General features: G+C 60.4%; 53 protein-coding genes, 1 tRNA gene and 4 pseudogenes (1 of these 58 running past the window's edge). 29 read left to right on the top strand and 29 right to left on the bottom strand.

Translation table 11 applies throughout. The features are described from left to right. Positions 1-141, bottom strand: the start of a protein-coding gene (gene aceE / locus K359_RS0150100) for a pyruvate dehydrogenase (acetyl-transferring), homodimeric type (RefSeq protein WP_029085600.1). Its footprint begins 2541 nt before the window's first position; 141 of the gene's 2682 nt are visible here — the first part of the coding sequence; the start codon lies at positions 139-141; its stop codon lies off the left edge, out of view. Between the two features lie 642 nt (positions 142-783). On the opposite strand from aceE, the gene lipA reads away from it, so the two are divergent. The 3 genes and pseudogenes from lipA to K359_RS66715 all read left to right on the top strand — a co-directional run. Further along, entirely contained in the window at positions 784-1752 is a 969-nt protein-coding gene (gene lipA / locus K359_RS0150095; RefSeq protein ID WP_029085599.1) for a lipoyl synthase, read from the top strand. 453 nt (positions 1753-2205) lie between these two features. Continuing rightward, positions 2206-2799 (top strand): annotated as a pseudogene (locus K359_RS66720) (GAF domain-containing protein); the annotation flags it as partial. A gap of 507 nt (positions 2800-3306) precedes the next feature. Further along, positions 3307-4188, top strand: a pseudogene (locus K359_RS66715) (sigma 54-interacting transcriptional regulator); the annotation flags it as partial. A 96-nt stretch (positions 4189-4284) separates the two neighbouring features. Here the strand turns inward: K359_RS66715 and K359_RS0150085 are convergent. From K359_RS0150085 to K359_RS0150040, 10 genes are all read right to left on the bottom strand, one after another. After that, the gene (locus K359_RS0150085) at positions 4285-5913 is read right to left on the bottom strand and encodes a molecular chaperone GroEL (RefSeq protein WP_029085597.1); all 1629 of its coding nucleotides are present in this window, start codon (positions 5911-5913) and stop codon (positions 4285-4287) included. Positions 5914-5991: 78 nt separating this feature from the next. Next, on the bottom strand, positions 5992-6780 hold the full coding sequence (locus K359_RS56890) for an iron-sulfur cluster assembly protein (protein ID WP_051346891.1): 789 nt from the start codon (positions 6778-6780) through the stop codon (positions 5992-5994). A gap of 5 nt (positions 6781-6785) precedes the next feature. After that, the gene (locus K359_RS0150075; RefSeq protein WP_029085596.1) at positions 6786-7829 is read right to left on the bottom strand and encodes an amidohydrolase family protein; all 1044 of its coding nucleotides are present in this window, start codon (positions 7827-7829) and stop codon (positions 6786-6788) included. Between the two features lie 112 nt (positions 7830-7941). Continuing rightward, positions 7942-8298: an MmoB/DmpM family protein gene (locus tag K359_RS0150070; protein WP_029085595.1), complete on the bottom strand. Its 357-nt coding sequence runs from the start codon at positions 8296-8298 to the stop codon at positions 7942-7944. A 44-nt stretch (positions 8299-8342) separates the two neighbouring features. Further along, a complete protein-coding gene (locus K359_RS0150065; protein ID WP_029085594.1) occupies positions 8343-9446 on the bottom strand; it encodes an aromatic/alkene monooxygenase hydroxylase subunit beta in 1104 nt (367 codons plus the stop codon). 49 nt (positions 9447-9495) lie between these two features. After that, positions 9496-10539, bottom strand: a complete 1044-nt coding sequence (locus tag K359_RS0150060; protein ID WP_029085593.1) for a 2Fe-2S iron-sulfur cluster-binding protein — start codon at positions 10537-10539, stop codon at positions 9496-9498. Positions 10540-10634: 95 nt separating this feature from the next. Then, complete coding sequence (locus K359_RS0150055) at positions 10635-12305, bottom strand: aromatic/alkene/methane monooxygenase hydroxylase/oxygenase subunit alpha (RefSeq protein WP_029085592.1); 1671 nt, start codon at positions 12303-12305, stop codon at positions 10635-10637. A gap of 183 nt (positions 12306-12488) precedes the next feature. Further along, the gene (locus K359_RS0150050) at positions 12489-12704 is read right to left on the bottom strand and encodes a hypothetical protein (RefSeq protein WP_029085591.1); all 216 of its coding nucleotides are present in this window, start codon (positions 12702-12704) and stop codon (positions 12489-12491) included. 20 nt (positions 12705-12724) lie between these two features. Next, positions 12725-13096, bottom strand: coding sequence for a hypothetical protein (locus K359_RS0150045; protein WP_029085590.1), 372 nt, complete (start codon positions 13094-13096; stop codon positions 12725-12727). Between the two features lie 57 nt (positions 13097-13153). Next, entirely contained in the window at positions 13154-14197 is a 1044-nt protein-coding gene (locus K359_RS0150040) for an NAD(P)-dependent alcohol dehydrogenase (protein WP_029085589.1), read from the bottom strand. Positions 14198-14535: 338 nt separating this feature from the next. Between K359_RS0150040 and K359_RS0150035 the strand changes: the two genes are divergently transcribed. Both K359_RS0150035 and K359_RS0150030 read left to right on the top strand, forming a co-directional pair. Next, entirely contained in the window at positions 14536-16413 is a 1878-nt protein-coding gene (locus tag K359_RS0150035; RefSeq protein ID WP_029085588.1) for a sigma-54-dependent Fis family transcriptional regulator, read from the top strand. Positions 16414-16508: 95 nt separating this feature from the next. Further along, positions 16509-16931, top strand: a complete 423-nt coding sequence (locus tag K359_RS0150030) for an SseB family protein (RefSeq protein WP_029085587.1) — start codon at positions 16509-16511, stop codon at positions 16929-16931. A gap of 65 nt (positions 16932-16996) precedes the next feature. On the opposite strand, the gene K359_RS0150025 is transcribed toward K359_RS0150030, so the two are convergent. The 3 genes from K359_RS0150025 to madL are packed head-to-tail and all read right to left on the bottom strand — an operon-like array spanning position 16997 to position 18919. After that, a complete protein-coding gene (locus tag K359_RS0150025) occupies positions 16997-17713 on the bottom strand; it encodes a GntR family transcriptional regulator (RefSeq protein ID WP_029085586.1) in 717 nt (238 codons plus the stop codon). Positions 17714-17720: 7 nt separating this feature from the next. Beyond that, positions 17721-18482 carry a malonate transporter subunit MadM gene (gene madM, locus K359_RS0150020; RefSeq protein WP_029085585.1) on the bottom strand — a complete coding sequence of 254 codons (762 nt, stop codon included), beginning with the start codon at positions 18480-18482 and terminating at the stop codon, positions 17721-17723. Further along, positions 18479-18919 carry a malonate transporter subunit MadL gene (madL, locus tag K359_RS0150015; protein WP_029085584.1) on the bottom strand — a complete coding sequence of 147 codons (441 nt, stop codon included), beginning with the start codon at positions 18917-18919 and terminating at the stop codon, positions 18479-18481. The genes madM and madL overlap by 4 nt, the downstream gene beginning before the upstream one ends. Before the next feature lie 193 nt (positions 18920-19112). On the opposite strand from madL, the gene mdcA reads away from it, so the two are divergent. Genes mdcA through K359_RS0149980 form a run of 7 tightly spaced genes read left to right on the top strand, consistent with a single transcriptional unit; the run spans position 19113 to position 25127 of the window. Then, on the top strand, positions 19113-20759 hold the full coding sequence (gene mdcA, locus K359_RS0150010; protein ID WP_029085583.1) for a malonate decarboxylase subunit alpha: 1647 nt from the start codon (positions 19113-19115) through the stop codon (positions 20757-20759). A 10-nt stretch (positions 20760-20769) separates the two neighbouring features. Then, on the top strand, positions 20770-21087 hold the full coding sequence (mdcC, locus tag K359_RS0150005) for a malonate decarboxylase acyl carrier protein (RefSeq protein ID WP_029085582.1): 318 nt from the start codon (positions 20770-20772) through the stop codon (positions 21085-21087). Then, on the top strand, positions 21084-21998 hold the full coding sequence (locus tag K359_RS0150000) for a biotin-independent malonate decarboxylase subunit beta (RefSeq protein ID WP_029085581.1): 915 nt from the start codon (positions 21084-21086) through the stop codon (positions 21996-21998). Before mdcC ends, K359_RS0150000 begins: the two co-directional genes overlap by 4 nt. Then, positions 21985-22722 (top strand): biotin-independent malonate decarboxylase subunit gamma, encoded by a 738-nt coding sequence (gene mdcE / locus K359_RS0149995; protein ID WP_029085580.1) that lies wholly within the window; start codon positions 21985-21987, stop codon positions 22720-22722. The genes K359_RS0150000 and mdcE overlap by 14 nt, the downstream gene beginning before the upstream one ends. Continuing rightward, positions 22715-23362, top strand: coding sequence for a malonate decarboxylase holo-[acyl-carrier-protein] synthase (mdcG, locus tag K359_RS0149990; RefSeq protein ID WP_029085579.1), 648 nt, complete (start codon positions 22715-22717; stop codon positions 23360-23362). Before mdcE ends, mdcG begins: the two co-directional genes overlap by 8 nt. Next, positions 23359-24207: a triphosphoribosyl-dephospho-CoA synthase MdcB gene (mdcB, locus tag K359_RS0149985; RefSeq protein WP_029085578.1), complete on the top strand. Its 849-nt coding sequence runs from the start codon at positions 23359-23361 to the stop codon at positions 24205-24207. The genes mdcG and mdcB overlap by 4 nt, the downstream gene beginning before the upstream one ends. Further along, the gene (locus K359_RS0149980) at positions 24207-25127 is read left to right on the top strand and encodes an acyltransferase domain-containing protein (RefSeq protein WP_051346890.1); all 921 of its coding nucleotides are present in this window, start codon (positions 24207-24209) and stop codon (positions 25125-25127) included. The genes mdcB and K359_RS0149980 overlap by 1 nt, the downstream gene beginning before the upstream one ends. Before the next feature lie 182 nt (positions 25128-25309). Here the strand turns inward: K359_RS0149980 and K359_RS66710 are convergent, their stop codons facing one another. Further along, positions 25310-25675, bottom strand: a complete 366-nt coding sequence (locus K359_RS66710) for a penicillin acylase family protein (protein ID WP_084518898.1) — start codon at positions 25673-25675, stop codon at positions 25310-25312. 20 nt (positions 25676-25695) lie between these two features. Next, a pseudogene (locus K359_RS66705) lies at positions 25696-26001 on the bottom strand (penicillin acylase family protein); the annotation flags it as partial. Positions 26002-26618: 617 nt separating this feature from the next. Between K359_RS66705 and K359_RS0149970 the strand changes: the two are divergent. The 3 genes from K359_RS0149970 to K359_RS0149960 all read left to right on the top strand — a co-directional run bounded on the left by K359_RS0149970 (position 26619) and on the right by K359_RS0149960 (position 30069). Further along, a complete protein-coding gene (locus tag K359_RS0149970; RefSeq protein WP_156929184.1) occupies positions 26619-28334 on the top strand; it encodes a phospholipase C in 1716 nt (571 codons plus the stop codon). After that, positions 28331-29671: a cytochrome-c peroxidase gene (locus K359_RS0149965; protein WP_245284986.1), complete on the top strand. Its 1341-nt coding sequence runs from the start codon at positions 28331-28333 to the stop codon at positions 29669-29671. Before K359_RS0149970 ends, K359_RS0149965 begins: the two co-directional genes overlap by 4 nt. Positions 29672-29841: 170 nt before the next feature. Continuing rightward, positions 29842-30069 (top strand): hypothetical protein, encoded by a 228-nt coding sequence (locus K359_RS0149960; protein ID WP_029085573.1) that lies wholly within the window; start codon positions 29842-29844, stop codon positions 30067-30069. A gap of 103 nt (positions 30070-30172) precedes the next feature. On the opposite strand, the gene K359_RS63020 is transcribed toward K359_RS0149960, so the two are convergent. Next, positions 30173-30267, bottom strand: a tRNA-Lys gene (locus tag K359_RS63020). Positions 30268-30547: 280 nt separating this feature from the next. Further along, the gene (locus K359_RS56885) at positions 30548-31507 is read right to left on the bottom strand and encodes a transglutaminase family protein (protein ID WP_198031309.1); all 960 of its coding nucleotides are present in this window, start codon (positions 31505-31507) and stop codon (positions 30548-30550) included. A 131-nt stretch (positions 31508-31638) separates the two neighbouring features. Here K359_RS56885 and K359_RS0149950 point away from each other — a divergent pair, with 131 nt between their 5' ends. The 3 genes from K359_RS0149950 to K359_RS56880 all read left to right on the top strand — a co-directional run bounded on the left by K359_RS0149950 (position 31639) and on the right by K359_RS56880 (position 35960). Next, positions 31639-33471, top strand: a complete 1833-nt coding sequence (locus K359_RS0149950) for an SLC13 family permease (RefSeq protein WP_029085572.1) — start codon at positions 31639-31641, stop codon at positions 33469-33471. Between the two features lie 370 nt (positions 33472-33841). Beyond that, entirely contained in the window at positions 33842-34381 is a 540-nt protein-coding gene (locus tag K359_RS58220) for a tetratricopeptide repeat protein (protein ID WP_051346889.1), read from the top strand. Beyond that, a complete protein-coding gene (locus K359_RS56880) occupies positions 34332-35960 on the top strand; it encodes a tetratricopeptide repeat protein (protein WP_371261275.1) in 1629 nt (542 codons plus the stop codon). The genes K359_RS58220 and K359_RS56880 overlap by 50 nt, the downstream gene beginning before the upstream one ends. A gap of 658 nt (positions 35961-36618) precedes the next feature. On the opposite strand, the gene K359_RS0149940 is transcribed toward K359_RS56880, so the two are convergent. Beyond that, on the bottom strand, positions 36619-38679 hold the full coding sequence (locus K359_RS0149940) for an autotransporter outer membrane beta-barrel domain-containing protein (RefSeq protein WP_156929183.1): 2061 nt from the start codon (positions 38677-38679) through the stop codon (positions 36619-36621). A gap of 612 nt (positions 38680-39291) precedes the next feature. Next, the gene (locus K359_RS0149930; RefSeq protein ID WP_156929182.1) at positions 39292-39438 is read right to left on the bottom strand and encodes a hypothetical protein; all 147 of its coding nucleotides are present in this window, start codon (positions 39436-39438) and stop codon (positions 39292-39294) included. Positions 39439-40336: 898 nt separating this feature from the next. On the opposite strand from K359_RS0149930, the gene K359_RS64000 reads away from it, so the two are divergent. After that, entirely contained in the window at positions 40337-40513 is a 177-nt protein-coding gene (locus tag K359_RS64000; protein ID WP_165126172.1) for a hypothetical protein, read from the top strand. Between the two features lie 760 nt (positions 40514-41273). On the opposite strand, the gene K359_RS60925 is transcribed toward K359_RS64000, so the two are convergent. Together K359_RS60925 and K359_RS0149910 are read right to left on the bottom strand one after the other, a co-directional pair. Continuing rightward, a complete protein-coding gene (locus tag K359_RS60925) occupies positions 41274-42341 on the bottom strand; it encodes a CapA family protein (protein WP_084518894.1) in 1068 nt (355 codons plus the stop codon). A gap of 51 nt (positions 42342-42392) precedes the next feature. Continuing rightward, entirely contained in the window at positions 42393-43781 is a 1389-nt protein-coding gene (locus tag K359_RS0149910) for an MFS transporter (protein WP_029085568.1), read from the bottom strand. A gap of 171 nt (positions 43782-43952) precedes the next feature. On the opposite strand from K359_RS0149910, the gene K359_RS60920 reads away from it, so the two are divergent. Then, positions 43953-44120, top strand: coding sequence for a LysR family transcriptional regulator (locus K359_RS60920; RefSeq protein ID WP_084518893.1), 168 nt, complete (start codon positions 43953-43955; stop codon positions 44118-44120). Here K359_RS60920 and K359_RS63995 read toward each other — a convergent pair. Further along, a complete protein-coding gene (locus K359_RS63995; RefSeq protein ID WP_051346887.1) occupies positions 44062-44304 on the bottom strand; it encodes a hypothetical protein in 243 nt (80 codons plus the stop codon). The two genes, K359_RS60920 and K359_RS63995, sit on opposite strands and share 59 nt — an antisense overlap. Between K359_RS63995 and K359_RS60915 the strand changes: the two genes are divergently transcribed. Further along, entirely contained in the window at positions 44269-44847 is a 579-nt protein-coding gene (locus K359_RS60915) for a LysR substrate-binding domain-containing protein (RefSeq protein ID WP_084518892.1), read from the top strand. The genes K359_RS63995 and K359_RS60915 overlap by 36 nt on opposite strands. Positions 44848-45040: 193 nt before the next feature. Here K359_RS60915 and K359_RS56865 read toward each other — a convergent pair whose 3' ends face one another. Then, positions 45041-46348: an MFS transporter gene (locus K359_RS56865; RefSeq protein WP_051346885.1), complete on the bottom strand. Its 1308-nt coding sequence runs from the start codon at positions 46346-46348 to the stop codon at positions 45041-45043. 70 nt (positions 46349-46418) lie between these two features. On the opposite strand from K359_RS56865, the gene K359_RS56860 reads away from it, so the two are divergent. Together K359_RS56860 and K359_RS0149890 are read left to right on the top strand one after the other, a co-directional pair. Then, positions 46419-46880, top strand: a complete 462-nt coding sequence (locus tag K359_RS56860; protein WP_156929180.1) for a LysR family transcriptional regulator — start codon at positions 46419-46421, stop codon at positions 46878-46880. After that, entirely contained in the window at positions 46870-47202 is a 333-nt protein-coding gene (locus K359_RS0149890) for an MFS transporter (RefSeq protein ID WP_084518891.1), read from the top strand. The genes K359_RS56860 and K359_RS0149890 overlap by 11 nt, the downstream gene beginning before the upstream one ends. Positions 47203-47437: 235 nt before the next feature. Here the strand turns inward: K359_RS0149890 and K359_RS63015 are convergent, their stop codons facing one another. Further along, the gene (locus K359_RS63015) at positions 47438-47650 is read right to left on the bottom strand and encodes a hypothetical protein (protein WP_029085566.1); all 213 of its coding nucleotides are present in this window, start codon (positions 47648-47650) and stop codon (positions 47438-47440) included. A 23-nt stretch (positions 47651-47673) separates the two neighbouring features. On the opposite strand from K359_RS63015, the gene K359_RS60910 reads away from it, so the two are divergent. Beyond that, a complete protein-coding gene (locus K359_RS60910; RefSeq protein ID WP_245284985.1) occupies positions 47674-48027 on the top strand; it encodes a hypothetical protein in 354 nt (117 codons plus the stop codon). 665 nt (positions 48028-48692) lie between these two features. On the opposite strand, the gene K359_RS0149880 is transcribed toward K359_RS60910, so the two are convergent. Together K359_RS0149880 and K359_RS0149875 are read right to left on the bottom strand one after the other, a co-directional pair. Continuing rightward, positions 48693-49685 carry a nitrilase-related carbon-nitrogen hydrolase gene (locus tag K359_RS0149880; protein WP_029085565.1) on the bottom strand — a complete coding sequence of 331 codons (993 nt, stop codon included), beginning with the start codon at positions 49683-49685 and terminating at the stop codon, positions 48693-48695. A gap of 48 nt (positions 49686-49733) precedes the next feature. Then, positions 49734-50384: an FMN-dependent NADH-azoreductase gene (locus tag K359_RS0149875; protein WP_029085564.1), complete on the bottom strand. Its 651-nt coding sequence runs from the start codon at positions 50382-50384 to the stop codon at positions 49734-49736. Between the two features lie 205 nt (positions 50385-50589). On the opposite strand from K359_RS0149875, the gene K359_RS0149870 reads away from it, so the two are divergent. From K359_RS0149870 to K359_RS58205, 4 genes are all read left to right on the top strand, one after another. Beyond that, positions 50590-52014: a PLP-dependent aminotransferase family protein gene (locus K359_RS0149870; protein ID WP_029085563.1), complete on the top strand. Its 1425-nt coding sequence runs from the start codon at positions 50590-50592 to the stop codon at positions 52012-52014. Positions 52015-52143: 129 nt separating this feature from the next. Further along, positions 52144-52599 (top strand): carboxymuconolactone decarboxylase family protein, encoded by a 456-nt coding sequence (locus K359_RS0149865; protein ID WP_029085562.1) that lies wholly within the window; start codon positions 52144-52146, stop codon positions 52597-52599. A gap of 93 nt (positions 52600-52692) precedes the next feature. Next, positions 52693-53013 (top strand): multidrug efflux SMR transporter, encoded by a 321-nt coding sequence (locus tag K359_RS0149860; RefSeq protein WP_029085561.1) that lies wholly within the window; start codon positions 52693-52695, stop codon positions 53011-53013. A 607-nt stretch (positions 53014-53620) separates the two neighbouring features. After that, entirely contained in the window at positions 53621-54028 is a 408-nt protein-coding gene (locus K359_RS58205) for a nuclear transport factor 2 family protein (RefSeq protein ID WP_165126228.1), read from the top strand. 139 nt (positions 54029-54167) lie between these two features. On the opposite strand, the gene K359_RS0149850 is transcribed toward K359_RS58205, so the two are convergent. Then, on the bottom strand, positions 54168-55289 hold the full coding sequence (locus K359_RS0149850) for a tripartite tricarboxylate transporter substrate binding protein (protein WP_245284990.1): 1122 nt from the start codon (positions 55287-55289) through the stop codon (positions 54168-54170). Between the two features lie 166 nt (positions 55290-55455). Here K359_RS0149850 and K359_RS56850 point away from each other — a divergent pair. Then, positions 55456-57104 (top strand): annotated as a pseudogene (locus K359_RS56850) (winged helix-turn-helix domain-containing tetratricopeptide repeat protein). A gap of 87 nt (positions 57105-57191) precedes the next feature. On the opposite strand, the gene K359_RS64180 reads toward K359_RS56850, so the two are convergent. Further along, the coding region (locus K359_RS64180; protein WP_210164132.1) for a hypothetical protein at positions 57192-57377 on the bottom strand (186 nt) is incomplete at its 5' end.

Genomic DNA, 57377 nt, shown 5'->3' with positions numbered 1-57377 from the left:
AAGGCCGCCGCGGCGCGCCGCCTCGAGCATCGCATTGACGACGAACTCGGCGCGTTCATTGCCGCGATGCCCCTGGACTGCCGACAAGGCATCAAGCCAGTCCCGGGTTTCCTGCGGATCCTGATCGTGAGCGTCCGCCATCGTCATTGCCTTCTCCATTGCATGCCAAGCCGAAGTCGCACGCCCGCGTTCATTGCGACCCGCGTTCGTGCGGAAGCGCGCAATGCAAAACCGGCGATGTTCCGGTCGCGTTAGGTGGTGAGCTGAATGTTGGTTGGCATCTGAACGTCCCCTCGCACTGTATGTTCTGGAGCTGTTGCTCCTTTTGGCAGGTACCCAAGCAGCATTCGTGCCAGACCGCAAAATGCACGATCGATCGCGGGGATGTCGTTCAGTTTGCTTGGTTTTGCGCTGTAGGCCAACGGACCCGCCAGTGCATCGGGGTCGGATCCGTCTGAAGCTCCGGAAAACCGGGCGGAGCGGTCATCCGAAATCTCGGATTGTGCTGGTCGAGGCGTCCGAAGATCGGGGGCGATGCCGTCAAACCGCCCTTCGCACGCGGAGCGAGAGCGTCCCCGCACAGGCCGCACGCGGTCACCAACCGACAGCAGCGCGGAACGACAAATTCAAGTTGACGAGCTTCGCCTCGATGACTGAATGTCTGCGACGAAGCGCGCATCGGCGTTCTCACCGCACGATGGCATGCGCAATTCGGAACGTGTCGTACAGTTTGAGCGGAGTCGCTGGCATGGACGGCTCTCGCACATCACGAGGTTGGGGCGCATGACAGTGATACTCGATCTCCTCAACAACGATCCGCGCACGAAGCTGCGGGCCGACAGGCCGCGTCATCCCGAAAAGGCCAACCGCCCCGACACACCGCTGCAGAGCAAGCCCGCATGGATCCGCGTGAAGGCGCCCGGCTCGGCCCAATGGGCCGAGACGCGGCGCATCGTGCGCGAGAACAAACTCGTGACCGTCTGCGAGGAAGCCGGTTGTCCCAACATCGGCGAATGCTGGACGAAGAAGCACGCGACCTTCATGATCATGGGCGACACCTGCACGCGCGCCTGCGCCTTCTGCAATGTGCGCACCGGCCTGCCCGGTCCGCTCGACGCTGATGAGCCGGGCAAGGTCGCCGAAGCAGTGGCCAAGTTGGGACTGGAGCACGTGGTCGTCACCTCGGTCGATCGCGACGATCTGGCCGACGGCGGCGCCGCCCATTTCGCTGCGACGATTGCCGCCATTCGCGCAACCAGTCCCGGCACGTCGATCGAAATCCTCACGCCGGATTTTCTGCGCAAGAGCGGCGCGCTCGAAATCGTTGTTGCGGCGAGCCCTGACGTGTTCAACCACAATCTGGAGACGGTGCCGTCGAAGTATCTGACGGTGCGCCCGGGCGCGCGCTATTTCCATTCGGTCCGGCTGCTACAGCGCGTGAAGGAGCTCGACGCACGGATCTTCACCAAATCGGGGATCATGGTCGGCCTCGGCGAAGACCGCAGCGAGGTGCTGCAACTGATGGACGATCTGCGCTCCGCCGACGTCGATTTCCTGACCATCGGCCAGTATCTCCAACCGACGCGCAAGCACCACCCCGTCGTCAGCTTCGTGCCGCCTGACGAATTCGAAGCCTATGAGAAGACCGCGTATGCCAAGGGCTTCCTGATGGTCTCGGCCACGCCGCTGACGCGCTCCTCACACCACGCGGGCGACGACTTCCGCAAGTTACGTGAGCGCAGACATCGCTAGCCACTGGCTGCGATCGAGCGGCGCATCGGATTTGATGGAAGGATTCCCGCCAACTGGTCGGCGGCGAGGCCCCAGCGCGCCTTTGCGCACAATTCTGGTAGGGGGGAGCGCTACCGCCTTTTCCTGGATGCTGCGCCGCACTACAGCGGGCCCTGGCCCGGACTTTCGAACACGTCGAGCCGCGGCCCAGCGGAACCTCGATCGCCACCTTTGCTAGAACCATTCAAAACGTATAGGCTGATCTGGTCAACGGGCTTGGGAGAAAAGCCTGGGACGTTGGGGACGTGGGACGCTGAAGGGTTGTTTGATCGGAAGGCGCGATCGTCTTCACTGCGGGTGCGACGGGTAGGGAATTCGATTCAGGCGCCGTCACGGCGGCCTGGAAGGGTCTTACCGTCGGACTTTGCGTGAGCGAACCGGCAGTTGCGGCAGGCACCCCCCGCATTCAGGTGAATGATCGCAGGGCCCGTCATGAGCGGGTCCGGCATCTTTCACGTCGGAGGAGCCGGGATGGACCAACGAGAAGTGCTGGCGGCGTGGGAGAAGTTCGTCGAGCGCGGAGCGTTGTCATCCGACCTGAGATCATCGGTAGCAGCGTCGTGGCAGCGATCCAGGAACCATCACGTCACCGTCGACCGTGCGCGAGCGCCACTCGTCGCGGACGCCGAGCTGTTTCGCCATCGCTCCAAGTACGCGTCGCTCCGTCATGCCGCCCGCTGCGCGCTCGAGAATTCAAGAACATTCTTGCGCGATGCAAACTCGATCATGATCCTCACCGATCCGAGTGGGCTGATCATCGATACGCAGGGTGACGACAGGGTCATTGACGCCGGCCGCGCAGTCCATCTCGAACACGGAGGTCGCTGGAGCGAGGCCGACATCGGCACCAACGCGATTGGCGCCGCGATAGCGGAATCGAAACCCGTCCAAATTCACGGTACAGAGCATTTCTGCTCGGAGGTGCAGCGGTGGACCTGCGCTGCCGTCCCGGTTCATGACCCGACCGATGGCGAACTGCTTGGCGTGGTCGATATCTCGGGTCCTGCAAGCACCTTCAATCCGCAGAGCCTGGCTTTGGCCGTCGCGGTCGGCCATCACGTGGAAAGCGTCCTCGCCCAATCGGTCCGACAGGAACATGAGGAGTTGCTTTGCCGCTTTCTCGCCAAGAGATCGCAATGGGCGAACGATGAATGCATCGTGCTTGATCGTCGTGGCATGATCCTCCACGCCACCGAGCGTGCCCTGAACGGACTCCAGCATGATCGCCACGGCATTCACAACGACGCGCCGACCCGCTTTTTGAAGACGGTTCCCTTCGATGAGTGGCCGAGCAGGTTGAAGGAGCTGCTTCCCAACGCGAGCGTCAACTTCGTCGAGAACGAACGCTCCGGCATCGGCGCCATCGTGGTGCTGCATGCGCGACGACGTCAGTTGATCACGCACCGCGACCTCCAGAAATCGAGATCCGAATCTGAAGGCCGCGAGACCGCGAGCTCATCTTCTGCCCGAAAGGATTCAAGGCCGGAACCACGGTCTCTTCAGAGCCCGGCCGCCGGCTTCGTTGCGCGCGACCCCGCGGTCCGGGCCATCGTCCGTCAAGTCGAGACCGCGGCAGTACGCAAGATGCCCATCCTGATCCGCGGCGAGACCGGAACCGGCAAGGAGCAGCTTGCCCGCCACGCCCATATGGCGAGTGGGCGAACTGGCGCGTTCATCCCCGTGAATTGCGCCGCCCTGCCGGAAAGCCTGATCGAGAGCGAGCTGTTTGGCTATGCCGAGGGAGCATTCACCGGGGCGCGGCGCGGCGGCGCGATTGGACTGGTCAGGGAGGCCGACGGCGGCACGCTGTTCCTTGACGAGATCGGCGACATGCCCGTCGCGCTGCAGGCGGTGCTGCTGCGCCTGCTCGACGACTGGACCGTGCGCCCGGTCGGCGGCGTCAGATCGAAGGTCGATGTCTTTCTGATCTCCGCCACCAACGCCAGGTTGGACAAGGCCATCGCCGAAGGCCGGTTCCGATCCGACCTGCTCTATCGTCTCAATACGCTCGAGGTCACTCTGCCGCGACTCCGGGATCGTAACGACTTTGATGCCATCGTTCGCCATCTGCTCAATACGATCGACCCGAATTGCGAAATCACGCCGACGGACATTGCGCATCTCGCCGCACGTCCCTGGCCTGGCAACGTCCGCGAGCTCCGCAACGTTCTGGCGCAATTCAGCCTTGCCGCTGCGGACGGATCCATCAACGAGGCAAGCGCGGAGAACATCGTTCACCCACCTGAAACGGAGTCCGGATCACTCCACGACATCCATCGCGCGCGAATCCTTGTTGTCTATGCCGAGACCGCCGGAAACGTCAGCGAAACCGCGCGACGTCTCGGCGTCTCAAGAAACACCATCTATCGCGCTCTCGGGCAGAAGAAGCCCGAGTGATGCCATAGTGCCTCGAACCACCGGATGCTGCGAGTATCGCAGCATGCCCGGCTATGGACGGAGCGCCGGTCATTTCGAACCGATGATCCGTTCCGTTCAAAGCAGCTCAGCACCGCCACCTCGGGCCGGGCCAGAGGTCGGATCGTAATCATCCGGCTTCTTGGCGATCAAGGTCTGCGTCGTCAGGATCAGTCCGGCCACCGATGCCGCATTGCGAACCGCGCTGTAGCAAACCTTGACCGGGTCGATGATGCCAGCTTCGACAAGATCGACCGCCGAGCCATTGCGCACGTCGAGCCCGTGGCCATTCCTGGCCTTGGCAACTTTCGCAACCTCCGCCTCTCCGTTCAGGCCGGCATTGGCGGCAATGTAGAAAAGCGGTCGACTGAGCGCGCGTTGCAGCAGCTCAGCGCCCTGCCTGGCGCCTCCGTCCAGACGATTGATCAATTCGTCGAGCCTTGCAGCGATCCTGAGCAAAGCCACTCCGCCACCCGGCACAATGCCTTCTTCGAGCGCGGCGCGGGTCGCGTTGATGGCATCCTCGATCAACTGGGTCCGGCGTTTTTGCTCGACCGGCGTCGCGCCGCCGGCGAGAATCATCGCCGTGCCGCCGGACAGTTTTGCGATGCGCTCCTGGAACTTGTCCCGCTCGATATTTTCGGGAGCGGCATCGTACTGGCGCAACACCTGTTCGCGTCGCGCCGCGATGGTCTTCTGATCGCCGCCTCCCGCCGTGATCAGGGTCTTCGAGGCGGAAATGCGCACCTGGCGCGCGGACCCAAGGTCGTGCAGTTCCGCCTTCTCGAGCCTTCCGCCCAGATCAGCCGAGATGACGCGCCCTCCGGTCGTGATCGCAATATCCTCGAGCATCGCCTTGCGCCAATGGCCGAACTCCGGCGGGTGAATCGCGGCGACCTTGAAATTGGATTTCTCCCGACGCGCCAGCAATTGCATGATGACCGATGGCGCCACTTCCTCGGCGATGATCAGCAAAGGTCGCCCGCTCTTCTCGATGAGCGAGATCACTCCAGCGAGTTGCTCCCCGGCCTGGATCTTGAGATCGGTCATCACGATGAACGGATTGTCGAGAACCACCTGCATTTTCTCGACATCGGTGACCATGTGGTGTGAAAGATAGCCGCGATCGAAGGCCATGCCTTCAACGATTTCCAGCGTCGTCTCGACCGTGTTGCCGAATTCCACCGCGACGATTCCGTGATTGCCGGCGCGCTCGAAGGCTTCGCCCACCATGTCGCCAAGCGCTGTGTCGTTGGCGGCAATGCTCGCAACAGCCCGCAGGCCGGCAGGCCCCTGCAGCGGTCTCGCCGACCGTCGTAACGCCGTGATGGTCTCGGTAACCGCCAGTTCCAGCCCTTCAACCAGCTCGACCGGATTGGCGCCGGCCGCCAGGCATTTCAGGCCTTCCTGCACAAGAACATCGGCGAGCACGGTGGCCGTGGTGGTGCCGTCCCCCGCCACCTCATTGGTTCGCGCCGAAACCTCGCGCAACACCTGCGCGCCCATATTTTCAAACGGGCATTCAAGTTCGATTTCGCTGGCAATGCTGACGCCATCGCGCGACACGATCGGCGTGCCGATCGGTCGGTCCATGATCGCGTTCATGCCCTTCGGACCCAGCGTCCCGCGTACCGCCTTGGCGAGCTTGGCGACGCCCCGGCCCAGCGCGGCCCGCGCAGCTTCATCGTGCAACATGATCTTCGGCATTCTAAATCCCCGACTTTGCCTTGAGGTCGTCTGGTCTGGACTGGTTATCGATGCTGCGCACCGGCATCACGGCCCCTGTTACGTACCCGGCGACGCCGGCATCGTCCTCGATTTCGGTACGAACGGCGTCTCGAGGTCGAACCGCGCAGCAAGCAGGCCACGGCACAGCGCGCCGTTGAATTCGGCATTGATGCCGACGCGCCGTAGATTCGATACGTATCCGGCAAGGCTGTCGGCGCTAAGCCGTGTTCCGTTCGCGTCGACAAAGGCAGGCTCATCGCCGCCTGTCGGGCCTACGACGGCACGCCGCTCGAGATAGCGCTGAATCAGACTCTCACCTGCATCGTCGAGCGGCAGGCAACCCAGCTCCCTCAATGTCAAGCTCACGATCTCTGTTGGCGACTGCCCCAGCGCAACGAGGTGGCTGAGCAATGCAACCTGCCGGCGCTGGAACGCCTTGACGAGGAATGTCTGACGCAGATCATCGAGGCTGCCATCGGCCTCGGCGCCAAACGTTTCCTGGAACGAGCGTCCCAGGGCGAGGCCCGCATTGATCTTGTCGGCATACATGTGCTCACCCAAGACCACGCTGACGCCCTTGACCCAGTCCAACGCGCTGACGGCCCGGCGCATGTCGTCTGCCATCAGGAATGAGAAATTGGCAGCGCACCAATAGGTCGGCAAGCGAAACTCGATGTGGACGTGGTCCTTCGAGTCGACGTCGGCCTTGGTCACGAAATTCAACTCGGTGACGGACTCGTCGAGTTCCGGATCCATCACGCCCTGCAAGCAGGCCCATATCTGGGACTGCTTGTCATCTGACGAGCGGCTTCTCGGCCGCTCCCTCCCCTCAACGCCACACTTCATGACCGTCACCTCGGCGCGTGAACGGCTTCGGGCAAGTGGGCATAACCGCCGCCGGCCCGGATCTTCTTCTTCTGCGCCTCGACATCGATGCCGTAGATGCGGGCGGCGTTGAGGCCGAGAATCTTGGTCTTGGTCTCCATCGACAATACCGAACCGGTCTCCTTGGTGACGTCGGCCGGGATCTCGAATGCCATGAACTTGTCGATCAGCCATTTCGGCGTCCAGATGCCGTAATCGCTCCCGTAGAGGATCTTGTCCGGTCCAACCCAGAACAACAGTTCCGAAATCACATGGGCGAAATAACCCGGCCGCGAATGGATGAAGGGCAGCGCCACCGCGAGACCCGCATAAACGTTGGTCTCCTGGGTCGCGATCCAGCAGAAATCGTCAAGCCGCGGCAAGCCGCAATGCTCGACGATGAAATTCAGGTCCTGGAACGAGGTCGCGACATCATCGATGTCGGCCACATCGAACGCATCCCGGTTGAGCGGGATGATCGTCGGCCCCTTATGGACGTGGATGTTCTTGATGCTAAGCTTCTGCGCGGCCTCGAGATACTGGTAGGACGCCTTGTCGGTCAGCTTGTAGCCCTTCGATTCGCCGCGCCATTCCGCGGTGTAGAGCTTGACGCCCTTGAGTTTGTGCTTCTCGGACAGCGCATGAAGAGCTTCCAGGCCCTTGGTGCCGTCACGCGGATCGAACGCGCCGTTCAGGATGAAGCGATCCGGATGGCTCTTCTTCATCGCCGAATTTCGTTCAGTGGTGTTGAAACCACTCTTGTAGAAATCGGTGAGGTAGGTCGGTTGCAGGATCGCCATGTCGTCATAGCCGGTGACGAACAGGTCGTCGAACATTGTCTTGGCATCGTATTTCTCGAACTTCTCCTTCTCCCATTTCTCCGAGGGCGGGCTCAGGTTCGAGTGGTAGGCGTAGAAGCAGTCGATGAACTGCTTGCCGTGGATGTTCTTCTGGTTTGCGGGACTTCCATCCCAAAAATGCGTATGCCCATCGATGACAAATATCTCTTCACCCTTGGCTGTCCTGTACATGGCGTTTCTCCCGATCCCGCTGGATGGCGTATTGTTATGAGGCGCGCGATTGATGTCGTCGAATGAGCCGGGCCGGCGTTCGCGCCGGCCAGGGTTTGTTCGCAGGCGGCCGTCAGACGATGTATTTCATCATCTCGTTCATGTCGCCGAACAGCATGACGGTGTTGTCATCCGTCATCACCATGCGGCCGTAATGCGTCGAGGTCGAGATCTCGAAAAGATGCGGGGTCATGACCCGGCCGAGCTCTTCCGAAATCTCGTCCATCTTGAATTCCATCTTGCCGTCGCCATCGATACGAATCATCGCCGGCATGTACGTCACCTTGATGTGGTCGTGACGGCTCATGACCTCGGCAATGGCGCGCGCCTCGACACTGTCGTTCATGGTGACCCCGCATTGATGCGACACCGTGTCCTCGAACGTGATGTCTTTCATCGATTTGAAGATGTTGTCATTCTCGTGCAGCATGTCGATCTCCTGAAGAATTGAGTGAAGACGTGAAGCAGTATTGGTTACGACGCGAGATTTGCCGGAACCGTCAGGCCAAGCTCGGCAGCGATGCCCCTGATGCGATTCTTCGCGTGCGCCAGCGCGTCGGCGAAAGCCGCGACCTTGACACGCGGCTGCGACCAGATCGGCTGCAGATGACTGGCCGCATCGAGCGCGAGATCGGCATGCCTGGCCAACCATTTGTTGAACAACGCAAGGTTCTGCGCCGCGTTGGTCGGATCGGTGCCGAGGATGTGGAACAGCTCGACGGTGTTGGCGAGATTGCGCTCATAGTCGGCTTCCGCGGCGGAGACGACAGCCGGAGTGATGAAGTCGTTCTGCGCAGATGCCGCCTGCATCAGGAAGCCAGAACGGAAGAGTTCTCCGATAAGCGGCTCGAACACCACATTGGTCGCAAAATACTGCTCCAGATAGTCGTTTGAACCCATCACCGACTCAACCGACTTGCGCACGCCCTGCCAAATCGGATCTTCCAGCCAGTGCTTCTTGCCGGCGGCAATGTCGAAGCCTAGAAGGTCGAGGCCGATTTCGCTCAGATAGAGAGTAATGTCCTGCGCGAAGCGAAGCTTGTAGGACGAGTTGGTCAGGATCGCATTGTTGACCATCTGCGTGTAACCATAGCGCTGCGCCTGCATCGTGGAGGTGCCTAGACCGAACTCGGCATGCTTGTAGGCGCCGAGATGGTTCTGCAAACTCTTCACCCAGGCTGGATCGAAGCGGGTTGGCGCTCCCGATTTCCGGCCATTCTCGATGGTGTTCTGCACCATGCCGCAGATCGTCGACTGGCGCTGATAGTGCGTGCGCTCCCATTCCTGGTCGACGGCGCGGAACTTGTGCCAGTTCGAACTCTTCGCAGCCGTCCAATCCTTGGAATAGGTCGGCGTTCCGTCCGGGAAGGAGATGATCCAGTCCTGCAGCAGATAGCGCTCCGGATCCGGTTGAACGTCGACCGTCATGTCCTCGTAGTGGGTCGCCTTGCGGCCCTTGGGTTCGAAGTAGTTGTACTTGCGACTGTCGGAGCCCGGGAAAACCGCGGCCCCCGCCGCCCCGGACTTGACGATTGCTGCCGGCTTGGTCGCTGCTGCTCTGCTTGCTTGCGCGCTCATTGCTCACTCCCTTTTGCCATTCTGTTCTGCGACGAACTTTTGAACGCCGTCATCGCACCGCCGGCGTAAACTTGTCGAAGTAGATGTGGTCAGGCTCGACCCCGCTCATTTGCAGGACGGGCAACACGGCGTCGATCATCGGAGTCGGCCCGCACGCGTACGCGTCGATGGCGCCGCTGAGTTTCTCCTCGCGCAGATGGCGCAGCACGACCTCGTGGATCAACCCGGTCTCGCCGTCCCAGCCGTCATCCGCCTCCGCGTGCGACAGCGCCGGCACGAATTTGAAGTCGTCGAGCCGCGCCGCGATAGCTGCCAGCTCCTCGAGGTAGAACAGATCGGCGCGCGTGCGGGCTCCGTAAAAAAACCGCACCGGCCTCCGCTCCCCGCTCCCGATGTGATCGGCCAGGATCGACCACAGCGGCGACATCCCCGAGCCGCCGCCGATCAGCAGCATCGGACCCGGGCGCTCTTCACGCCGGAAGCAGGTGCCATACGGCCCCTTGGCGGTCACGGCGTCATCGACGCCCAATTTCCCGTCAAGCTGGGACGAAAACGCCCCGTTCGGATATTTCTTGATGATGAAGCGGAGATGGGTGCTCTCGCTGGGCGGGTTCGCCATCGAAAAGGCGCGGGTAATGGTGCCATCCTGAAGCGTCAGATCTACATACTGGCCGGCCCAGAACTTCATCGGCCGCTCGATCTCGATCTCCAGCAATCTGATGTCCGACGTCAGCGCGTGGATCGCAGCCACGCGGCCGGCAAATGCCTTCACCGCGATCGAACGGCTGAGCAGGTCTTCGTCATAATTGAGCAGTTCGACACTGATATCGCTGTAGACGTGCGTACGGCACAACAGCACATGTCCGGTCTCGCTCTCGTAGTCCGGCAAGGCGAAGGTCGAGTACTTCAGCAGTTCGATGTCGCCGTCGACGAGTTTCGATTTGCAGCTGCCGCACTGGCCTTCCTTGCAGCCGTGCATCAGCGAGATGCCCTGACGAAACGCGGCGTCAAGGACGGTCTCGCCCTCCTCCACTTCCATCTCGATACCCACTGGCTCGAAACGAACCTTGTGAATCCGCACGTCCGTCATCATCGGGGCCTTGTCATGGCAGTTGAACAGAACGATCGGCAAAGCGCTTGCCGACCCCGGCAAGAGGGACCGCAAGGAGCGGCCCCTCCCGTCGTCATTTAGTTGCAGGCATTGATCTTGAAGCCCTTGCGATATTCGGCCGTCGCGATCTCGCGTTCGGCGGGCGAAAGTGCCCTGAAGCCACGCAGCGGACTGCCAAGCGTGTGTCCGCGCACGTGATCGAGCGTCCACATGTCCTTGGCGTCGAAGCGCAGATGCGGTTGCGCGATCATGGTCTTGCCGTCAGGCCGGACAAAACCGAGATCCTTGATCGCATCGGCGACATCCCAGCCGTGATAGCAATCTTCCCATTCACGGCGACCGCTGAAGCGGCCCATGGCCGGCGTCGCCCGCCCCTCGTATTCAGCGGCGAACGCCACCTTGTGGGTCCAACGGCAGCCTTCCGAGCAATAGGTGTAGATCTTGCCGTCGACCTCGTCGCAGACGAAGTCTTCACGGATCAGGCACGGAACCATGCAGCTCCAGCACCGATGCGGGTATGAGTAGCCCACTTCGCTGTTGAAGAGGATGTTGGTTTCGCCGGGTACGCTGAGCTTTGCGTGCCACTTCCAGAAGTCGCCGAATTCGGCGTACCAGCCCGGATATTTGTGCTCGAACCACTCGAAGTCCCGCTCGGTCTGAGCCTCGATGCGCCAGAAGTTCACCGACCAGCCGACCGTGAAGAACTGCGCGGTCTTGTGGACATAGTTCTTCTTGACGATCCGATCCCAGGCGGCGGCGACGTCATCGTGATGGATCTTGATGCCGTACTTCTCGAGCGGCAACATGTAGGTCCGGTAATAATCTTCGTAGATCCAGCGATGCCACAGCTCGGCGTAGGACTCCTTGTTCTTGTCGCGGTTGGTCGTGCCGTACTCGATGAACGTCCCGATCGCGGCATCGACAATCGCGTGATTCTGCCAGAAGGCGTACTTCAGGTCGCGCTCCAGCAACTGATGGTTCGACGGATCGTTGATCATCGCCATCAGCATCGAGTGACCGTTGCCGATATGGCGGGATTCGTCCGACTGAACCGACAGGAACACCGTCGGCAACGCATAGTCGCCGTTGCGGGCGGCTTCTGACGGCATCGCCACGAACAGCGTATTGGTGAAGGCGGTTTCCGCGACGACCGTTAGATAGACGTTGGCCGCGGTGATTGCATCACCGGTCAGGAAACCCTCGGCGAACTGGCGGCCGATCGTGGTCGCATAGCACTTGCCGAACGCGGCTTCCGTGATATCGAACCCCGCCGGGTCGATGTAGTTCTCCATGTACCACTTCTTGAGGTTCATCTGGATCGTCGAGTGACGGAACTCATCGACCATCTGCATGGTGAAGCCGGTGCGCAATTCCTCGCCCGGGGCCAGCCGCCCGACCATCGCCATCGAACGCGCCGCCGAGATCTCCGGGAACGGGATGATCGCCAGGAACAGCTTCATCCACTCGACCCATCGCGGCTCGACATTGCGGAACATGTCGCCGCGCAACGCCGCATCCAGCGCGCCATAGACGCGGTTGTCCTTTTCTTCCTGCATCGGGAAATACGATCGCAGGACCTGCTTCATCGGATCGCGCGGCGTCTTCGATATCTTGTAGTCGGTCGGGAAGGTCATCGCTTCCTGCACGTAGCTTGGCGTCCAGCCAAGGTCCGCGACACGGTTGGCCGCATCAGCGATGCTGATGCCTTTCTGCGCGGTTATCTTGTTCAGTGTCAGACTTGCAGTCATTTCCAGCTCCTTTGAACGTTGCGTTGCTTCCGGCATTCTCGCTTTTGATCCCAGGTCAAAACCCCTGGTTCGCACTGTTGAAATTCTCGGCCGCAAAACTCACTTTGAGTCCGTTAAATGGATTGATCGATCTGCTGATTTCGTCGTTCCCACCAGCCCGGCTTCCCGGCGCTGACGGTCTCGTCACCCTCCGCTGGCTCGTTTGATGAGAGGCTTTCCTTCGGCGACGAATTTCGCCGAGAGAACCAGTGCGCCGGTGGCGAAATCCTTGCCGTGCGCGGCGATCATGGCCTCCGTGATCTCGGCCAGCTGAATGAAGAAAGCGTCTTTCGACCTGGCTTCCTCGCTCATGTCCGGTTGCGGAGACGACATTTGTGGCTGTTCCTTTGATGCAATCATGGTTGCGTTGTTCCTGCTCATCATGCGTGCCCCGTACGTTGGTGGTCGCCGGACGAAGGACCGTTGTCGATCTCACGCAGGGACGTGTTGAGCCATTCACGCTCGGCCACCAGGCGTCGATGTTCCTCCCGGAGCATCTCCAGGCGCGCGATCGCTCCCTCCAGTTCGGCATGCGCGTCGCTTCCGGACTCGGCGCGCGCCGCGCCACGCACGGCGCAGGCAAGTTCGATTTCGGCTCCGCCGCGCGCATGCTCATTCTTGATTTGCATCTCGTTGTTATCGACCATCTCGTCGATCAGCCTGTCCCGAGCAATCATCCGATCGCGGGCGAGCTGCAATTCAGCAGCTTCCTCGACGGTGATCGGTGGCTGGCGTCGGCTGTCCTTTGTCACTCGCGCCACTCTCGTTCGATGATCTGGTCCGATGCTTCGCATGTCGCGCTGCATGCCCTAGGGGATCAGGACCGCACGGCCATGTATGCGTCCATGATGCAGATCATGAAGCGCGTCATTGGCCTCGCTCAGCCTGTATTCCTTGGTGTGGAGTTCGACGAGGCCGCGATCCGCGAGCGCCATCAGCTCGACCAGCTCGGCATATGTTCCGACCAGGTTGCCGACGATGGTCTTTTCCGACGTGATCATGTCGATGGTCGGGATATCGATCTTCCCGCCATACCCGACGATGTAGTAGTAGCCGGCGTTCGCCGTCATCGACAGGCCCTTGGCGATAGCGTCACCCTCGCCAACGAAATCGATCACTGCCTCCGCGCCGCGCCCGCCGGTGAGCGCCAGCACGGCCTCAACTTCATTGCCGTCTGCCTTCACGACATGATGCGCACCGCACTTCTTGGCGAGCTCGAGCGACTGTTCGGCGCGATCGACCACGATGATTTCTGCCGCGCAGAGCGCTGCGAGAACCTGGATGCCGATATGACCCAGCCCACCGGCGCCGATCACCGCGACATACTCGCCGGGCAGCAGATGGCGGGATGCCTTCTTCGCGGCGCGATAAGCCGTCAGCCCGGCATCGGTGTAGGGAGCAACATCCTTCGGTGCGAGCGACTTCGGCAGCTTGATCAGAGAGCGCTGCCCCGTCAGCAGATACTGCGCATAGCCGCCATTGGCATTGATGCCGGGAAACGAGCTGTCCAGCGCATGCATGTCGTCGCCGCGCCGGCATGCGAGACAATGCCCGCTGGTCACCAGCGGATGGCAAATCACGCTGTCGCCGACCTTGACCCCTTCGACACCCGGGCCGATCGCTTCGACCCAGCCGGCGTTCTCGTGGCCCATGATGTATGGAAGCTTGACGTCGACCTTGCTGCGCCAGATGCCTTCAACGATGTGCAGATCGGTGCGACAGACACCGGCACCGCCGATGCGCACGATCACGTCCATCGGGCGCGAGATCTTCGGGTCAGTCACGTCCTGGAATTTGACGAACTCCTTCGCCGTCAGCTTCTCGTCGAACTCATGAAGCACCGCCGCTTTCATTGAACAGCCTCCCCGGCAAAATTTTTTATTCTGTCGATCTGACGCGATCGCCATCCCGCTAGATAGTTCAGCAAGGGCTGTGCCAAGCGCACAACGGCCTGATCTTTCTATTGTTCTTGCCGTCGCGGGAGTGCTCGCGCCGATCCGCCTCGGAGCAGACTTTGCGCGCGACTGTTCCGAGACGGAACAGTTTGGCGGCTGCAACAGCGCGTGCGCAGAAGTTTGGATTTTCAGTTGTTTGATCTATGATCGCGAGAACCGCGCCACGCGCGAGAACGACGCGAACCGGGCTACGACCAAGAGGAATTCGCCAAGCAGCGACTCCGGGAGGAGCTAGGATGCTGACCGCCAGCCGACGCATGGACAATGCTTGGATGACGCTCGATCACCGCGGTGCGCCGCCGGCAGAGCTTTTGTCAGCCGACATCTACGACAGCTGGATGCGCTGCATTTCGCTTGGTCTCGACACATTGCGCCCTCCATCGCCCGAGTTCGTGAGCACCGCAGTTCTGCGTCAGGAGCAGCAGCGCTGTTCACTGATTCGCGGCCTCGCGCTCGCGGAGATGCACACACTGCATCAGCAGATTGCCGGCTCCAATTTCATGATCGCCTTTGCAAATGCCGACGGCCTGCTGCTCGACATCATCTCGGACTCGAGCTTCAGTGATGCCTCGAACGCTGCGAGCATTCGGCCCGGCACCATCTGGACCGAAGCCATCTGCGGCACCAACGGCCTCGGCACCGCCGCCTATCTCAAGCGGGCCATCGTCGTTCACGGGGGCGAGCACTTCTTCTCGCGCTACAACAATCTTACTTGCATCGCGGCGCCAATCTTCGCGCCGGATGGCGAACTCGCCGGAATACTGGACGCGTCATCGGATTGCATGTCGAGGCAGGCGCATACCCAGGCGCTCGTCGCAATGGCCGCAACCCAGATCGAGAATGGTCTGTTCCGCGAGCATCACCGCGGAAACATCCTGATCGCTTTCCATAACCGCGGCGAGTATCTGCATACGTTGAGCGCGGGCCTGCTGGCCGTCGATAACGAGGGCAGGATCCTTGCAGCCAACAGGGCCGCAAGCGTCCTGCTGCATGGCCTGCCAGCCTCGCCGGGTCGTCGCTTCGCCGACGTCTTTCGTACGAAATTCAGCGCCTTTGTCGATGAAGGCCGGCGCAAGGAACGCCAGCGCCTCGAGGACGAGGTCGGTAGCCAGTTCGTCGCAACAATCGAGAACGCACGCCAGTTCTCGATGATGCAGGCCATCTCGCGGCCTCGGCCGCCGACGCCCAAGGACGTCCCCACCCAGTTCGTCTCCGCCGATCCGGCGATCGCTTCCGTTGTCCAACGGGTGGGGGTCGCTGCGGTCCGCAAGATGCCGATCCTGATCCGTGGCGAAACCGGCACCGGCAAGGAGCAACTCGCCCGCCATGCTCATGCCGCCAGTGGACGGACCGGCGCTTTCGTGCCGGTGAATTGCGCAGCGCTCCCCGACAGCCTGATCGAGGCGGAGTTGTTCGGCTACGCCGAAGGGGCTTTCACCGGAGCGAAAAAAGGCGGGGCTGCGGGACTGTTCAAGGAAGCGGACGGCGGAACGCTCTTCCTCGACGAGATCGGCGACATGCCGGTGACGCTGCAGGCCGTGCTGCTGCGCTTTCTGGACGATTGGACTGTCCGGCCGGTCGGCGGCACCAAACGTCAGGTCGACGTCCTCCTGGTGTCTGCCACCAATGCCAATCTCGACGACTCGATAGCGAAGGGCCGGTTCCGATCGGATTTGCTGTTTCGCCTCAACACGCTGGAGGTGACGTTGCCGCCTTTGCGCGAGCGCTCCGATTTCGCCGAGATCGCGCGCCATTTGATCCACAAGATCGATCCCTTGATGGATTTGACCGAAGGGGCGATCGATCGTCTGGCCGAACTCGATTGGGATGGAAACATCCGCGAACTGCGCAACGTGCTTTCCCGATTGTCGCTGGCCGAGCCAGGAGATCTGATCGACGAGACGTCGGTCGAGTCCGTACTTGCACATTCCGGCGGCGAGCGCCTGACTGGCAAGGCGGCGGGTGGTGGGCTCAAGGCCAATCTGCATGAGATTCAACGCTCGCATGTGCTGACCGCGTACGCCGAAACCGGCAACAACATCAGCAAGGCCGCGCGCCGCCTTGGCGTGTCGCGCAATACGATCTATCGCGCCCTGCGCGGCAACAAGGACTAGCATAATCGCGGCGAAGGCGCCGCGACGGCTCGATCCGGCTGTAACTGGAGGCGCTGAAGTCCAGCCCCTCGCCGGGTTCAATTGGGAGTGTCGCCATGTTCGAACCGGAAAACAGTCTCGAAGCCCTGATGCAGGCCGCGGCAAGGGACGCCAGCATCGTTCCCGCATTCTATCGCGCCTTGCTCGAGACGGAGATTTACATTCTGACGCCGGAAGCGCCGATGAAGCCTGGGCGCCGTCGCTCGCTCAAGTTTCAGGAAGAGATCAACGTCGCAACGGTCGAATTCCAGAACATGACATGGCACCCCACCTTCACCTCAAAGAAGCGCATCTACGACTATATAAAGGAGCCTGAGGTGTGCCTTGGCGCCGCTGCGCGCAATCTGTTCGAAATGTTGCCTGACTCTAATTTCTGGCTCAATCCGTTGTCCGAATGTCAGAAGCCGCTGCCCGCCACCGAAATCGCTCTCCTCATGAGCGGCAAGATCTTTGGCATGGCGATGAAGTCCGCGCGATAAGCGCGGTGCTCGTGCGACATTGCGCCCATCCGGTTTGCATCAACAGCGGTTCACAGCCGGACTTGTCAGACGTTGTCGGGCTCAGGCCGATCAACGGGCCTGAGGCGATCATCAATGTAGCGCCTGAGCGCCGCGGCCGCGTTCAGCATATGCGCACGCATCCTGCGCGATGCTGAATCGCCATCGCCCTCCGCGATCGCCTGCATGATCGCCTCATGCTCCTCGCGAGACCGCCGAATACGATCACCCTGGCGCAATTGGGTTCGACGGAAGGCGCTGAGACGGGCGCGGACATCTTGCGCTTGCTCCGCAAGGAACGAGTTGTGCGTCGCCCGGTAGATGCATTCGTGGAACTGCCGGTTGAAGGCATCATAGGCGTCAACGTCGTTCGCCTCGACCATCGCACGCGATCCGTCGTGGAGCTCGATCAGGTGACTGCGCTCGAGCGGCGTCATGCGAAAGGTCGCAAGCCTGACGCACATCGCCTCCACCTCGGCGCTGGTCTCGAACATGTCCATGATGCGCTCGGGTGTCATGCGTGCAACGACGACCCCACGACGCCCACGGACCTCCACCAGCCCGCTGACGGCAAGCTGCCGGAGAGCCTCCCGCACCGGAGTCCGGGAGGCCCCAAAGCGATCGGCAAGCTGCTGTTCTTCCAACGCCGACCCGGCGACGAGCGCGCCGGATGCTATCTCGTCTGTGAGCGCGTTTCGGATGCGGTCGGAAAGCAGACCACCATCGTCTTCCGCTTCGGCTACGACTTTCAAGAGGCTCACCATTTTTCAGCTAACCAGTGATCGCACGCACTGCGAAATACAGGACAGAGGGGGCAACCAGACACCCCAAGCCGGTATGAAATGTCGCAGTCAACGCGCCATACGGGACCAGACGCCGATCGGTTGCCGCAAGCCCTCCGGAAACGCCGCTGACCGTTCCCATCAAGCCGCCGAACACCATTGCACTGCGCGGATTGTCGAGGCCGATCATCTTCGCCACGAAGGGCGTACCGATCATCACGATCACTGCCTTGAATACACCGGTCGCGATCGAGAGCGCAATGACCGGCGAGGATGCGCCGATCGCCGCCCCCGTGACCGGCCCCACGATATAGGTAACCGCGCCAGCACCAATCGTCGTCAATGATTCGGCGTCGGTGTAGCCAAACGCCGCGGCGACGATAACCCCCAGAATGAACGGAACGACGGTTCCCAATCCGAGTGCAATCGCACCGATTACGCCGGCCTTGCGCGCTTGATCGACATCGACCTCAAAGGCGGTGGCGACGATGGCAAAGTCCCGGAGCATCGCGCCTCCCATCAGGCCGATCCCGGCGAGCGCCGGCAGGTCGGCCACGCCCTTCTCACCGCCGGTGGAGATGCCTCCGAAAAAGGCCAGCACGAGACCCAGCATGATCGCGATCGCCGAGCCGTGAATGCGCCCGAAGGTGAGATATTTCGAGATTGATCCGGATATCCACATCAGGATTCCGACGGCGGCGAACGCGGTCACCAGCGAATTGGCGGTGAGAACGTGAGACATCATGTTCATCCAATCCTCCCGGACTTGAAGTGAGGCACTGGCGCGGCGAGCACTTCAGCCTCTCGCGCCTCGATCTCGTCCATCGTCTCGACACGACCGCTGAACCGACCGATCAGGGCCACCATCGCGAAACAAACCGCGACCGCCCCGATCCCCGCAATGACTACGATCGGACCGCCTTTAGCAGCAGCGACCACGTTCTGCTGCGCCGCCATCGCGACCACGATCGGAATGTAGAAGCTGCCCCAGAACTCGACGCCGGTCTTAAGCCCATGGCTGAGCAGGCCGCGCCGCACCAGCCAGAGCCGGGCCGCGATCAGGAACATCATCGCAATGCCGACGCCGCCGACATTGGCCTTAACGCCGAGGGCAACGCCGAGCAGGTCTCCCAACAGGCCTCCGAGCAGGGTGCAAATCGCGAGCAGTGCAACGCCGGAAATGGTCACGGGCGCCTCCCCTCAGAGAATGAAGCGCGATGCCCCTGACTTGGACGCCTTGTATCCATTCGCATCTTAAATTCCCTCCTATGTATGCGAATATCCATCTCTTATAAATCTATGTATACACTAATTGACAATCCAATGCAATACGCATACATTGACGTCCATCGAAGCCAATCCCGCATGCCAAGGAGCCGAGATGAGCGATTGGGGTATGCAAAAGGCCGCCCTCGGAGAGCGCCTGGCGGCCGGTCAACGGCACGCAAAGGGTAAGATTGTCCCGATCCCGAGCCTGCCTGCGTTTCTGAAGGCGGTGATCCGGTCAGGCGATCGGGTGTGCCTGGAGGGCGACAATCAGAAGCAGGCCGACATCCTCGCCTCGGCGCTCGCGAACCTCGATCCCCAGGATGTCCACGACCTGCACATGGTGCAGTCGGGCGTGGTCCTGCCCGCGCACCTCGACATCTTCGAAAAGGGAATCGCGCGGCGGCTCGACTTCTCCTATTCAGGCCCGCAGTCGGCCCGCATCGCGCGGATGCTGTTCGGGGGCAAGATCGAACTCGGCGCCGTGCATACCTATCTCGAGCTGTTCGCCCGCTACTTCATCGACCTGACGCCGAACGTCGCTTTGATCGCGGCGGTAAGCGCCGACACGGACGGCAATCTCTATACGGGGCCCAATACCGAGGACACTCCGACCGTCGTCGAGGCAACGAGTTACAAGAACGGTGTCGTCGTGGCGCAAGTCACCGAGATCGTCGACAAGGTCCCGCGCGTCGACATCCCCGGCGACCTCGTGCATTTCGTGGTCGAAGCTGGCCGACCGTTCTACGTCGAGCCGCTCTTCACCCGCGACCCGGCAGCCATCACTGAAACCCAGATCCTGACGGCGATGCTGGCCATCAAGGGAATCTACGCGCCTTACGGCGTGCGTCGGCTCAATCACGGAATCGGCTTCAATACCGCCGCGATCGAGTTGTTGCTGCCGACCTATGGCGAGAAGCTCGGCCTCAAGGGCAAGGTTTGCACCCACTTCGCGCTCAATCCGCATCCCACGATGATTCCGGCGATCGAAGCCGGATGGGTCGACCAGATCCATTGCTTCGGATCGGAAGTCGGCATGGAGGATTACGTCGCCGCGCGCTCCGATATCTTCTTCACCGGGCCCGACGGATCGCTGCGCTCCAACCGTGCCTTCTGCCAGACGGCGGGCCTCTATGCCTGCGACATGTTCATCGGATCGACGCTTCAAATCGACCTCGAGGGCCACAGCTCGACGGTGACGACCAGCCGCATCGCAGGCTTCGGCGGCGCGCCCAACATGGGCTCCGACCCTCGCGGCCGCCGCCACCCGAGCGAACCCTGGCTCAAGGCGGGCGCCGAGGCCGCGCCCGACTCCTCCCCTGCGCTGCGCCGCGGCCGCAAGCTCGTGGTGCAGATTGGAGAGACCTTTGGTGACCGCAATGTCCCGCTCTTCGTCGAGCAACTGGATGCGCTTGAACTGGCGCGCAAACTCGATCTCGATCTGGCGCCGGTGATGGTCTACTCCGACGACGTGACGCACATCGTTACTGAGGAAGGCATCGCCAACCTCCTGATGTGCCGCAACAAGGACGAGCGCGAGCAGGCCATCCGCGGCGTTGCGGGCTACACGGACATTGGCCGGGCGCGTGATGCGAACCTCGTCGAGCAGCTCAGGCAGCGCGGCGTGATCCGGCGCCCTGAAGATCTCGGCATCGATCCGCTCGACGCGGACCGGCGCCTGCTGGCGGCCCGCTCGATCAAGGATCTCATGCTGGCTTCCGGCGGCCTCTACCGTCCGCCCAGCCGCTTCCGGAACTGGTGAGGAGTTTTGCATGGAAACGCTCAGCTTCAGACTATCTGCCCCGACGCGCGCTGGCGGCACCCGCATGCAGGCGATCGTCGGCGTCGTCGCCTCCGGCAACCTCGAGGTGCTGTTGGAACGCGCTTCGCCGGCCGACACCTGCGTGATCGACATCGCGACCGCGGCCCACGGCTTCGGCGCGGTCTGGGACGCCGTCGTGCGCGACTTCGTCGCCCGCCGCCCTGCCGGTGGCTTACGTATCTCCATCAATGACGGCGGAGCCCGACCCGACACGGTCGCGCTGCGCCTCGCGCAAGGCATCCGCAAGATCGAGGAGCCGGAACGATGACAGCGGCCACAGCCAATACGGTTTCGCTGAGCTGGTACGAGGCGAGCGCCCGGCAGCGCATAGAAGCGCTGGTCGATACCGGCAGCTTTGCCGAATTCATCGGTCCCGAGCAGCGCGAGATGAGCCCGCATCTGGCGATCTTCGACCTGCCGGAGCAGTTCGACGACGGCATCGTCGTCGGACGTGGTCGCCTGGAAGGATCGCCGGTGCTCGTCGCAGCGCAGGAAGGTCGCTTCATGGGTGGCGCCTTCGGTGAGGTCCACGGCGCCAAGCTCACGGGCCTGCTGCGCGCGGCACGCACACTGAACCAGGATGTGCTGATCCTGTTCGACACCGGCGGCGTTCGCCTTCAGGAGGCCAACGCTGGCGAGCTCGCGATCTCGGAAATCATCCGCGCTGTGGTCGAGGCGCGGCGCGCGGGCGTCAGCGTGATCGGACTGATCGGCGGACGCGCCGGATGCTATGGCGGCGGCAGCCTGATCGCCGGCAGCTGCTCGCGCCTCGTCGTCTCCGAGCAGGGGCGGATCAGCGTCAGCGGCCCCGAGGTGATCGAGACCAACAAGGGCGTCGAGGAATTCGACTCACGCGATCGGGCCCTCGTCTGGCGCACGATGGGAGGCAAGCACCGCTACCTCATCGGCGGCGCCGACACGTTCGTTGACGACGAGGCGCTGGCGTTTCGACAAGCGGCGATCGATGCACTCAAGATCAGGCGCGATTGCGGTGTTGCGGTTCTCGAAGCCGAGCAGAAGCGCCTGGAGCGGCGTCTGCAGCGTTTCGGCGCGTCCAAGGATGCTGTCGAGGTCTGGCAGGCGCTGGGCGTCGGTCAGCCGGCCGATATCCCCTCACTTTCGACCGACGCGTTCCTACGCGCGGCAAACAACAGGGAGAACGCCGATGACGCTCGATGACATTCTGGCGAGCCTGTTCCCCAGCGGCAGCGATATCGACGTCACCGCCGCGACGATCGCGGGAAAGGCGGTCCTTCCCGGTGCAGGGCCGGTCCACGTGCTCGGCATCACGCAGGGACAGCCGCTCGGCGTGGACGAGGCGATTGTGCTCGCAGGACGCGTGATCGAGATCGTCAGATCAGGCGATCGGGCTCCGATCCTGTTCCTGGTGGATTCCTCAAGCCAGCGCATGAGCCGACGCGACGAATTGCTCGGCCTCAGCGAATACCTGTCGCATCTCGCCAAAGCCTTGCTGCTGGCGGAAGCGGAAGGCCACCGCACCGTCGCCCTGCTCTACGGCGGCAGCGCGGCCGGCGCGTTCATCGCGACGGCGCTTGCCGCCGACGCGCTGGTCGCGCTGCCCGGCGCGCATCCCGCGGTGATGGATCTGCCGTCGATGGCGCGGGTCACCAAACTTCCGATCGATGTGCTCAAGGCCAAGGCGGAAGCGACGCCGGTGTTCGCTCCGGGCCTCGAGAACATGGTGCAGACCGGCGGCATTCACGTCGTCTGGGATGAAAATGCACCTTTGGCACCGCAGCTTGCGGCCGTGCTGCAAAAGCCGCAAGGACAGGATGATCGCGGCCGGCTCGGCGCCGAACGCGGCGGACGGCGGAAAGCGGCCGAACTGGCTGAGCGAGTTGCCGTCGCGGCAGCCTTAGATCGGGGATCGCAAGATGGTTGAAGCTCTCGCGCGCCACAGCATGGTGAAGGCCTCGGCATCCGGATGGACCGCCGTGATGAGCCGTTATCCCGAACTCGCCAGCGAGCCGATCGTCGCAGGCTGGGCGCACGCCGGCCGTCCCCTCATCGTTCGCCGGCCGGCTTGCAGCGATACTGCCGGCATGATTCCGCTCGGTCTGCCACTGCCGCCGAGCCACGGCAAACGGCGCATTGCGATCTCGCTCGCCGCGGCCGATATCGTCGCATCCGCCCCGCCCCCATTGCTGGCAGAAGCGGCCGCGACGGCGCCCGCAGCTTGGCGCGAGACGATCGACCAGCTCCTCCAACTTTTGCCGGAGACCCGCACCTTTGGCAGCCTGGCCTGGCAGCATCTCACCGGCCTTCCCTATCTTTCGAACAGTTCGGACCTTGATCTGCTCTGGCCGCTGTCGGCAGCCAGGCGAGGAGATACCCTGCCGTCCGACATCGCCCGAATTGCACAACGGGCGCCGATGCGGCTGGACGGTGAGATCGTCGGTCCGGCAGGAGGGGTTCAATGGCGCGAACTGACCGGCACTGACGAGGACGAAGTGCTTGTGAAAGGCCCGACCGGGGTCACCAGCACGACGCGTGCAGCCTTTCTCGCAGGTCACGTGTCATGAACGTTGCACTCAAATGGCAATCGCTGCCGGGATCCGCGCTTCATGCGGAGCAGCTCGGCCATCTCGCATCGTCGTGTCTGAAGCTCGAAGTCGAGACCTATCCAAAGCCGGGGCTGGTCAGCCATGTCGACAATGGCGCGCATTGCGACATGGATGCCGAGCTCTTGTGCCGCAGCGCCGAGACCCTGAAGCCGTTCTTCAGCGATCTAGCAGCCGCGGGCGCCGAGGGCGCCGGCATGAACCGGTTGCGCGCGATCGGAGTTGCGGCGGAGCGCGCCATGCTCGCTGCAACCCGCGGTGTCAACACACATCGCGGCGCGATCTTCGGATTGGGCCTGCTCTGCGCCGCGGCCGGATATCGTGGCGCGCTCGGCATCCACAAATCCCTCGGCGACCTGGTGTCGCGGCGCTGGGACAAAGACATCCTTTCAGGTCCCATATCGCTGCGCAGTCATGGCGCCGTCGCCTCGCGGCGCTACGGCGCCGGCGGCGCCAGGGCGGAAGCCGCCCATGGCTTTCCGTCGGTGTATGACATCGCCCTTCCCGCGCTGCATGCGGCGCGGAAGCTCGTTCCTCATGATGAAGAAGCGGTGCGCATTCAGACATGCATGACGCTCATCGCCGACGTCACCGACACCAACCTGTTGCATCGGGGCGGACCGGAGGGATTGCGCTCCGCGCAGGCCAGCGCATCTGCATTTCTGGCGGCGGGAGGCATCGGATCTGCCGGCTGGCGGAGACGAGCGGCCGACATTCATCACGCGTTCGTGGCGCGCAATCTGAGCCCGGGCGGCTCGGCGGACCTGCTGGCCATGGCCCTCTTCGTCGACCGACTGGAACCGTGATGCTTGCACTGCTCTGCGGCGGACAAGGCACCCTTTCGGACAAGATCTTCGATCTGGTCGCGGAGCAGCCCGCCGCGGAGCCGGTTTTCGCCGCGGCAACCGCCTGTCTCGGCGAGGACCCACGGGAGCTCGTCAGGACACAAAGCGTGGACGTATTGTCGGCCAACCGTGTCAGCCAGATCCTGACCGTCACGTCGGTGCTCGCGATCCACGCCTGCATTGCCGACCTGCTGCCTGAACAGACTGCCGTCACAGGTTACAGCGTTGGTGAGATGGCGGCCTGGAGCATCGCCGGAATATGGACAGCCGACGAAGCCCTCCGACTGACAGATGTTCGCGCGCGCCAGATGGACCGCGCGGCCGGACCAGGTGGCCGCCTCGGCTACGTCCGCGGGCTCGACCGGGCCACGCTCGAACGTCTGCTTGAACACCACCGCTGCGAGTTCGCGATCAAGAACCCCGACCTCCTGTTCGTGATCGGAGGCGCAGAGCGGGACCTCATCGAGCTCTGCCGGGAAGCGACAAGACAGGGCGCCGCGCGCACCGGCCTTCTCGCCGTGAAAATCGCGTCGCACACGTCACATCTCGCGCAGGTCTGCGCGCCGCTGCAACAGGCGCTCGACGGCAGCAGACGCACCCCTGTCGCAAGCGGACGGATTCTGCTTTCCGGGGGCGACGGCGAACGCATCTTCTCTGCAGGGAGTGCAACTGTGAAGCTCGCAGGCCAGGTCGCGTGCCCCATCGACTGGGAAGCGACCTTGGAAGCCCTTGCAGAGCTGGGAGTCACCAGGGTGTTGGACCTCGGCCCAGGACATGCGCTTGCAGAGATGGCGCAAACATTCCTGCCATCCATTCGATGCTACGCCACGGACGGATTTCACACGGTCGAAGGCTTGCGAAGCTGGGTTGCTTCCAACTAGCCGGCACGCATGACTTGAGACGCGGAGTGTCACAGCAGGCGACGCAGAGGCCGCAGAAGCGGCCGCCCAAAATGCCTGCTCGGCAAAGCCGCTTACCCCAACCGGGCAACGGGTGTGTGGAGAAAGGTGGTAACGGGAGGCCGCTACATCGCGAAACCCACTGTTTCAAAGGCCCTATTTTCTTACTGGAGAGCAGCGTAACTCCGTGTGTGGCTGAGTGAAGGGAGCCGGGAAATCCGGCAGCGTAGCCAGAAGGCGCCGTGCTGTACCGGCAAGTGCCGGATCGAGCGCCGCATGCGGCCGTCCGGCCTCGCCGTCTTGCGGCCATAGCTCATCGATCTCCTGCTGCGACAGCTTACCGGCAGGTTGAGCCGGGCGAGCTCAGTCCGCCAGTTGTGCGAAAGCCAGACTCCCATTGTCTCGCCCCAAAGCATGCTATCCACCGGACTCCATGGCTCTGGAGCGCCGAGGAGCAGGAACTCTTCCGCGCTAAAGCGGCCGCGTTCGTCGATCCAGGCGTTGACGCCTCGCGCATAAGCTTCCAGCATAGGCGTGTCGGCTCTGACACAGCGTCAAGGTCAGATGATGCGCGAACACGAAGGCCGAGAGTGCGCATCATTCGATCCATCGGCAGCGCCGCTTGCCCGGCAATCTCCGACAATCGCCCTGACGCCGAGCGGCGCATGAGATCCATCTGGAACATCCGGTCTCGTGCATGCAGATAGCCAAGCGCTGTTGCGGCATCGATCATCGTCGAGGTGCGGATCCAAGGAATGCCATTCGCGTCCAAACGCACGCTTGCGGCGGCGGAAAGTCCGTGGACCTGCAACTCATCATTGAACGGTGGCAATGTCTGCCAGATCAAGGCAGCCATAATGCCAATCCCGCCCAGCAAGAGGACAATGCCGTAAGCGATCGTCTTGATCACTATCGTTCTTATTGATCCGCTTTCCTGCTTCGGGTGTACTTGAAAGCTATCTTCTGTTGGTACCAATCCGTGCGCTGACGGCGTTGCCGGATCCAACCCCCTCAAGCTCGGCTTTCCTTCGAAGAACTGCCATCCAAGTCCTTCGACTATGGCCGACATTGGCTCCACTCAGAAGGCACAGATATTCTTCTTCCAATTCACTGCCTACCGCCTTGGTTGCGCGCTGTTGAAGGCCAAAGGGTCTTTGATGGCAGCAGTATGTAGATCGCCTTCACCTCCATCCTCGGACTTCGAAGCAATATTCGCGATCGGCGCAATAAATTCCCCGGTAGACGGTAAAGAACTTTTTATGTTGACGTGAACGCGCTCTATTTCGCGCATTTGCGTCTGTACTCCACTGCATCGAAAATGCTTCCGCCGCCGTAATTTGTCAGACGATTTGCACGACCCGCAATCAGCATTCGGATTGCGATTGTGCCGCAGCAGAAATCAAAACTGACACATGGCCGTCATTGACGCTGACTAACGGTCTCGCCGCTTTGCATGCACCTCTTGAGGGAAAAATGAAGAATCGAAAATTGAAGACGACGTTACTCGCCACTGTAGCGCTGTTTGCTGTTGCGAGTATTGCAACGTCGACTGGCTCAGTTATCGCTGGTCCGGGCACCAACAAGGCAGACAGCAAGAAGGACGACAAGGATGCCGCCGTTGATCCGAATACGTTGAAGACCAAATATCCGATCAAGCACCTGGTGATCGTTTTCAACGAGAACCGCTCGTTTGATCATTATTTCGGTACTTACCCGAATGCACTGAATCCGGAAGGCGAGCCGGTTTTCGAGCCTGCCAAGAACACGCAGCGGGACATCGACAATCTCTTGTCGAGCGTCACTCTGCTCAATAACAATCCAAACTTGAATGCGGCCAACGGCGCCGGCGCTTCCAACCCGTTCCGTCTAGATCGCACGCAGGCCAATACGGCCGATCAGGGCCATGGCTACACGGCCGAGCAGAAGGCCTACGACGGCGGCATGAACGATCTGTTCCCGGAATTCACCGGCAAGGGCACCAATGGCGGCGCCGGCGCTTTTGGCACCAAAGGTCAGGTCATGGGCTTCTTCGACGGCAACACAGTGACCGCCCTCTGGAATTATGCCCAGAACTACGCGATGAGCGACAATGCCTGGAGTGATCAATATGGCCCGTCGACGCCTGGCTTGCTCAACATGTTTGCCGGGACCACGAATGGGGCGATCATTCCGGCGGGCCTCACTGCGAGTACAGTCCAGGATGGTCAGGGCGGTCTCACGCTGACCAGCGATACGGATCCGGTCGGGGACGTGTGCTCAAGCCAGACCTCACAAGTTCGGATGACGAGCAAGAACATCGGCGACTTGCTCAATGCCGCCGATATCCCCTGGGGATCTTTTGTCGGTGGTTTCAACCTGCAAACTCTCAACAACAACGGCACCACAGGTTGTGTGCGCTCCACCGTGAGCCAGGTCGTCGGCGGCGCGATCCGGGACTATATCCCGCATCACATTTGGTTCCAGTATTACCAGTCGACGGCCAACCCGACCCATGCCCGCCCGACCTCGACCAAGGCGATTGGCTATACGACGGTACCCGGCAAAAACAAGGTTGATCCGGCCAACCACGCCTACGATTTGGACGACTTCTTCACTGCGGTCGGATCCGGCAACTATCCGGCAGTGTCTTTCATCAAAATGTCGGCCTTCCAGGACGCTCACCCGGGCAACTCCGATCCGCTCGATGAGCAGACGGGGCTGGTTACCCTGATCAACTTCCTGCAGCAGCGGCCTGACTGGGAAAGTACCGCCGTAATCCTCGCCTATGATGACTCGGACGGCTGGTATGACCACGCTTTCGCCAAGACGACGAGGCCGTCGTTCTCGGCAACAGCCGATGCGTTGAACGGCACGGGCATTTGCGGCGTGATTGGCACGACCGAACCCGCAGGAGTCAACGGCTTGCCTGTTCATGGTCGCTGCGGTCCCGGCACGCGCCAGCCGTTCATGGTGATTTCCCCCTACGCCAAGAAAAACTACGTCAGCCACGTGCTCATCACCCAGGCCTCCATTCCGCAGTTCATCGAAGACAACTGGCTGAACGGTGAGCGGATCGGCGGTGGCTCCTTCGATGCTACGACCGGCTCGATCGTCGACATGTTCAACTTCAACAAGAAAAACAGCACCACGCTCATCCTCGATCCGACCTTCGGTACGGTGGATACCAAGAACAAGACGAAGAACGATTGAGCCAGATTCAGATGCTCAATCGCACAATCGCGTGCTTCGTCGGCGCAGGCCTTATGGCCTGCGTCGCTTTGGCTGCCGAGCCGCAAACGTTGCCCGGCGAAAACCCGAATCCGGTTCGTCTGGTCCGTCCCCCAGTCGCGCCGCTCTCGGCGATGGCGAAACTCGGTCGGGACGTATTCTTCGACACGAGCCTGTCGTCGTCGGGCAAGATGGCTTGTGCGTCCTGTCACAGCCCGGACCACGCGTATGGTCCCCCTAACGACGGGCCAGTCATGCCCGGCGGCCCTGCTCTGTCGCTTCCCGGGTTGCGAGCCGTCCCATCGCTGACTTACCTGCAGCGGCAGCCTGACTTCAGCATCGGTCCCGACGACCGGGAAAACGAGACCGTCACACTGGCGCAAATGGCCGACATTGGTCAGACGGCAACGCGCGTACAAAAGACCGCGCAGCAGGCCACGCAAAGCGCGGCGAATATCGTGCCGCAGGGTGGCCTGTTCTGGGACGGCCGCGCTGACACTCTCCAGATCCAGGCATCGGGTCCGTTGCTCGACCCGCGAGAGATGGATGGCGGCAGCATCGAGGTGATTGCAGAAAAGCTGCGTCGCGCGCCTTACGCTACGAAAATCGCGGCATTGTTCGGTGAGACCGTTTTGAAGAACGCGAACTTGTTGGTTGCCGAGGCGACTTTCGCGATCGGTCGCTACCAGATCGAGGAGCCGAGCTTCCACCCCTACACGAGCAAGTTCGATTATTGGCTTGAAGGCAAAGCCCGCTTCAACGACAACGAAATGAGGGGCTACCGCTTGTTCAACGATCCGGAGAAGGCCAACTGTGCCGGATGTCATAGCTCGAGGGTCACCCGCGACGGCTTCCCTCCGCTCTTCACCGACACCCAATATGAAGCGCTGGCCGCGCCACGCAATATGGTACTCCCCGACAACAAGGACCCCGGGTATTTCGATCTTGGGGTTTGTGGACCGGTTCGCAAGGACATCGCAGACCAGACTCAGTATTGCGGCATGTTCAAGACACCTACCTTGCGCAACACCGCGTTGCGCCGTGCCTACTTCCACAATGGCGTATTCACCTCGTTGCGGCAGGTCATGGATTTCTACAATTTTCGCGATACAAATCCGGAGAAGGTCTATCCGCTTGGTGCCGACGGAAAGGTGCAAAGGTACAACGATATCCCAATGAAGTATCACGCCAACGTGGACGTCAGCGATCCTCCCTTCGACCGACATCTCGGCGAGACCCCGGCTATGACGGATCAGGACGAAGCCGACATCATCGCCTTTCTGAACACACTGAACGATGGATACAAGCCGCGGGAATGAAACGCTCGTACCGTGGCGACCTAGCGCAAGGCGCGCAACCAGTCGAATGCAGCCGATGGCTTGGTCGCCCCGGTGTCTTGTACTGACCCTTCTCAGTTCTCGCACAAATGTCCGCTTCCACGCCGCTGTCGGAGCCTGGTCGGACATCTTGGATCTATCAGTACATTCCGATGACCATTCTGGTCGCTCTGCGCCGCCTGTTCGCGAGGCTCGATGGCCGATCGCGGGAAAACATCCCGCTCGCCCGCAGCGGCTTGCCATCACCGCCTGACGGCGCCGCGATCGCTGGCGAGCCCCTGGAAACTCCGACACAGGGCATAGCCTATGTGAGCGCTTTCGGTGACGAGATCGAAGTCGCCGTAGCGCATATATGTGACGGCCGGGCCCGTGCTATCTAGCTACATAAGAACGCGCGATGGTCGACTATGACGAACGCCGCATCAGACTCGCTCTGGTCTCAGCGACTGCTCCTATAACTTATTGAGCAAATGCGTTTTTCGTTGGTGGCCGCACCAGGGCTCGAACCTGGGCCCGCTGATTAAGAGTCAGCCGCGGCTTGATGAGAATCAATGACTTGCCAGTCGCACCTCCGGGCCTATCTGGCTGAGACTGGGCATCCGTCGCAGGATCTTACCGGGCCAGTTCAACCGGCGTTCTACAGGAGGCAGCCAACGACTCAACACGTCAGAAAAACGAGCGAACAAGCTTCTGCCAAGGCAGTTGGGTTTTTCTGCATTTTTGAGATATCCGACAAGTGCGAGGTAGTTCCACGCCGCGCTGGGGTCGTTGACGGGATTTGCCTTCGCGAACTGCGAGAGATTTGTTGCGAACTCGGGCGGCGGATCGGATCGCGATCGAGGTGCTCGATCTGACCGCTTAACTAACATGAATGGAACGTAGCGCGGCTCGACGCCGCGATGCCGTCTCATCCGCCACGCCGTGTGCGCTCAGATTTTCGGCAGGGTGCGGACCGATACGTCCACGTGCAGCCCGGTTGGATCGTTCGCATTGCCGATGAACCCGCCCGATATCGGCATGGCCTGGCCTGCCTCCCGGGTCACCCCGACGCGGACCAGATTCGCGCCGGCGATCAGGCCGTTGGTCGGATCGTATTCGACCCAGCCCGCGCCGGGCAGATAGACGCTGCACCAGGCGTGCGTGCTGCCGCCGCCTTGGCGTCGTGCCCGAGGAATCGTCGTACAAATAGCCGGTTACAAATCGAGTGGCGAAGCCAAAGCTGCGCAGCGCTTCCATCATCAGCACGGCAAAATCGCGGCAGGTGCCAGAGCCGAGTGCCAGGGTCTGGGCGGCCGTGTGCGTGCCCTCCTCGTAGCGAGCGTTGTAGCGAAACTCCCGCTTGATCGCGTGCGTCATCGCTTCCAGCACCTTCAGGGTCTGTTTGCTGTTCGCCTCGGACACGACGCGGAGGGCCCAAGCGTCGACCTTCCGGTCAGGATCCGGCATCTGGCGTTCGGCCAGGCGCGCGAGATCGGGAATCTCTTGCGCGTCGTAGGAAAATGGGAATAGCTCGGCGGCTTCGTCAAGGCTGTAGACCGGCAGCGGCTGGCCGTCGGGGTGATGCGTCACGTCGAGCGTCGATACAATGCTAAGCTGTTTGGTCCGGAGCGTCTCCGACCATTCGAGGTAGCAGATGGAATTGTTGAAGACGTCATGCTTCCAATAGACGCTGGTCGGCTCGGGATCGACTTTCAGTGTCGCGCCGTGCAGGCGCAGATCGTGACTTTCGTCCGGCCGGACCATCAATTTATGGCGCAGCAGGCCTACCGGATTGCGGTAGATGTATTCGGTCGTATGCACGATACTGATGTGCGCCATGTGATCCTCACCTGACCGGGACTGATCCAATCTATGCCGTGCTCGTTTTACCGGGAACAAGACGCTCCTCCCGATAGGCAAGGGCGGCCGGATTTGGGGCACCCGCCTGGTCGTTGCTTTTGAGGGCGTTGATGAACCTCGATCTCGCCCTCGTCTTGCTCATGCTCGCGGCCGCCATTGCGATGTTCCTCGTCAATCGGCCCCGCATGGACGCGGTCGCGCTGCTCGTGATGGTGGCCATGCCCTCCACCGGTATCATTACCATGAACGAGGCGCTGGCGGGGTTTGCCGATCCCTCCATCATCCTGATCGCTGCGTTGTTCGTAATCGGCGAAGGCCTGGTGATGACCGGGGTTGCACGACGCCTCGGCGACTGGCTCGACGCCAAGGCCGGCGACAGCGACAATTGCCTGCTGATCCTGCTGATGGCGGCGGTCGGCGGCCTCGGCTCCCTGATGAGCTCGACTGCGGTGGTCGCCATCTTCATCCCGGTAGTGCTGCGCATCTCGCAAAATCGCGGCACCGCACCAAGCCGGCTGATGATGCCGTTGAGTTTCGCCGCGCTCATCAGCGGAATGCTCACGCTGGTGGCTACCGCGCCCAATCTGGTCGTCAATGCCGAACTGATCCGGCAGGGCGCAAACGGTTTCAGCTTTTTCAGCTTCACTCCGTTCGGGCTGCCGTTGCTCGCGCTGGGCATCGTCTACATGCTGTTCGCGCGCCGCCTGCTGACCTCCAGGACCGGCCCGTCGGCCGCCGCGGACCGCCGCCCGAGGCTGCAGCAGTGGATCGAGCGGTACCGCCTGGCTGATCGCGAGAAGCGCGGCCGCATCGGCCCCGGCTCGCCGCTCATCGGAAAACCCCTCGACGAATTGCCGCTGCGTTCGGCGGGCGTGAACTTGCTTGCGATCGAGCGCGGCATCGGGCTTGCGGCCAGAGTGCTCCGTCCAACCGCACAGACGGAGCTACGGGCAGGCGATGTCCTCCTCGCCGATGTGCACACTTCCAAAGAGGGCATCAACGAGCTCTGGGATTCGCTGAAGCTCGAGCCGCGACCACTCGGCGAGATGGGAAACTACTTCGTCGACCACTCCCAGGAGATCGGCGCCGCGGAGGTCATCCTGCCGGCGGAATCGGCGCTGGTTGGCCAAACCGTGCGCGAGGCCCGGATTCGCTCCGAATATGATCTTACCGTGATCGGGTTGCGGCACGGCAGCGATGTGGCGGTGAACGATCTGCTCGACGAGCGGCTGAAGCTCGGGGACACGCTTTTGCTGATTGGCTTCTGGTCCGACATTCGCGAACTCCAATTCAACATGGACGACGTCGTCGTTCTGAACATGCCGGCCGAGCTGACGGAAGTTCTTCCGGCGGCGCAACGGGCGCCGCATGCGCTCGCCGTGCTCGGCCTCGTGGTCGCGCTGATGATCAGCGGCGCGGTGCCCAACGTGCAGGCCGCACTGATCGGCTGCCTGTTGATGGGGCTTCTGGGCTGCGTCGATTTCGACAGCGCGTATCGCTCCATCAATTGGAAGAGCCTGATCCTGATAGTGGGCATGTTGCCGTTCTCGCTGGCCCTGCAGCGGACGGGAGGAGTCGACCTCGCAGCCGACGCGGTGCTCGGCGTGGTCGGCGGCGCCGCGCCGCGCATGGTGCTGGCAGTCTTGTTCGTCATCACCGCGGCGCTGGGCTTGTTTATCTCGAATACGGCCACGGCCGTGCTGATGGCGCCGGTTGCGCTGGCCATCGCCAAGGACTTGGGAGCCTCGCCCTATCCGTTTGCGATGACCGTCGCGCTCGCGGCGTCCACGGCTTTCATGACGCCGATATCCTCGCCGGTGAACACGCTGGTGGTAGGACCCGGGCAATACAGCTTCGGCGATTTTGTGAAGCTGGGTACGCCCTTCGCCATCATCGTAGCGGTCATGAGCGTGCTGCTAGTCCCGGTTTTCCTCCCGTTCTGATAGACGACCCGACACTCCGTGCTGCAGTGGGGTTACGAAAACGCGCTACACCCGGAAGCTGCGGCTTGCGCGGTGACTAACGGCAACTCTTTGTCGCGCTACCCCTTTTGTTTAGCTACCGCAACCGCAATCCGGCGGGCGCGGCAACAAGGTCGCGGCTTTGTCACCGACGACCCACCACGATCATCCCTGGTCGACCGCAGATTGGCCACGTAGTCAGGGCCAAGAACGCCGACAGCAGCGTGTGCATCCACATCACACACGCAGACGAACGAATGCTCAGTATCACGCCCCCTTGAATCGACCGTGAGGCGAATCTCTATATTAGTATAATCCACTGTTTGGACAGTTCGGCTTCGGGAGTAGATGCATGGAGCGGCGCTACCAAGTCCTCCATCGTCTCATCTTGTCCTGGTCGAGCGCAGTGCTTTTTGTTCTGGCTTTCCAGGTCAACGTTGCCAGCGCCTCAGACTGGAACGATTGCAGCTCAACCAATGCCAGTCGCGCGATATCAGGGTGTTCTGTCATCTTGAACAAGGGCAGCGCGATCCCAGCCGCGCAAAGAGCCGTCGCCCTTGTCAACCGTGGCATCGCTCTCTATGACCGCAATGAGCTCGAACGAGCAAGAGCGGATTATACGGCGGCGATCCAGCTGGATCCCAAGAATGCGGAGGCACTTCACAATCGCGGCGATCTGCTTCTGCGCCAGGGTCTATTGGAGTCCGCTATCAGCGACTACACGGCCGCCCTGGCGCTGAACGATCGGTTTTCAAGTGCGTACAATGGTCGTGGGAATGCGCTCCGCGAAACCGGTCAAGTGGATCGGGCGATTGAGGACTACAACAAGGCGATAGAGTTCGATCCCAAGTCGCCGTTCGCTTACAACGGTAGAGGAAATTGCCTTAGATAAGGGCGAAACGGACGAAGCGATTGCCGATTACAGCCACGCGATCGAGCTGAGTAAGGACTACGCAACAGCCTATATTGGCAGAGCAAACGCTTTCGCTGACAAATCGAACTGGGCAGCGGCGCTTAAAGATTACGATGTCGCCATAGCGGTCGATCCAAAGGATCCCACGGCTTACAACAATCGCGGGACCGCGCATCAAAATGCGGGCGAGTTGGACAAGGCAATTTCAGACTACGACAAAGCCATCGCGCTCGATCCGAAACGAGCAGCATTCCACTTCAATCGCGGGCTTGCATTCCACTTGATGGGCAAGGCGAGTGAAGCGTTCTCCGAGTATACCGAGACGACTAAGCTCGATCCAAAGTATGCTTTCGCGTACCACAATCGAGGGCTGATCTCTCGTCAGAAGGGAAACCTCGACGAGGCGATATCCGACTTTTCGAGAGCTATCGAGATCAATCCGAGCTATGCGCAAGATTTCGCGTCACGAGGACTGGCGTATCTCAAAAGAAAACAACTGAAGGAAGCAATCGACGATCTGCAAAAGGGGCTTCAGTTAGACAATCGGCAAACCGGCGCCATGATCGGGCTGGGCAAAGCGTACATCGAATCGCAAGCATTTGACCAAGCTAAGCCAATCTTGGATCAAGCGATCCGGCTCGATCCGGTTTCGCCCGAGGCCTATCTCCAGCGTGGCCGTTTGATGGAAGGGATTGGCGACCTCGCCCAGGCATCTAGCGACTATAGGACCGCCCTGTCTTTCGATCCGGAACTGAAAGAAGCAAAGGAAGCGCTAAGCAAGGTCCTTGAACGCTCCAAGGTGGTCAAAATTGATCCAGCGATCGAGCCCACTGGACGGTTAAACAGGGTCGCATTGGTCATTGGAAACGGCACGTACGAAAAAGCGACTACTCTTCCCAATGCTGTCAACGACGCTTCGATCATTTCTGAGGCACTCCGAAGGATTGGCTTTAGGCAGGTGATCCAGGTTCAAGATCTTGGCCGTCAGGATCTCCTCGCAGCATTGCGTAATTTTCGTGAACTAGCCGATCATTCCGAGTGGGCGATGATTTATTATGCCGGTCACGGTATTGAAATCGATGGACAAAACTACATTGTACCTGTCGACGCACGTCTGCTGACCGATAGGGATGCGCCAGACGAAGCAATATCGCTTTCACGCTTTCTGGACGCGATCGAGGGAGCTTCGGCCATGAAGCTCGTAATACTTGACGCTTGCCGTGAAGATCCGTTCAACAACTCTATGAAACTTTCGAGCGCTTCTCGAACGATTGGACGTGGTTTGGCGAGGATAGAACCTGAGGGGGGCACGCTCGTCGCTTATTCCGCGAAGCATGGTCAGGTCGCACTTGATGGAACGGGCGCAAACAGCCCCTTTGCGACGGCACTGGCCAATCGTATGATGGCGCCAAATGTCGAAATCCGAAAGCTTTTCGGACTGGTCAGGGACGACGTCCTCGCTGCAACCAGCCGCAAGCAAGAGCCGTTCATTTACGGAACTCTCGGGGGTGATGATCACTTTATCAATCCCACGCAAAGCGATGATACCGGACATTAGAAATGCCTACGCCGCGAACTAACGCAGTATGGTTCGCTGTGAGTTTCATGTTCATGAGCTCGACGGATACTCGTGGGCAGGACGCTCCAAATACCCGCGTGCTGGTAGCGAATGTCGAACCATCGAATCGGCTCGGGCGGGAGTTGCTGGGAAAACCCGTCCTAGTTTCGAGGTCCGACGTTGCACGTGTTCGGGGCGGCGCTATTCCGGACAACCCAGTCCAGGCTGCACCACCCGTTGCCGATCCAGCATTCAAGGCAGTCTTGCTCACACCGCGGGAGTCAACTGGTCGCCCTGTTCAGATTGGCATGCCCGCACTGCCAGATGAACCTGTGGCAGGACCGTCTGTTGCGCAGCCAAACACGGCCGCTAAACCGCCAGTCTCCTTGCCGCCGGCGGCAAGTCTCAACCCGAGCGCGCCGGCAAGCGTTGAAAGCACGCCGGGCTCCGCTCCCAAGGCGCATGTGTTGCCCAATCCTGTCAGCCGATCACGGCTGAGCCCTCATCCGGCGGTAGCCAGAAGCGAAACAGCTTCGCGACGCAAAGCGATCGAACCACCGGCACGTACAAGTTATGGGGCTGCGGAAATCGCCGCGAGCCGTGCCTTCACCCGGTTTTGATCCCTAGAACCTTCGCGGCGAGAACGACCCGCCCCGCACTAGTTTTGATAACGCAAGCCAATTCTCACGCCACCGGCGGTCAGGTTATCACCAAAGCGGGTATCGGCCCGCACGAATCCCGATACTCCGTTGGAGAGGTTAAAAAAGTTGACGGCAGCTTGAATCTCACCGCGGACCTTGCCCGCGTCGGATGGAAGGGTGATGCCTGTGCTGCCGAAGACGAGGGAGTTACCCGTCTGACTGAAGATACTGTAGACGTAACCCAGCAAGCTTGGCTCAATACGCACACCATTCACTAGAAACTCGGTGCCAACCCTGGCGCCAATCCGTCCGCGCGTTGCGTCCCCATCATTAAGCGCAATGGTCGTCGCGGAGAACGCGGTGGTGCCGCTGAACTTCGAGCTAACGTATTCGATGCCTGCGGTCGGCTCGATGTAGGACTTGCTCGTCAAATCAAATTTGTAGCCGATATTGGTCGATAGGTCATAGTTTATGACGTCGTCCTTTTGATTGATTCCCCCTCCATTGATGCTGACGTTCAGTAGATCCGTCTTGAACATCAGGTCGGTGAACCAGTTGCCCTTCAGATAGGTCGCGTAGACGCCCAGGCTTCCACCATCGTAAGCCTGCGAAGCGGGCGAAGCCTTCAGATCGACATGTGAGTTCGTATAGCCCAGCAGGCCGCCCAAGAGCAGCGCGTCGTCTGCGGAGGTGACGTTCTTGATGAGCGCATCGGCCCCCGCCAGCGCACCTCCGCTTCGTTGCCGAAAGCTGAGATCTTGAGGAAAGATCTGCCCACCAAAGTTAATGGCGGTTGTGGCATTCTGATCTACATAATCGCCCCAGCCCTTAACCCAGACCGCCGGACGAACAGTTGGTCCGACGGCAGGCGGTGGTGCCTTTAGGGCAGCGAACGCATCTGTTGGTCTGCGCTGTACGGCATAGCCAAGGGCCTCTCCGGCAAAGCCTTGGGCCTGGGGCTGAGATGAATCAGCGACTCCGTTTCGTACCTCCCAAATGTGGTCGAAAACTACGTCCGAGGATTGGAACGCGATCGTCTGAGCCGCGGTCAAGGCGACGCCACTGGACAGCCCTGCCACGGTAGGGATTGACCCGAGAGCAACCGTTGTTCCTCCGTTTTGCGGCAGCAAGACCAACGCGCTCGTTCCGAAGTTCTGCGCGTTCGCAAGCGTGAACGTGCCGGGGGCAATTGATCCTGCTTGAATGAGGGTGGCTGCAGTCGCAAATGGCGCCAAAGGAGTCAGATTGAGTACCGAAATGGAGGTCGACCCGGACGCGCTTCCATTGATGATAACTTGATCGGCACGAGCAGTTTGCGTGCTAAAGTCGAGCAGAATCCTGCTCCCCGGCGATCCGACATAGTTGCCGCCGATGGTGAGTCTGTCGCCGGCGGCGTTGTTTTGCAGAATGATGGTGCCGGCATTGCTGAAGTTGCGCGTCACCGATGACGTACCGGACGCGGCAAACGTACCAGCATTCGTGACAGAACCATTCCAAATCCCGGACGAGTTGACCAGGCTCGAGTTGTTGAGCAGATCTCCGTTCCAGACTCCTGTGTTTGTGATGGTTCCGCTGGTCGCAACGACGTTGCCAAGCCAGTTGCCTTGGTTCGTTATAAGGCCGGCATTGCTGACAATATTTCCTGTCCAGATCCCAGTCGATGTGTTGGTGATCGAACCCGTGTTGCTCGCGACCACCGCGTTGGTGGTACCGCTGTTCGTGACCGTGCCATGGTTACTAAGATCATCGTTCAGCGCGCCGCCCGCGGCGACGGTGATATTGCCGCCGCTGTTGTTCGTAACGCCCGTCGACGAGAGCGAGCCGCCATTCCCGACAATAAGACTGCCAGAATTATCGATCGTCGTGGCGTTCTGGGTCGTCGCACCAATGTCGAGCGTGCCAGATACAACAGTCCAGGGCAGCGCCGTTACAGAGGGTCCGCCAGTAAGCAGCCAGGCACCGGTTCCAGTCTTCTGAAACTGTCCAAAATTCTGCAAGGATTGCGAACCCAGCAGCGCCATGTTGAAGCGGCCGGCCGTTGCTCCGCCAAGAGCAAAAGTATCTCCCGACTGAGCCACTAGCAGTGCCGTTGATGACGGATGTTCCCGTGATTGTGAGACTGTTGACGCCGCCTGTAAAAGTAATCGCGTTGGCCTGACCGCCGCGACCAATCCCGCCGGAAATAGTGCCGCTATTGACGATAGCGAGATTGCTGCCTGAGATTCCAGCACCGCCCAGGCCGGCCAAGCCGGCCAAGCCGGAAGGTCCGGGACTCTCGGACGAGTCGCCACCCGCTCCTCCCGCGCCGCCGCTGCCGCCTGTGATGGCTCCGTTATTTGTTAGCGAGATCCTCTCTGGTGACTGCAACGACATTCCAACACCGCCATCGCCCCCGTTTCCTCCACCACCTCCGAATGTTCCGCCAAATCCGCCTGCTCCACCCGTTCCACCGCTACCACCAGTTATCGCTGTATTGTTCGTGATTGAGATCGGGACGGCCGTTGAGCTCGGGGAAGGAAGAAGAAATCCATCTCCGCCCGCGCCGCCTCCACCGCCGCCGCTTCCCGCCTCACCACCATTTCCACCATCACCGCCACGGCCGCCACTTCGAGCGGCTGGAAGAGGCGAGTCCAAGGACGAACCGGCGAAACCACGACTAATGCCGGCAGCGCCGCCGCCACCACCCGAAGTCAAACCGAGCGTACTTCCTTCAATGCCCAGGCCTCCATTCCCGCCATTCCCACCCGGAAAAATTCCACCTGTCCCGCCCGGAAGGTTGCTGCCGTCTCCTTCCACGGCTGGTGCAGTTTGCCCGGTTTGGCCAGCATCTCCACCATTGCCACCAGGACCTGCGACCTCTCCCGCTGCCGCGCCGCCCAAACCACCTCCGGCGAACACTGTTTGGGGATCTGCTATCGCTGAGATTGCCAATGTAGCCAGCGCCACTCTCGAAAGCGAACGGCGGCGAAGCGTTACGGTATTGACGTGCGAAGACCCGGCGGCAATTCGCTCTCGCAGGTTGATGAAAAGGGTCGCTCCATCGTCTAACGCTGTCGTCGAAAACCACGGATGCGCCGATTGCGCGAAAAGAGCCCTCCGCTTAGTCGCTTTCAACATGATACACCCCGCGCAACTGACCGCATGCCAAGAACGGGATTCTCAATCCTCTAAAAAAATTCCCAGAACGACCATGATTCCCTAACTAAATTTCGGTCGGGTTGACGATCTTCCTCATGTTGCGAAATGGAGCGAGATTCAAACCGCACGCTATTCGGCGCTTCGTTCTCAGCAAAATGCCGCGCCGTATCGATCCGCGCTGTCCTGGGATATGGAACGCGTTCTCCAGACCCAATCCGCAATTCAATTTTGAGAGCAATTCCCTGTCCCCAAAAGTGCGCAAGAACGACCGCCCCTTCGAGCCTGTCGCCTCCGGTGCCGGTTCGCAATCGCCAACTACTCGCCTGCTGGATCTCGGGTGGCCACGGTCATGAATGTTCGAGGCCCTGGTCTCGCAGTCTCGTATGATCATGCCCGGACCCACAACGTCCGCCGTGTCCGCGATCTGTCAGAACGATTGGTTTAACGAGAGCGTATCGCTCAACACATGATGCGTAGGCGCAACACAGGTGGGGCGCGGAGTATTAGGCTTGTAGCCGCGCGCCGAGTGACCACGATTGGCCACGGTGCCGATGCATGCTAGAAAGCCGCCATGAAGGCGGATGAAGGAATGATACTTTGGTCAAAAAGAAAATGAGCGTTCGCCGCGAGTGGACGAAGGATGATGTTAAGACGCTGAAATCGCTCGCCAAGCAAAAGGCTGGTGTCACAAAGATTGCAAAGACGCTGAAGCGGACTCCTGGAGCTACAGCCGCCAAGGCCCATATGCTTGGAGTATCGCTCAGCACGCAGTAGTCGATGCCGGAGACCGACTGATAAGGTTCTGTCGGTTCCACTTTTGCGGGCGCGCGGGTTCATACAGCAATCGGCGGCGACCACAGCAGCTAACCAAGCTCCGCACCGCTTATACTGCGGCGCAAGAGCGTGACCCCGCTCCTACAAAGCGACCCCGGCAAGTCTGGCGCCGATACTCATCCCTGGTGGTTTCGGGGACCCAGACGGCGCTCAAGTTCATGGACACTTGCCAACTGATAAGGTTTGCAGCCAAACCTTATCAGTTGCCAGATCGACTTTGCTTTCACCGTTCGCTTGCCGGTCCGTCGGGGTTCGAGTCGGGGGTCCGCTACTACATCGCTAAACCCACTATTTCGAAGGCCTTGTTCTCTTACTGGAGGGCAGACTAACTCGGAACGTCGCCTCTCGATAGTCCGCCAAAAACCGCCGTTCGTGCGTGATCCGTCGCCGCCAAAAATGGTCGGCAAGTAGGCTCAAATCGGGGACACGCAACAGCCCCCACAGACTCGTGCAGATTGTGATTTCGTTGAACTTGTGAGAATTTGGACTGGCCCCCGATCTTGCTCTCTGTAGCCTCCGGAGTCCGGCACCGCGAAGCGAGCTACCTTGGCGTCCTAGCCTCCGACACCAAAGTCGTGGTGTCCAATCCCGCGATGCACCGACTGGCGGTAGACCCGTTCCACAGACATCCGCACCTGACGGGTGGCACCGTTGGCCCCAATCCTGGCAGCGGCGCGACAATGCAGAAGTGAACCGGGCGTTAGCCAGCGGCTGCGTTAAGCTTGCCAATGCCTTCAAGCCGCAGGTGAGTGACCCCCGACAAGGCGATTGAGTCTCCGAGCTTCCGGCTCAGCTGCTCGAAACGGCCAAGAATGTCCTTGCCCGCGTCGGTGTCTGCACGATGTACGCAGATATCGTTGTGCTCGTTGCGACGGACCGGCAGTAATTCAATTTCGGTGATCTTCTTCCCTGCGATCGAGCAGCGCAGCGCCAGACCATCGAGATGACGGCCGCGCATAACGTCCCAGTCGAACGCAAAATTGCCAAGGCTGTAGAAGATCGGCTTACCTTGATAGATCTCGCCGGCCTGGACCACATGCGGGTGGTGGCCGAACACCATGTCTGCCCCCACATCGATGGCGGCGCGGGCTATTTCGCGCTGGTATGCGACTGGCTCCTCCTTGGAGGACACGCCCCAATGGCATGAAAGGATCACAAGGTCGACCTTGGTCCGCAGAGCGCGGATATCTTCCCGCATGGCCTCGAGTTCGTCGGCGTCTGCGAATGTATGCGTGATCGGCTCGGCGCCCGGCATTTCCAGCGCGCGCGGGCCCGGCTCATAGGCGGCGTGGGCCTTGATGGTGGCGCATCCCGGGCCATTGGCTGAGGCGGCGTGATTGCTCGGCCAGAACACCGATGTGTAGCTCAGGAAGCCGAAACGAACCCCGTTCTTCTCGATGATCACCGGCTTCCTGGCCTCGGCCAGGGTTTCGCCGACGCCACAGTGCAGGATCCCCACCGAATCCAGCGCCTTGACGCTGGCGACAGCGGCGCTCGCGGGATAGGCGACGTTGCTGGCGCAGCTCACGCCGACATAGCCCGCCTTCTTGAGCGCCGGACCTACCTTGGCGCCCGAATGGCGCCAACCCTTCTTGTGCGGGATATCGGGCCGCGCGGGATCGATCGAGGGCTCGGCAAGCGGGCCTTCCAGCTGTCCGAACACGACATCGGCCGACGTCAGCATGTCACGCACATTGACGAATGCGCTGAAAGGATCTTCCCGGTTCTGGATGTTGGTATCGCCCAGGATGAGCAGCGTTTGATCCATGTGCAGTTCCTTTTCGTGATGTCTGGTGTGGATGTCGGGATTGCGACCAGGTCAGGCCGCGCTTTCGGCGGAGCGCGGTGTTGTCACCGCCGCTTCGCCATCGCGCACTGGCGCGATCGATTCCAGGGAGCGCTGGTTGGTTTCGATGCCGAACAAGAGGATGCCAAGCGCCAACAGCAGATAAAGCGACGCAATGGCGTAGAGCACTGATGGGAGACCATAATTGTCATAGAGCGACACAACCATGTAGGGCGATGCGATGACAGCGATCCGCCCCGTCATCTGGGCGATGCCGGAGCCGCGGAAGCGATATTCGGTTGCGAACAACTCCGGCGTATAGCCGCCGAGACCGAAGCCGATCATCAGGCTCATGCCGCCCTGCAACAGGAAGCCGAAGATCAGCACCCAGGTCGGGTCAGTCTGTTGCGAATACGCCAGCGCGAACACGCCGCACCACAAGGCCGCAAACATGGTACCGCGACGGCGTCCAAGCCAGTCGGAGGTCAACATGCCGACCAGCGGCCCGAGCGAACTGCCCAGCGCCATGACGGTCGCAAAGCTGAGCGACTTCGTGACACTCAGCCCCTGTTTGACGAAGAAGGTCGGCACCCAATAGGAGAAGCTGTAGGAACCGACCAGACAGGTGATGCAAACCGCCATCGCGAGCAAGGTGCGGGTGACAACGCCGCGCGAGAACAGGATGGAAATCGGTACCCAGGCCGGCGCAGGCGCCGCCACTGATGTCACCGGCGGGAGCGGCCCCGCCTTCGAGGCCTCAGCCTCGATATCCTGCATGATCTTTTCGGCTTCTTCGTAACGGCCGCGCGCTTCGAGCCAGCGCGGCGACTCCGGAAGCTTGCGGCGCAGAAACCAGACCCACAATGCGCCGCAGCCGCCGATCAGATACATCGGCCGCCATCCCAGTGCCGGAATGACGAACAGGCCGGTAAAATTCACGGCGAATGTCGATGCCATCGACACCACGCTGATCAAGCCAAGCGCCCAACCGCGCCGTTGCGGCGGCACGAACTCGCTGACCATGCCGTAGCCGCAGACATATTCTGCGCCGATCCCCACTCCCATGAAGAAACGCAGCGTCATCAGCCAAGTCATCGACGGCGCGAGCATCGAGAACAGGCACATGCTGCCGAAAATCAGAAGATTAAACTGATAGGCGAACCGCCGGCCGTACCGGTCGCCGACCAGCCCCGTCATCAGCGCACCAATGGCGAGGCCGGCAAAGGTGATGGAGATGTAGTGGGCATTGGTCTCCATGTTCGACCAGCCCTCCTTAACGAGGGCGCCCAACACGCCGGCGGCCATCTGGTTGTCGAAACCGTCGAAGAACATCCCGAGGCCGATCAGGCTGAGAATCCGCCACTGAAATGCGCCCATGGGGAGCCGGTCAAGCCGGCCCGCCGCGTTAACGGGGGTAGTCATAGAAAGCGTTTCTCCCGCAAGTTACGGCGGTCAGCGACCGGTTTATGCGGGCAAGATAGGCGGAACGCCCTGGCCCGAGTATGCTAATTTACTCATCACGACGATGACTTATCTTCAGAGCAACACAGAGAATGCGGCGCTGACGCGATCAGCCCTCAGTCGGAGGCGCTGATGGCCCGAAAATTGCCTCCGCTGAATGCACTTCGCGCCTTCGAGGTCGCCGCCCGCTCGGAGAACTTCACCCATGCCGCCAAAATCCTGAACGTCTCGCAGGGCGCCATCAGCCGGCACATCGCTCAACTCGAAAGCCTTCCTTGGCCTGCGCCTGTTCGTCCGTAACCAGCGCGACGTCAAGCTGACGACGCAGGGCGAACAATATGCGCAGGCCATTGCCGAAGCCTTTGATCGCATCGAACTCGCGACCCAGGTCAGCCGCCGGGAAAAGCAGTATCGCGTGGTGCGGATACGGCTGTTTCCCACGGTGGCGATGAAATGGCTGGTCAAGCGGCTCGCTCGCTTCCATGCCCTTCACCCAAGCATCAATGTGCAGGTCACGATCGCCAACGATCTCGTCGATGTAAGCGCTGGAGAGGTGGACTTCACCATTCAGATTCCCGCCATTCCAAAGCCCGGCGTGCGCTACGACACGCTGTTTCCGATCGAGCTGCTGCCGGTTTGCAGCCCCGCCGAGTTCAACAAGCATCCACCCGTGCACGATCCACGAGAGCTGCTCGACCGCACGTTACTGCAGTCGATGAAGCGCCCGCACGATTGGCGGAGCTGGTTTGACGCGGCGAACGTCACACCCGGGAGCTTTCGCGAAGGACTATCGTTCGGCAATTCCTCACTAGCCTATCAAGCAGCGATCGACGGGCTTGGCGTCGCGATGGCGCATCTGGAGCTGATCCAGGACGATCTCAACGCCGGGCGATTATTGGCGATCCATCCGCTGGTGGTACGAACCGCCGACAGCTACCACCTCGTCGGCCGCGAAACCGAGGCCGGCAGGCCGGAGATTGCTGCATTCCGCGACTGGCTGCTGTCCGAAACCAGGACACAGAAATGAGATTTCTCCATCGACAAGGTCTTGTTCTGCCTCCTCGTGTAACGCGACATGTGTAATCTCTCCTGAGTTGAGCACGCGACACCATTGTCGCGCGACGCCGCATTTCTTGTCTCTTGGTGGACCCTTGTTTCGACTCGCGCGACCGACGCGATCAGTTCTTTGCGTCCATCGTTGTCACAAGCCGCGGCCTGCATCAGGCCAATTGCTCCTTTGCGGTCTCAGCCATCAGCAGCAATGCCAAGCCTGACACAACCGCCGAAAAGATGATGAAGTAGGACAAGGAGATGGGCGTGCCAGTCCGAGTGATCAGCCACGACGCAATGAACGGAGCAAAGCCGCCAAACATCATTGATTGCAGGTTGTAAGCGGTCGTCAATCCGGTCAGCCTTCGCTTGGTTGGAAACATCTCAACAAGCGCAGCCGGCATGCTTCCCAGAAACAGCCCGCAGAACGCTGTAAAGACACTTTGTGTCAGGATCACAGTCCAAATCGATGTCGCCGCCAGCGCTACTGAAAGCAGAGGATAGGACAAGAAGATCAACAGGCCGCATGCGGCGATCATGTTGAGCCTTCGCCCTGTCTTGTCGGATATCCAACCCGATGCCAGGCATGACAGACCCATGACCAAGGTCGCAATTGCCGTCGACCAGAGCGCGGCACTGGGCGAAAGACCCGCATATTTCTGAGCGAAGGTCGGAAAATAACTGACGAACACGTACGTCACCACGGACTGGACCGCCGGAAAAGCAAACGCAAGCAACATCGCGCGAGACATGGAGAAGTTCTCCATTTCCGCCGCCTCAGGCTCCTGCTGGGCGCGCTTGAAAATCGGCGTCTCATCCACGTTGCGGCGAACATAGAAGCCCAGCGGGCCGATCAGCGCGCCGATCAGGAACGGTATCCGCCACCCCCAATCGGCCATGACGGCAGACCCAAGCGTCGTGGTGAGCACCCCGGTCACACCCGAGCCCAGCAACAGCCCCAATGTGATCGCACACGGGTGCAGGCTGCCATACAGACCGCGCCGATGTGCCGGTGCCCATTCCACCAGGAAGGAAGCTGCACCGCCCCACTCGCCCCCTGCCGAAAGGCCCTGCATGAGACGCGCGACCACCAGGAGAATTGGGGCTGCGATGCCGATCGAGGCATAGGTCGGCAAGACGCCTATCAGGCCGGTTGAGCAGGCGATCATCAGAAACGTCAGCAGGAGTGCCGGCTTGCGCCCGTATTTGTCGCCGAACAATCCAATAAGGAGACCGCCGAGCGGACGGGCCACAAAACCGACGCCGAACACCGCGAATGTTGCGAGCAGCGCCGTGTTCTCGTCCCCGGCTACGAAGAACTTTGTTCCGAGAACACTGGCCAGATAGGCGTAGACCGTGAAGTCGTACCACTCGAGCACGTTGCCGATCCCGGCTCCTGCAATGGCTTTGACCCTGGCAAACAGGCTTGTGGATTGAAATTGGCCGCGCGCGACGACGTCATAGGCCTCGGCAGTCATCTGATCCCCCCTGCCCGGATTTTTTGTTTTCCGATCATCGGAGCCTAGCCGCGGCGCGTCCAATCGAATATTGAATGATTGGTATTCGGACTCGGAATGTCAGATGGCACCCCCGCAAGCTTCAGCTTTCGCTTATCAACTCCGTTTCAAGCAACTCCAGCTGATGATCGCGCTCGGGGATCAGGGAAGTCTCAGCAAGGCGGCTGCGGTCCTCAACGTCACGCAACCAACTGCGACCAAGATGCTGGCGGAACTCGAGGCGTTGGCGCGATTCAAGATCTACGAACGCAAACCCCGCGGGATGCAGATCACAGAGCTCGGCGGCGAAGTGCTGATGTTCGCATCACGCGTGTTGTCCGAGTTCGACCGCATGCAGGCTGCGCTTGACGCAAGGCGCAACGGAGGCATCGGCGAACTCGTCGTCGGAGCCATTATCGGCGCGCCGGACATGATCGCCCGGGCGGTGACGGAGATGAAGCAGGCGCTGCTATCGATATGGCTGACGACGATCATGTGGTGCGATCGCCCCTGACGGTCCGAGCACCACGTCTCTCGAGGCGGAGGCCGCTATCCTAACCCCTCACATCGATCCAGAACGTCGTAGTCCCTTGCTCGTGTCTACCAGAGACTTGGAACAACAGCGAAGACGCGACGGCGCTTATTCCTGGGACGTCTTCGAAGACGCCGCTGAGAGCGGACGCTTTCTGGAGACGTTCATGGTGACCTCATGGCTTGAGCACCTGCGGCAGCACCAGCGCGTAACAAACACCGACACGGCCGTTCAGGATGCGATCCGCGCGATCGGTGCCGCGGCTGAGCTACGCCTACGCCAAGCTCGCGGCCATCCGGCGTAAGAAATCGCACAAAATCGTAGTTTGGCGTGCAAAATAGTCCGATTGGTAGCGGGAGACCGCTACCAACGTTCCCCCCGACCGCTTTCCGCTGAATTTTTGGTGTCCGTGGCCTAAAGCGCCAGCCTCTAGCGGCGCGTTGCTTAATTTCGCATCCAGACCGGAGCACCAATCCACAGCGACAGCTCCGCATTGAAATAAAATTTGATGGGATAAGTCTAAAAGACGACTTGATCTCTTATCCTTCTATGAAGCTGCGACGTTCCAGCCATTCGATAGGTAAGCAGTAATGACCGATCAACAATTGGCTCTTCAGGCCGTCAGCGAAGCCCAATGCATACTGAACGAATACCTTCAGCCCCGCCCCCACGACAATGAGCGCATCCTCGACAGGTTGGTGGAGGTTCTTGAGCGGCCCGGTTTGATAGTTGCAGTGAGCCGGTTGCAGCAACGAAGTAGTCTCTGAGCGCTCAGATGACGAAACAATTTCCATTAATTCCTTTGGCCGCTTGCATCGCTACATTCTTGTTAGGGGGAACGCCAACTGCGCTGGCGAAACAATGCAGTACCGCGATGCCACCAAATCGGCACGAGTATTGGTCTTGGCGCCTCATCGACGGACGAAAATGCTGGTACGAAGGCAAGCCGATGCTTTCGAAATCATTATTGGAGTGGCCTGTGCAGGTTTCGACGCAGCCGCGTCTCACTGAAGAGCTTGCAAGCGCCCTCATAGAGAAGCCTAGCGATCCGATAGATTCAGAAGAGCTGGCGCCGACGCACAAGAATACTTTCGATGCCCTGTGGCGCACCAGGGTTGAACGGCGGTAGACTTTTGACCTTCAAATTGAGCGAGGCCGCTTCGTCAGCTAAGGCTATCGGCTTCGATCCTGCTCTCCCCTTGTGGGAGCCTTATGCAGCGAAAAAATCTAACGAGCAGGGTTCAGCACGAATTTTGGGAGTCAGTCGTCGCTGCAGATACTTTCATTTCTCTTTCCCATAGCGGCATACAAGACGGCCCGATGACGGCGGGGCCACCTTGCAGAGGGTCGCCTTCGCTTTCAGCGCCCGCCGTCGTCTCGAAGCGGACAGTGGCGGTATTTCGGGCAGACCGGCTACGCCGGTGTGTTGCCGCCTGATAACGCGGCGGGGCGTTTTGCTGTTGACGCGCCACACAACAATCAAAGCACCAACAGCCGTATATGTGCGAACGGTATAATCGCCTTTTCTCAACGCATCGCACCTAAATCATGTACCATCTCGTACACAAAGGCGGTGCGCCGACGGGCCATCAGAAGCAGACTTCAAACTGCGAATGCTTGATGCCCGCTTCAGCGCCGTGAGCGGACATCATCAGCTAGACCAGTCATGTCCGGGAAGGGCCAAGAACGGACGTATCCGGTACCGAATTGAGCGCGGGAAGTCCGTCATTCGATGTCACAAAGGGTTTGCGGCCCGGAGTCCAAAGAATACACCTCGCGCAATTGCGTCCCGCACTATGCCGCGCTGACGTTATCTTCATCAATTGGATCAGCGATCGTCGGCAAGGTATGCATACCGCGTTCATGGAAGTGGGTCGCCGGTGTGCGATCGATGGCCAGACTGAGAAGTTCCGGTCGACTGTAGTGGCCGCGCGAGTCCATCAGTTGCTTGCGTCGATCGATTAACGCGAAATCCAGATCGGCAATCACCTGGCCTTGACCAGAACGCAAGGGTTCACCGATCAATTCACCTTCTGGCGAGATGATCGCGGTGAAGCAGCCGCCGGAGATTGGCCCAATGCTGCACCCGGTGTCCTTCATGATCTGTGCTTGCTGTTCGCCATCTAGCCACGCCGTTGCGCTAACAACGAAACAGCCGGCTTCAAGGGCGTGATGGCGGACATTGACTTGTGTCTGCTCGGCAAATCGATCACCCGCGAATGAACCCGGATACATCGCAGAATGGATTTGCTCGCCGTCAGCCATCAGGGCGTAGCGCGCCAGCGGATTGTAATGCTCCCAGCATGCCAACTGGCCGATACGGCCGACGACACTATCCACTGCGCGCAGCCCGGAACCATCGCCCTGGCCCCAAATCATGCGCTCATGAAAAGTGGGACTGATCTTGCGGCGACGTTGGACTAAGGTACCGTCTGCGTCGAACAACAATTGCGTATTATAGAGCGTGCCGCCGTCGCGCTCGCTGACGCCTATCGACACCACCATCCTAGCCTGCCTCGCAGCCTCACCGATGGCTTCCGTGGTGGCTGAGGGTACCGTTACGGCCTGATCGAGCAGCCGGGGGTGCTCCTTGCCGGTTCGGAGCTCGAAAGGAGTCTGCACGAATGAGAAATAGGGATAGTATGGCACCACCGTTTCCGGGAACGTGGCGAACTGGACCCCCAGTTTGGCGAGTTCCGCGATTTTCTGAACCACTTTTTGCACCGTACCTTCCCGGCTATAGAGCACGGGACTGATCTGTACGGCAGCGGCTTTGACGATGATCATGCTTTTTCTCCCAGAATACGGATTGGGCCCCTGGGGACCGTTGGCCGCTCATACAGCTTGCTGAAACAACGCCATCGAATTGCGCGCGAAACGGAGGAAGAACCTCTGCATTGCTTGATCGGTCTTGGTTCGGGCTTCAACCAATGCATCGGGACCAAGGGCCGACCCTTCAACGGAGAAGAACGTCAGATCATGCAGCCCAATGGAACCCAGGATAGCTTTGAGATACGGCGTGATGAAATCGGGCTGATGCGTGCGCTCGCCGGAAAATCTTCCGCCCGATGACACTGCGACAAAAACCGGACGGTCGCGTAGCGCACCTATTTTTCCTTCGGCAGTCACGTGGAATGTTCGACGGACTCGAACGACGTGATCTATCCACATCTTGAGAGCGGCAGGCACGCTGAAGTTATGCATCGGAGTTGCGATGACCACGAAGTCGGCGCTCTCAAGCTCCTGGATCAGCTCTTCAGACCGGGACATAGAGCCTTCGGGAGACAGTTCCGCGAACGACCGCTCCGTCGCGCCAAGAGCAGTTGCATAATCTTCATCGAGATCGGTGATGGCGCCACCGATCGGTCGAATGATGACCGTTGCCGTGGGTTCGCTGTTCAGCAGATGGCCGACGATTGTTTGAGATAGCCTGTAGCTCTCCGATGCCTGCCCGCGGGGGCTGCAAATCAAATGCAGTATTTTCATGATTGGCTTTCCATCGCTGTTGTCTGAACTCTGACTGAACGATAGCCAATCGCGCGGCCTGCATCCAAGGACCATGAATGAGCTTTGCGACTGGTCCATGATTTACCCGCGATGAACTTGACCGCTGCGGCCTGCGAGAAGTGGAGACCGATCCGACCCGTTGTGGCATAGTCGTTTTTCGTTCATCCACGGATCGGATCAGGCCATGCGTGCCGCGAAGCCCGAAAACCTCTTGTTGCTTGATCCGACGGCGGCGTCACCGTTCTACCGGCAGATCTACGATAGGTTTCGCGACGCCATCGCCAATGGAATGTTGAAGCCCGGCGACCGTATTCCCTCGGCACGGGCGCTGACCAAGGAGTTGGGGCTGGCCAGAGGTACCATCGAAACGGCGTATTCCTTGCTGGCCGCCGAGGGGTATATCGAGGCACGCGGTCAGGCAGGGACCATAGTAAGCCCGGATCTCAAGCCGCGAACGCCCACTGCGAGCCCGGTGCCGTTGCCGGATATCCCCGACATCGACGCTGTCAGTTTTCGTCCGGATTCCATCCTGCCGTTCCAGATGGGCTTGCCGGCCCTGGATGCCTTTCCTCGCAAGATTTGGGCGCGCCTTGGCGCGCGCAGTGTGCGCGCCATGCAGCCTTCTGACATGATCCATCCTTCCGTGTACGGCTTGCCTTTGCTGCGTGCGGAAATCGCGAGGTACCTCCAGGTTTCGCGGGGGATCAGCTGCCGGCCATCACAGGTGTTCGTCACCTCGGGCTATCGTCAAACCGTGGAGCTGATTGGTTATACCCTCCTGAAGGCGGGTGATCGCGTCTGGCTCGAAGACCCGGGTTATCCGCCCACCGGGGAAATATTCAACCATATGCGCATCGAAGGTGTCTCCGTGCCGGTCGACGGGGAGGGCATGGTTGTTTCCGATGCCGTCAAGCTGGCGCCCAAGGCGCACGCAGCGGTGGTCACGCCTGCGCATCAGAGCCCGCTCTGCATGTCCTTGTCGTTGCCCCGGCGCCTCGCGCTGTTGGACTGGGCCGCGCGAAACAAGGCATGGATCATCGAAGACGACTACGATGGCGAATACCGCTATGTCAGCCGCCCACTCCCTGCGTTGAAGAGCCTCGATCGCGATGGGCGGGTGCTCTATGCAGGCACGTTCAGCAAGGTGCTCTTTCCAGGCATGCGGCTTGCGTATCTCGTGGTGCCGGAACAGAAGGTGGAGCGGTTTGAGCAGGTCGCTGAAAGCCTTTCAGCGGGTTGTCCCGGGCTCACGCAAACTATCGTCACTGCATTCATCGCCGAAGGACATTTCGCGCGCCATATCCAGCGGATGAGGAAGCTCTATGCCGAGCGCCGAGAGGCGACGGCCGCGGGCCTGGAAAGCGTTTTGGGAAAATATGTACGAATAGATTCACAGCCGGGGGGCATGCACCTGATCTTGCGTCTGCGAGGCAATCGATCAGACCGCCGGCTCGTCGCAAGTATGCGGGAACAGAATTTGTACGCGGAAGCACTCACGGACTGGACGACACGCAACGATGGAGCTTCGGCCCTTCTTCTAAATTTCACAAATATTGACTCCCGGCGCACCGTCGAACATTTCGGACGACGCATTTTGAAATTGATGTGACGGCGGCGGCTGGTGCGAGATCTGCTGGAGCCCAAAATCATGGCACACCTGCAAAGACCAATCATGGACCTTCTTGAATAGGCCAAGATACAGCACGATGGAATCCTTCAACCAGATGAGGATTCAATCATGAACAAGCGCATTGATTACGCCAAGGCTTCGCCGGACGGCTTCAAGTCTTTCGGGGGTGTCTATGTCTATCTTCAAAAAAGCGGCCTCCCAAAGCAACTCGTCGATCTCGTGTATCTGCGGGTTTCGCAGATCAACGGCTGTGCCTACTGTATCGATATGCACTCCCGCGACCTGCTCAAGTCTGGCGTCGCCGTCGAAAAACTCGTGCTGGTGCCTGTATGGCGCGACGCGGGGCAAGTCTTCAGTGATCGCGAACGCTCTGCGCTGGCCTGGACAGAAACCGTGACGCGGGTGGCCGAAACCGGCGTTCCCGATGCCGACTATGAGGCCGCGGCTGGCGAATTCAGCGACAAGGAGCTCGCTGACCTCACCTATGCCATTGGCTTGATGAGTGCGTTCAACCGATTGGGAATTTCGTTTCGCTCGATTCCCGCTGCCGCCGGCAAGGCTTGAGGTACCCAACATTTCGCGCATGGAAATTCGTCCATGCGCGCACCCTGCGACGTCCGGCCGTAGCGCCGGCGACGAGTGAATGGATTTACGCACATGGCATGGATAATGCTGGCCTCCGCCGGCTTTCTCGAAATCGGATTCGCGTTCGGCATGAAGTGGTCTGCAGGGTTTACGCAGCTGATACCTGGGCTGTTCACGGCTGCTACCGGCTTGTCGAGTGTCTTTCTTCTCTCACTCGCGCTCCGGACACTTCCAGTAGGAACGGGGTACGCGATCTGGACCGGCATCGGCGCCGCGGGTACCGCCATTCTAGGTATCGCAGTGTTAGGCGACTCCGCGTCGCCCGCGCGGCTGCTTTGCATTGTTTTGATTGTAGCAGGCGTGATTGGACTAAAGCTTGTCTCGGTAAACTGAAATGCCGCTTTGCCGCAAGAGGCCCAGTGTCCGCTTTGGGTCAAAAAGCCGACATAGACTTAGGGCGGCGCGATGTCCGTTACGGGCCAATAGGCGACGTCGCCGATCCGCCTTTTTCATTCAATGACCTCGTCGTTTCCATCAACACCTGACGGGCGGGTGAGCCTAACCATCCAGAATCGGTCAAGTGCATTGCCCCTTCGGTGCAAACTGTCTTCTGGCGAGAGATGGGCATCAACGGTAACATTGCGCAAACTGTTCGGGCGGGGAGAGACGAATGATCTCTGCTTGTTGGCTTGCCGTTTGGATCGCGTGCTTCGGCTTAGGAATGGCTGTTGTCTATCGGACTGGACTCCGCATCGAACGTTGGTCTGGCGCTCTTGGCTTGACCTACTTCGTACTCATGGGCTGTTCAGTGCCGATCTTAGCTTGGCTGGCCGCGGATCAGATCGCAACTGTAGAGCTGGCCAGTTGCGAGGAGTTAGACCCAACCGCGGATCGGCTAAAAGGCATGTCACCATCCGAATTTCGCACGCGCTGCATTGCGACTCACGACAATTCAGATTGGCTTGCTCGTCGCAAAACATGAATGCTCTGGAGGCAAATCATGCCGGATGCGCTTGAAGTCGAGATATCTGCCTTCTTCAACAAATACATGGAGACGTTCACCTCCTGGGATGGCGATCAAATCGCCAAACTCTACTGCGCTCCCTGCATCACCATGCGGGGTGACGGGTCGATACATTGTTTTCAGTCACGTGGCGAGATTGCGCGGTTTTTCCAAGGAGTGGCCGATACCTACCGACGCGAAGGGGCCGAAAGTGGAACTCTGCACGATGTAGTGGCCGTTCCTATAGGCGAACGCAGTGCTCTCGGAACTGTAACGTGGAAAAACCTCCGACCGGATGGAAGCGTCACAAGGCAATGGCGGCAGTCCTACAACCTTGTTCGCTTCCCCGACGGCTGGCGCATCCTTGCTACGACATTTCACCTAAGCGGAGTACCGGGCGAGTGATTTCCGCTTTGGGTCAAACGCGGAAGTCGGAACGCGCAATCGTAACGTCCGCATCACTCCCGACACCGGACTTTCGATAGCCAGCGCAGCACTTCCGAAAACGGCGTCTGCAAGACGCACGGACGCCATCATTCGAACGCTATTCAGCGGTCAGCCCCAATGCCCTCACCGCAGCCACCAAAGTGGGCGTTTCGCTATCGTACATCTGCTTGAACGCGATGTGTCCTTGAGCGAATTCCTCGATGCCATACGAGTCGAGCCACTTCAGTATTCTATCAGTCTTGCTTGCTTCCACCATCAGGCCGGAAAGGCGCTCTACGACTTCCTGCGGCATGCCGACTGGGCCGGCGAGAAAGACGTAACCGGCAATAGCAAAGAGCTTGGCGTCGAGCCCCTGCTCGATAAAAGTGGGAACGTCGGGAAGCTTCCTGTTCCGCCTCGTCGATTGCACGGCGATTGCCTTTCCGGCTCCGGATTCCAACGCGTTGACAGCATTGGCGTAGCTCCCCATCGCCGCCTGAAGCACGCCCGCGGCGAAATCCTGCCACATCGGCGCTTCGCCGCGGTAGTGCACGGCTTTTATCTGCAGCCCATACTGTTTGTTGAGCTCTGCAACGACAATATGCGGGTACGTGCCTGGGCCAAAAGTCCCCACATTCGTGGCGTTCTTGCGGGCGTATTCGACGAACTCTTTCAAGCTGGTGGCGTTCGTCGCCTTGTAGGCGACCAATGGCAGATGTCCTGCCGACATACTCGAAATGAGCGCGAAGTCTTTGTCGGCGTCGTACGGCACATTCTTAAAGATCACGCGGCTTTGCGCCAGAGTCGCGGTGATGGCGACCAGTAGTGTGTAACCATCTGCCGGCGACTGCTTCACCGCCGCTGCACCGATCGAACCGCTCGCACCTGCCTTATTCTCAACGATAACCGGCTGGCCGAGTTTCTGGGACAGGTATTCGCCGTAGATGCGCGCAAGCGAGTCTGTGAATCCGCCGGCAGGATAGGCGCAAACGATTTTGATAGGCTTGGATGGCCAAGTCTGCGTCCACCCGCGATCATGATACGAAAAAGCGATAGCGGCTGCGCCGGTTGCGATAAAGGAACGGCGCGTGGTTCTCGATGCCATGACGACCTCCATCGGATCTACATTTCGAATACGCGCGTCGTGGGTGCGCTGCTGCCGGTCCTTCAAGCGAACGACCTTGGTTGAACCTTGCGCGGTTCGGGGCGCCGCTGCGCGGCGCGGCAAGCCGTTGGTCATGCTCACGAATTGTCTCCTGAGCAAATTGCTGCCACCCAGAGGACGGTATCAGGCCATGGGCGGGGGCTCTTGACATTCTGCTTACATTCTCCTCACCGGCGGCTTATTCTTGCGTTGCAACCGGCGCGAGAGACCGACGGGGGAAGTCACCCAAGGAATTGCCAGATTGCGGTATCTCTTCGAGGAGTACGCATTCGACACCGACCTTCGCGAGCTTTACCGCGGAGCACACGTGGTCTCCGTTGCTCCTCAGGTATTCGACCTGCTCGATTATCTGATCCGCAATCGGAAACGGGTCGTGAGTAAGGACGACCTCATCAATACCGTCTGGAACGGCCGTGTCGTGTCCGATGCGGCACTGGCAACGCGGCTGAATGTCGCTCGAAGTGCGATCGGCGATTCCGGCGTAAAACAGCGTCTAATCAAAACCCTGCAACGCAAAGGCTTCCGTTTTGTTGGAACGGTGCAGGAAGTGCAGAGGCCCGCAGATGCGGTACTCACAGCCGATTCCGGCGGACAGATCTTTCGGGGTAGCGCTGGTCCAGGTCGTCGGACGCCGTGCCCCCGGATGGACATGCCTCAGGAACTCGCGACGGCGCTACGAGGTCGATTCCCCCGCCGCGTCTTTCCATCGTCGTGCTGCCGTTCGCGAACCTCGGAGGCGATCCCGAGCAGGATTATTTTGCCGATGGCGTGACCGACAGCCTCACCACGGACCTTTCGCGCATCAGTGACTCATTCGTAATCGCGCGTAACACCGCTTTCACCTTCAAGGGAAAAGCCGTCAATGTAGAGAAAGTCGGGCGCGAGCTGAATGTCCGCTATGTGCTTGAAGGGTCGGTGCAGCGAGGCGGCAACCGGCTTCGGGTGAATGTTCAGCTGATCGATGTCGAAACCGGCAATCACCTGTGGGCCGACCGGTTCGAGAAACCCGTCGTCGACCTGTTCGATATGCAGGACGAAGTCGTATCGCGGCTGGCAAACACGCTAAATGCGGAGCTCATTGAGGTTGAGGCGCGGCGAGCGGGACTTTCAATCCATCCCGATGCGATGGACCTCTATTTCCAGGGCTGGGCTTGCGCGAACAATGGGACGACCGCGGAATACATGACGCAAGCCCAAGCCTTTTTTGACCGAGCCCTGGCGCTTGATCCCGGCAATATCGGGGCGCTTGTCGGCTCGGCGCGGGTTAATGCGGCGATTGGTGCCAATCTTATGCGCGACGACTGGATCGCGCACCTCACGGCGGCCGAAGTCGCCTTAACGAGGGCCTTGTCCCTCGCGCCAAACCATGCTCAGGCCCATAGCGTCTTGGGCCTCGTCCAATCATTTACCAACCCGGTCCAAGGTATCGCTGAGTGCGAACGGGCGTTAGCACTGGATCACAATCTGGCCGACGCTCATGCCTTCATCGGTCTAGCTAAGTTTTTTCTCGGTCGCGGCGAGGAGACCGAGGCCCATATCCGCGAGGCGCTTCGTCTCTCTCCTCGCGATACCAACGCCTACCGGTGGTTCATGTTTGTCGGTCTCGCCAAGTTGTTTCTCGGCGCTGACGTGGAAGCAGTTGTGTGGCTGCGCCGGAGCATCGAGGCCAACCGCAATCATCCCGTCACGCATTGCTATCTCGCCGCTGCACTGTCGCTGCTGGGCTCACCAGACAAGGCGCGGGCCGCCGCGCAGGCGGGCCTTCTGCTCAATCCGACCTTCAACCTCCGCCGCTACCGAGCCCGCGCGGCGAGCGACCATCCGGCTTATCTCGCCGGCCGCGAGCGTGTGTATGAGGGCATGCGCATGGCCGGGGTGCCGGACGAATGAACGGCAGGAAGTTGCCGGTCGCGACCCAATGTCCGTTTCGACGAAATAGCGGACGTGAGCCCCGACTAGGGCCGTGTCCGCTTTGGGTCAAACTCGGAAGTCGGAACGCGCAACCGTAACGTCCGCTTCACCGCCGACACCGGACTTTCGATAATCCAGCGCGGCACTTCCGAAAAGGGCCAGATTCGGACATCTCAGCACAACGCGCATCTTGATCAATTCGAAAAGCCATGCAGCAGATCGCGACGACCGCGATAGCAGTCGGGGCTTGCT

The sequence above is a fragment of the Bradyrhizobium sp. th-b2 genome, from assembly GCF_000426785.1.
In the GTDB taxonomy this organism is placed as follows: Bacteria; Pseudomonadota; Alphaproteobacteria; order Rhizobiales; family Xanthobacteraceae; genus Bradyrhizobium; species Bradyrhizobium septentrionale.
Note: the sequence above shows the minus strand (reverse complement) of the source record. Positions and strands in the feature narration are given on the sequence as shown.

Coding starts and splice junctions, on each gene's coding strand:
- K359_RS0149870 (WP_029085563.1), top strand. CDS start 50,590: ATGCGTGCCGCGAAGCCCGAAAACCTCTTGTTGCTTGATCCGACGGCG.
- K359_RS0149930 (WP_156929182.1), bottom strand. CDS start 39,438: ATGGTGGAGATGCTGGCCAAACCGGGCAAACTGCACCAGCCGTGGAAG.
- K359_RS0150055 (WP_029085592.1), bottom strand. CDS start 12,305: ATGACTGCAAGTCTGACACTGAACAAGATAACCGCGCAGAAAGGCATC.
- K359_RS60920 (WP_084518893.1), top strand. CDS start 43,953: ATGGCCCGAAAATTGCCTCCGCTGAATGCACTTCGCGCCTTCGAGGTC.
- K359_RS66710 (WP_084518898.1), bottom strand. CDS start 25,675: ATGCTGGAAGCTTATGCGCGAGGCGTCAACGCCTGGATCGACGAACGC.
- K359_RS0149860 (WP_029085561.1), top strand. CDS start 52,693: ATGGCATGGATAATGCTGGCCTCCGCCGGCTTTCTCGAAATCGGATTC.
- mdcE (WP_029085580.1), top strand. CDS start 21,985: ATGACGCTCGATGACATTCTGGCGAGCCTGTTCCCCAGCGGCAGCGAT.
- K359_RS0149910 (WP_029085568.1), bottom strand. CDS start 43,781: ATGACTACCCCCGTTAACGCGGCGGGCCGGCTTGACCGGCTCCCCATG.
- K359_RS0150030 (WP_029085587.1), top strand. CDS start 16,509: ATGTTCGAACCGGAAAACAGTCTCGAAGCCCTGATGCAGGCCGCGGCA.
- mdcB (WP_029085578.1), top strand. CDS start 23,359: ATGAACGTTGCACTCAAATGGCAATCGCTGCCGGGATCCGCGCTTCAT.
- K359_RS0149875 (WP_029085564.1), bottom strand. CDS start 50,384: ATGAAAATACTGCATTTGATTTGCAGCCCCCGCGGGCAGGCATCGGAG.
- K359_RS0150075 (WP_029085596.1), bottom strand. CDS start 7,829: ATGTACAGGACAGCCAAGGGTGAAGAGATATTTGTCATCGATGGGCAT.
- K359_RS0149970 (WP_156929184.1), top strand. CDS start 26,619: ATGAAGAATCGAAAATTGAAGACGACGTTACTCGCCACTGTAGCGCTG.
- mdcC (WP_029085582.1), top strand. CDS start 20,770: ATGGAAACGCTCAGCTTCAGACTATCTGCCCCGACGCGCGCTGGCGGC.
- madM (WP_029085585.1), bottom strand. CDS start 18,482: ATGAACATGATGTCTCACGTTCTCACCGCCAATTCGCTGGTGACCGCG.
- K359_RS0149865 (WP_029085562.1), top strand. CDS start 52,144: ATGAACAAGCGCATTGATTACGCCAAGGCTTCGCCGGACGGCTTCAAG.
- K359_RS60925 (WP_084518894.1), bottom strand. CDS start 42,341: ATGGATCAAACGCTGCTCATCCTGGGCGATACCAACATCCAGAACCGG.
- K359_RS56865 (WP_051346885.1), bottom strand. CDS start 46,348: ATGACTGCCGAGGCCTATGACGTCGTCGCGCGCGGCCAATTTCAATCC.
- K359_RS0150025 (WP_029085586.1), bottom strand. CDS start 17,713: ATGGTGAGCCTCTTGAAAGTCGTAGCCGAAGCGGAAGACGATGGTGGT.
- K359_RS56885 (WP_198031309.1), bottom strand. CDS start 31,507: ATGGCGCACATCAGTATCGTGCATACGACCGAATACATCTACCGCAAT.
- K359_RS0150070 (WP_029085595.1), bottom strand. CDS start 8,298: ATGCTGCACGAGAATGACAACATCTTCAAATCGATGAAAGACATCACG.
- K359_RS0150060 (WP_029085593.1), bottom strand. CDS start 10,539: ATGATGACGGACGTGCGGATTCACAAGGTTCGTTTCGAGCCAGTGGGT.
- K359_RS0150040 (WP_029085589.1), bottom strand. CDS start 14,197: ATGAAAGCGGCGGTGCTTCATGAGTTCGACGAGAAGCTGACGGCGAAG.
- K359_RS0150065 (WP_029085594.1), bottom strand. CDS start 9,446: ATGAGCGCGCAAGCAAGCAGAGCAGCAGCGACCAAGCCGGCAGCAATC.
- K359_RS60915 (WP_084518892.1), top strand. CDS start 44,269: ATGAAATGGCTGGTCAAGCGGCTCGCTCGCTTCCATGCCCTTCACCCA.
- K359_RS58205 (WP_165126228.1), top strand. CDS start 53,621: ATGCCGGATGCGCTTGAAGTCGAGATATCTGCCTTCTTCAACAAATAC.
- K359_RS0149880 (WP_029085565.1), bottom strand. CDS start 49,685: ATGATCATCGTCAAAGCCGCTGCCGTACAGATCAGTCCCGTGCTCTAT.
- K359_RS0150000 (WP_029085581.1), top strand. CDS start 21,084: ATGACAGCGGCCACAGCCAATACGGTTTCGCTGAGCTGGTACGAGGCG.
- K359_RS0150035 (WP_029085588.1), top strand. CDS start 14,536: ATGCTGACCGCCAGCCGACGCATGGACAATGCTTGGATGACGCTCGAT.
- K359_RS60910 (WP_245284985.1), top strand. CDS start 47,674: ATGACGAAACAATTTCCATTAATTCCTTTGGCCGCTTGCATCGCTACA.
- K359_RS0149850 (WP_245284990.1), bottom strand. CDS start 55,289: ATGACCAACGGCTTGCCGCGCCGCGCAGCGGCGCCCCGAACCGCGCAA.
- K359_RS0149980 (WP_051346890.1), top strand. CDS start 24,207: ATGCTTGCACTGCTCTGCGGCGGACAAGGCACCCTTTCGGACAAGATC.
- mdcG (WP_029085579.1), top strand. CDS start 22,715: ATGGTTGAAGCTCTCGCGCGCCACAGCATGGTGAAGGCCTCGGCATCC.
- K359_RS63995 (WP_051346887.1), bottom strand. CDS start 44,304: ATGGAAGCGAGCGAGCCGCTTGACCAGCCATTTCATCGCCACCGTGGG.
- K359_RS0150085 (WP_029085597.1), bottom strand. CDS start 5,913: ATGCCGAAGATCATGTTGCACGATGAAGCTGCGCGGGCCGCGCTGGGC.
- K359_RS0150050 (WP_029085591.1), bottom strand. CDS start 12,704: ATGATTGCATCAAAGGAACAGCCACAAATGTCGTCTCCGCAACCGGAC.
- lipA (WP_029085599.1), top strand. CDS start 784: ATGACAGTGATACTCGATCTCCTCAACAACGATCCGCGCACGAAGCTG.
- K359_RS58220 (WP_051346889.1), top strand. CDS start 33,842: ATGGAGCGGCGCTACCAAGTCCTCCATCGTCTCATCTTGTCCTGGTCG.
- mdcA (WP_029085583.1), top strand. CDS start 19,113: ATGAGCGATTGGGGTATGCAAAAGGCCGCCCTCGGAGAGCGCCTGGCG.
- K359_RS0149950 (WP_029085572.1), top strand. CDS start 31,639: ATGAACCTCGATCTCGCCCTCGTCTTGCTCATGCTCGCGGCCGCCATT.
- K359_RS56890 (WP_051346891.1), bottom strand. CDS start 6,780: ATGAAGTGTGGCGTTGAGGGGAGGGAGCGGCCGAGAAGCCGCTCGTCA.
- K359_RS0149960 (WP_029085573.1), top strand. CDS start 29,842: ATGACCATTCTGGTCGCTCTGCGCCGCCTGTTCGCGAGGCTCGATGGC.